Below are 53806 nucleotides of genomic sequence, written 5' to 3' on the forward strand. Positions count from 1 at the left end.
AGCTACCGGAGGCCCGTGTGCAGCAGGCGCTGGTGTCGCTGGGCGCGCCGGATCTGGAGACAGTGCTGCGTGATGTCGGCCTCGGCGAGCGCATGCCCTGGCTGGTGGCCCAGCGCCTCTCGGGAGTGGGCAAGGTGGAGGACGAAGCGCCGGTCCGCCCCGCAGGGGGCGCATTCACCGTGCGCGGGACGGAGGGCGCCGTCGTCACCTTTGCCCGCTGCTGCCGCCCCATCCCCGGCGACCCTATCGTCGGTTTCGTCAGCGCCGGCCGTGGCGTGGTCATCCACCACCGGGATTGTCACAACATCCGCGAGTACCGGAATCATCCGGAGAAGTGGCTGGACGTGCAGTGGGACGAGGCCGTCGCCGGCGAGTTCCCGGTGACCCTGGCGGTGGAGGTGGTGAACAAGCGTGGCGTGCTGGCCAGCGTCGCCGCCACGGTCTCGGAGCTCGACTCCAATATCGAGGCCGTGGACCAGGAGGAGAAGGAGGGCATGATCGCCACCATCCGCGTTACCATCTCGGTGCGCGATCGTGTCCACCTGGCCCGCATCATGCGGCGCCTGCGCGGGCTGTCCTCGGTGTTGCGGATCCACCGCCGCCGGGGCTAAACCGAACCACACGAACCATCCTTCGGAGCAAGCGATGTCACGAGAGATCATCCATACCGACGAGGCCCCTGCGGCCATCGGTCCCTATTCCCAGGCGGTGCGCATCGGCGATGTGGTCTACCTCTCCGGGCAGATACCGCTGGATCCGCAGACCATGGAGCTGGTGGGGGGCGGCTTCGAGGCCCAGGCCCGCCAGGTGTTCGCCAATTTGCGGGCGGTGTGCCGTGGCGCCGGTGGTGATCTGGCCGACATCGCGAAGCTCAACATCTACCTTACCGATCTGGGCAACTTCGCCACGGTCAACGAGCTGATGACCGAGCATTTCTCCGAGCCCTATCCCGCGCGGGCCGCCATCGGCGTCGCCGCCCTCCCCAAGGGGGCGCAGGTGGAGATGGAGGCCGTACTGAGCCTGGCCGGCTGAACCGGGATGGCGGCGGCCGGGGCGCTGGCACGGCCGGTGACCGCGCTGCCGCGGGTCGGGCGGCGGCAGGGCGAACGGCTGGCCCGGCTGGGCATCCACCGGGTCGCGGATCTGCTCTTCCACCTGCCGCTGCGCTACGAGGATCGCACCCGGGTGGTCCCCATCGCCGAGCTGCGCCCCGGTGAGGCGCGGCTGGTGGAGGGCAGGGTGCTCCAGTCTTCGGTGGTGCCGGGCCGGCGCCGGCGGCTGGTCTGTCGGCTCGCCGACGCCACCGGGTCGCTGGAGCTGGTCTTCTTCCATTTCTATGCGGCCTGGCAGCGTCGCCTGCAGGCCGGCACGCGGGTGCGGGCCTTCGGCGAGGCCCGGCCGGGAATGGCCGGGATGCAGTTGGTCCACCCGGAGTGGGAGGTGGTGGACGGCGATGCCCCGGAGCCGGTGGCCGAGGGGCTGACCCCCGTGTACCCGGCCACGGAAGGGCTCACCCAGCCGACATTGCGCCGGCTGGTCGGCGAGGCGCTGTCCCTTGGCGAGCATGAGCTCCCGGAGCTGCTGGGCGAGCATATCCGGCGACCGTTGGGGCTCCCCGATCTCCACGGGGCCCTCGCGGTGATCCATCACCCGCCGCCGGACGTAGCGGTGGAATCGCTCACCGAGGGGCGCCACCCTGCGGTCCGGCGACTGGTCTTCGAGGAGCTGCTCGCCCATCGCCTGAGCCTGCTGCGGCTGCGCCACGCCCATCGCCAGGCGCTGCCTGCGCCGGTCCTCCGCGGTGACGGTCGCCTCGCCGGTGCGCTGCGCGAGCGCCTCCCCTTCCGCCTCACCGCGGCCCAGGAGCGGGTGCTCGATGAGGTGCTGGGGGATCTCGGGCAGGATCGGGCCATGCTCCGGCTGGTGCAGGGAGACGTGGGCTCGGGGAAGACCGTGGTCGCCGCCCTGGCGGCCCTGGCCGCGGTGGAGGCCGACTGGCAGGCGGCGGTGATGGCGCCCACGGAGCTGCTCGCCGAGCAGCATCTGCGCGCCTTTCGCGAATGGCTCGCGCCGCTGGGCGTCACTGTCGATCATTTCTCCGGCCGGCTCTCGGGGGCGCGGCGGCGTGAGGCCCTCGCCCGGCTGGCCAGTGGGGGGACCCGGGTGGCGGTGGGCACCCACGCGCTGTTCCAGCCGGAGGTGGCCTTCACCCGCCTCGGCCTGGCAGTGATCGACGAGCAGCACCGCTTCGGGGTCCACCAGCGACTGGCGCTCCGGGACAAGGGGGCGGACGGGGCCGTACAGCCCCACCAGCTGATCATGACCGCCACCCCCATCCCCCGGACGCTGGCCATGACCGCCTATGCTGACCTGGACGTCTCGGTGATCGACGCGCTCCCGCCGGGTCGCCAGCCCGTAACCACCGTGGCCATCCCCGCAGCACGCCGTGACGAGGTGATCGAACGGGTGCGCGCCGCCTGTGCCCAGGGGCGCCAGGCCTACTGGGTGTGTACGCTGGTGGAGGAATCCGAGGCCCTGGAGGCCCAGGCCGCCGAGGAGCGGGCCCGCCACCTCCAGGAGGCATTGCCGGATTTGCGCGTGGGCCTGGTGCACGGCCGCCTCGGTGGCGCCGACAAGGAGGCGGTGATGCGCGCCTTCGAGGACGGCGAGCTGGAGGTGCTGGTGGCGACCACGGTGATCGAGGTGGGGGTGGATGTCCCCAACGCCTCGCTCATGATCATCGAGAATCCGGAGCGGCTGGGACTGGCCCAGCTGCACCAGCTGCGCGGGCGCGTGGGTCGTGGCACAGCGGCGAGCAGCTGCGTGCTCCTGTACCACGGTCCCCTCTCGGAGACGGCCCGGGCACGGCTCGGGGTCCTGCGCGAGAGCAACGACGGGTTCCGCATCGCCGAGCGCGACCTGGCCATCCGCGGGCCCGGCGAGCTGCTCGGCACCCGCCAGACCGGCGCCATGGAGTACCGCATCGCCGACCTCGCCCGGGACCGCGACCTCCTGGACGATGTCCGGCACGAGGCAGGGCGGCTGTTCCACGACGAACCCGAAACCGTCGCTGCCCTCATCGAGCGCTGGGTGGGCGAGGGGGAGCGCTACGCCCAGGCCTGAGCCGGCCTATACCGCATAGGTATAGTGAAGGACGATCCCCAGGAAGATGGCGCCGCCGTACCAGTTGTTGTTCAGGAACGCCTGAAAGCAGGGGCCGCGCTCGCGGTCCCGAATCAGCCAGTGCTGGTAGGCGAACATCGCGGCCCCGACGAGCACCGCCGCGTAGTAGATGGCCGAGAGCCCGGCGGCGACCCCGAGGCCGAGCAGTGCCACGGTCATCACCACCTGGAGGACGCCGATGATGAGCCGGTCCTGCCCGCCGAAGAGGATGGCGGTGGACTTGATGCCGATGCGCAGGTCGTCGTCGCGGTCCACCATCGCGTACTCGGTGTCGTAGATGGTGGCCCAGATCACGGCGATGAGGAATACCAGCCAGGCCAGCGGTGGCAGGGTGTTGGTCTGGGCGGTGAATGCCATGGGTACCGCCCAGCCGAAGGCGGCACCGAGATGCACCTGGGGGAAATGCGTGTAGCGCTTGCCAAACGGATAGCTCGCCGCCAACACCACCGCCGGCAGGGCCATTGCGATGGTGAACGCGTTCATGGTCAGTACCAGGGCGAAGGCCACCAGGCAGAGCAGCACGAACAGCGTCAGCGCCCCCCGCTCGGTGACCCGGCCGGTGGCGAGGGGGCGCTCGCGGGTGCGTTTTACGTGGCCGTCGAAGTCGCGGTCGGCGTAGTCGTTGATCACACAGCCGGCGGCGCGCATCACGAGCACGCCGGCGATGAAGACCGCCAGCACCTCTGGCCGGGGTGGCCCGTTGGCGGCGAGCCACAGCGCCCAGAGCATCGGCCAGAGCAGCAGGAAGTTGCCGATGGGCCGGTTCAGCCGGGCCAGGCGGGCGTAGTCGCCGAGCCGGACGAGCCAGGGGGGAAGGTCTTCTTCCGTGTCTACTGCCATGGTCTCGCTTCGTCGTCGCTGTGCTCTCGCAAGGGTGGCAGGAATGCCTCGCTGACCAGCAGCGCCCGATCACCGGCGCGGAACACCGAGCGTCGGGCCCATCGTGGCCGTACGCCGGCCTGTTCCAAGGCCCGCCGGCAGAGGCCATCGGCCGTGCCGAGGCGGGCCACCTCGATGGGCCCGCGCCGGATGGGATAGCGGCCGAATAGGACACGCCCCAGGGGTGTACGTCCCAACCGGCGCAGGCGCCGCAGCGGTCCGGCCAGGGTCTCCGGCGGGATTACGCTACGGGCGTAGATCCAGGGCTCGGCGCCGTTACACAGCAGGACCTCCCGGATCCATGTGTGGCGGCCCGTCCTGATCCCCAGACGCATGGCCTCATCCCGCCAGGGACGACCCCAGTGCTCGCCGAGCACCACTACATGGAAGCCGCTGCCACAACGGCGACGCATGCGCGCGGTCAGCGACCCCGGTGTCTCGATCCACTGGCGTAACACAGGCGGAAGCCGCCCTCCGGGCGGAGCACCGATGGGTCGCCAATTGTGGGCGCCTGGCAAGCGGGTCTCCTGGTCTCAGGTGGCGGTATTCTGGCACGTGCTAGGGGGCGGGGCCAGGGCCGGCGGGGAGGGTGCGCGCCAGGGCGCACACCCCTATAGGACCTGCCCCGGCCTGCCGAAGCAGCCGTGCCAAGGCGGTCACCGTGGCGCCGGTGGTGACCACGTCGTCGACGATGATCACCGCCCCCGCCGGTGGTGGCCGGCGCAGGGCGAAACGTCCGCGGACGTTGCGTTGTCGCTCCGCTGCGCCGAGGTCCTGCTGGTGCGGGCCCTCGCTGACACGTTGCAGGCATCCGTGCCGCACCGGCAGGCCGAGGTGGCGCGCGATCTCGCTGGCCTGGTTGAAGCCGCGCTCGCGCAGCCGGCGGCGGGCGAGGGGCACCGGCAGCAGCTCGGCATCGCTCCAGGCCGGCAGACACAGCGCCAGGAAGTCGGCGAGCAGCCGTCCGGCGGCCAGGTCCCCATGGTGCTTGAAGGCGTGGATCATACCGGATACCGGTTCGGAATAGGCAAAGGGCGCCACGAGCGTGGCCCACGGTGGTGGCGCTCGACGGCAGCCGTCGCAGGTGTCCCGTTCCCACGCCCGTAACGGCAGGCCGCAGCGCCGGCAGGGTCGCTCCAGCCAGGGCAGGGAGCGGCGGCAGGCGGCACAGAGCTCCGGGTCCTGTTCCGGGGGCTCGCCGCAGAGACGGCAGCGGGGGGCAAGGAGGGTCGCGGCAAGGCGGCCACCCACCCGTCCCAGGATTCCGTTCCTGTCCATGACCCGATCATACGGTAGGATGACCGTCTGTTGTCCACCGGCAGACAGGGGTGACATGGCGGAAGGGCAGGATGTTCGGGTGCGCCCCGCGGCCTTCGAGCGGGCCGCGGCCACCTATGACGAGGCCGCGGCACTGCAGCAGGAGGTGGGGCGGCGACTGGTGGAGCGCTTCGAGCTGCTGCGCGTTGAACCAACCGCGGTGCTGGATATCGGGGCGGGCACCGGCACGACGACGCGGCTGCTGATGGAGCGTTACCGGCGCGCGCGGTTCACCGCGCTGGACCCCGCCCTCGCCATGCTCCGCAGTGCCCGCCGCCGGGCCCCGCGTTGGCGGCGTCTGCGTACGGTGGCCGGCCGTGCCGAGGCCCTGCCGCTGGCCACGGAGAGCTTCGACATCGTCTTCTCCAACCTGGCATTGCACTGGGTGACGGATCTCGCGGCGGCATTTGCCGATATCCGCCGGGTGCTTCGGCCGGGGGGTGTGCTCATGTTTACCGCCTTTGGCCCGGACACGCTCGCCGAGCTCCGGGATGCCTGGGCGGCGGTGGACGGCAGCACCCGGGTCAACACCTTCGTGGATATGCATGATATCGGCGATGCCATGGCCCGGGCGCGGCTCGCGGAGCCGGTCATGGACATGGAACGCCTTACCCTGACCTACGCCGGCCCGGAGGCGTTGCTCCATGAGCTCCGCGACACGGGCTCCCACGCCATTGCCAGCGCGCGTCCGCGGGGACTGACCACGCCGCGGCGGCTGCAGGCGATGTACGCGGCCTACCCGCGCGGCGCTGCGGACGGCTCGGACCGGATCGCCGCCACCTACGAGATCATCTATGGACACGCCTGGGGCACGGGCGAGATCTTCCGCCCCGGTGAGCGTGCGCAGGCCGCTACGGCGTCGCCATGAGCCGCATCCGACTTGATTGAGATCATGGCAACGAAGAGAATTGGCGGGGAGCACCCGCTTGCGCGCCCCTGCGATTCCCCTAGAATACACGGCGGCCTGCGGCGGGGCCGCTCCTGCGGGAGGCGGCACGAGGTATCATCGATGAGTGTGAGCGCGGGTCCGGGCCCGGAGGAAGGGACCTACCGGTTTGTGCTCCGGCCGGCATTCGGCGGACACTGGCCGGAGACGGTGCGCTGCTTCGCGGTGATCGTGATCGTGGCCCTTGGTGTCGCGCTGGTGTTCACATGGCTCGGCTTTTGGCCGATCCTGCCCTTCGCAGGACTGGAGCTCTCGGCGCTCGGCTGGGCGCTGTATGTCTCCGCACGGCGCGAGCTGGACACTGAGGTGGTGACTGTGGGGGATACCTGGGTGCGCATCGAAAAGGGACGCCGCCGCCCGGAGTCGCAATGGCGGCTGGATCGCTACTTCAGTGAGGTCTGGCTGGAGGATACGGGGCGCCGGCCGGGGGCGCCGCGCCTGTTCGTCCGCTGTGGCGGTGAGCGCGTCGAGCTTGGCAGCTTCCTCCTCGAGGACGATCGCAGGAACCTGGCCCGGCAGCTGCGCCGGTGCATTGGCCCGGTGGCCAGCGCGGGGATTCGTCCGGCCGCCTGAGCGCGAGGCCGGTGACCATCCATTCGGGAGAGAGTAGGGGATGATTCGAAACAAACGGAATGCCTGGGGCCGCGGCGCGCTGTCCCTGGGGCTGCTTTCCGCAGCACCGCCGGTGTTCGCCGACTGGGCCCTGAACATGCCCCGGGGCGTGACCGAGACCAGCGAGAGCGTCTACGGCCTGCACATGACCATCTTCTGGATCAGCGTGGTGATCGGGATCCTGGTCTTCGGGGCCATCTTCTACTCCATATACATGCATCGGAAGTCCCGGGGCGCCCGGCCCGCGAAGTTCCACCACAATACCGCGGTGGAGATCGTGTGGACGGTGATACCGCTGCTCATCCTCGTCGCCATGGCCGTCCCGGCCACCGGGGTGCTCATCGAAATGGAAGATACCTCGGAGGCCGAGATGACCATCAAGGTCACCGGCTATCAGTGGAAGTGGGGCTATGAGTACATGGACGAGGGCATACAGTTCCTGAGTTCCCTGGATTCGGAGAGCGACCGCGCCCGCCAGGTGGGTTCCGGGGTCGACCCTGCCAGCGTGGAGAATTATCTCCTCGAGGTGGATAACCGGTTGGTGGTGCCCACGGATACCAAGATCCGGTTCATGATCACCGCCGCCGACGTGATCCACTCTTGGTGGGTGCCGGAGCTCGGTTGGAAGAAGGACGCCATCCCCGGCTACATCAACGAGACCTGGACGGAGATCAAGGAGCCGGGCGTGTACCGGGGTAAGTGCGCCGAGCTCTGCGGCCGGGATCACGGCTTCATGCCCGTGGTGGTGGAGGCGGTGGAGCCTGAAGAGTTCGAGCGCTGGCTCGAGGAGCGCAAGAACGGTGGCACGGCCGGCGAGCAGGCGGCCGCGGACGCCACCGGCTCCGATGAAACCCTGGTTGCCGCGCGGTAACGACTGATCGCTTAGGAGGAAGCCCCCATGAGTGTGACTTCACACGACGTGGCACACGGACACGAGCACAGCCAGGGATTCATTCGCCGCTGGCTGATGTCCACCAATCACAAGGATATCGGCACCCTCTACTTGGTGACGGCGCTGATCGCGCTGTTCGTGGGTGGGGCCATGGCCATGGTGATCCGCGCGGAGCTGTTCCAGCCGGGCATGCAGGTGGTTGATCCCTATTTCTTCAACCAGATGACCACCATGCATGGGCTGATCATGATCTTCGGGGCGGTGATGCCGGCCTTCGTCGGTCTGGCCAACTGGATGGTCCCGATGATGGTCGGGGCGCCGGACATGGCGCTGCCGCGCATGAACAACTTCAGCTTCTGGCTGCTGCCGGTGGGTCTGCTGATCCTCGCCTCCACGCTGCTGATGCCCGGCGGCGCCCCCGCCGGCGGCTGGACCATGTATCCCCCGCTGGTGCTGCAGACGGGGCAGGCCTTTCCGTTCCTGATCTTCGGCATCCACATCCTGGGTATCAGCTCGATCATGGGCGCGATCAACGTCATCGCCACGGTGCTTAACATGCGCGCCCCGGGGATGACGCTGATGAAGATGCCGATGTTCGTGTGGACCTGGCTGATCACCGCCTTCCTGCTGATCGCCGTGATGCCCGTGCTGGCCGGGGCCATCACCATGCTGCTCACCGATCAGTTCTTCGGCACCACCTTCTTCAGCGCCGCCGGCGGTGGTGACCCGGTGCTCTATCAGCATATCTTCTGGTTCTTCGGGCACCCCGAGGTCTACATCATGATCCTGCCGGCGTTCGGCATCGTCTCGCAGATCGTGCCGACGTTCGCGCGCAAGCCGCTGTTCGGCTATGCCTCCATGGTCTATGCGACGGCGTCCATCGCGTTCCTGTCCTTCATCGTCTGGGCCCACCATATGTTCACCGTGGGCATCCCGCTCGCCGGTGAGCTGTTCTTCATGTACGCGACCATGCTGATCGCGGTACCGACGGGGGTGAAGGTGTTCAACTGGGTGGCGACCATGTGGCGTGGGGCGATGACCTTCGAGACGCCCATGCTCTTCGCCCTGGGCTTCATCATCCTGTTCACCATCGGCGGCTTCTCGGGCCTGATGCTCGCCATCGCCCCGGCGGACTTCCAGTACCACGACACCTACTTCGTGGTGGCGCACTTCCACTATGTGCTCGTCACGGGCGCGCTGTTCTCCATCATCGCCGCGGTCTACTACTGGCTGCCGAAGTGGACCGGCGTGATGTACGACGAGCGCCTCGGCCAGTGGCACTTCTGGTTGTCGGTGGTCTTCGTCAACCTGCTGTTCTTCCCGCAGCACTTCCTCGGACTGGCCGGCATGCCGCGGCGTATCCCGGATTACTCCGTGCAGTTCACGGACTGGAACATGGTCTCCAGTATCGGCGCCTTCGGCTTCGGGCTCTCGCAGGTGCTGTTCGCCTATATCGTGATCCGCTGCATGAACGGCGTCGGTGAGAAGGCCGGAGCCCGCTGCTGGGAGGGCGCTGAGGGGCTGGAATGGGAGGTGCCGTCGCCGGCGCCGCACCACACCTTCGACACGCCGCCGGAGGTCCGCTGAACGGCGGACCCCATGGGTTGGCAATGACGCAGAGTCAACGACATAAGGAGCGCCGGCGGGGGATCTGGATCACGGTGGTAGTCCTGGTCCTGCTGGTGCTCGGCTTCTACATCGGGACCTTCGTGTCCAACATGTGACCGGGTCCCCGTGAACGCGGGAGAGGAAGGGTAGATGGCACACGCAGAGGGTGGGGGGTACTACGTCCCCGAATACAGCTACTGGCCGTTCGTCGCCAGCATCGGCCTGCTGGCCATGGGCACGGGCGCGGGTGGTTTCCTGCAGGGCCTTGACTGGGGCGGCTATGTGTTGGGCCTCGGTACCGCCATTATGCTGGTGGTGTTCTTCGGCTGGTTCGGCAGCGTCATCCGGGAGGGCCTGTCCGGGTTATACAGCGACCAGGTGGATATCTCCTTCCGTTGGGGGATGATTTGGTTCATCTTCTCGGAGGTGATGTTCTTCGGCGCCTTCTTCGGCGCCCTGTTCTATGCGCGGTTGCTCTCGGTGCCGTGGCTGAGCGGCGAGGACCCGGCCACCAGCAAGTTCCTGTGGGACTCCGTGGTGCTGAGTTGGCCCACCGCGGGACCGGGGATGACGGATCTCGAGTTCCGTCCCATGGGCCCATGGCCGCTACCCACCATCAACACGATTATCCTCCTCACCTCGGGGGTGACCCTGACCATCGCCCATCATGCCCTCAAGGCCGGCGAGCGCGGCAAGCTCGTCGCGGGGATGTGGGCGACGGTGGCCCTCGGCACCGCCTTCATCCTGCTGCAGGGCTATGAGTATTACGAGGCCTGGACCCACCTCAACCTGCAGCTCGATACCGGTATCTACGGCTCCACCTTCTTCATGCTCACCGGATTCCACGGCGCTCACGTGATCATGGGAACGATCATGCTGGTAGTGATCACGTTGCGCTGTATGCGGGGCCATTTCAGCGCCGATAACCACTTCGGCTTCGAGGGTGTGGCCTGGTACTGGCACTTCGTGGACGTGGTCTGGCTAGGGCTCTTCATCTTCGTCTACATCCTGTAGACGGCGGCACTGAGGGTGCGGGCCCGTTAGGACAGCGGGCTCGCGTTCGGCTGTAGCACGCCCGTGAACAGTGCCAGGAGGATGAGCGCGAACAGCACCACGGAGAGGCTGATCCGCACGGTCAGTGCGTTCAGGGTACGACGGCTTTGGCTGCGGTCCTGAACGAGGAAGAACAGTCCCGAACCAAGGCTGGCAATGATCGCCAGCAGGGTGATGACGATTCCCGCCTTGATCAATAGAGTCATCGGATATTCTCGCCGCGTCACTGGGTGGTATGGCCCCCATTGTACGCGACCGTGCGGGAAGGGGCGGAAGCCGGCGTGAGCCGGCGCCGTCTCGCCTTCCGCCCGCGGCTGCTGCCGAGCCTCGTCACGGCATTGCTGTTGCCTGTGTTGCTCGGTCTCGGGTTTTGGCAGCTCGACCGGGCGGACCAGAAGCGGGAGATCATCGAGGCCCGACAGGCGGCCGCCGAGGCCCCGGCGGTGGACCTCAACGCCGGCCTCCCCACCGCCGACGACGCGCGGTTCCGGCTCGCCGGGGCGCGCGGCCGCTTCGACGGTGAGCGCCAGTTCCTGCTTGAGAACCAGGTGCGCGATGGCGTGCTTGGCTACCGGATCATCACCCCGTTGCGCCTTGAGGGCGGGCACGAGGCGATACTCGTGGACCGGGGGTGGGTGGCGGCGCCGGCGAGTCGTCGGCATCTGCCCGATACCCGGGTGGATAGTGGGGAGCGGGAGGTCACCGGGCGGTTGGGCAAGGGGCCGTCGGTGGGCCTTCGGATGGGGCCCGCCTATGCCGGCGATGGCGGCTGGCCGCGGCGGGTGCAGTACTTGGATTTCGAGGCCATGGACGAGGCGCTGCCCTATGCCGTGCCGCACTATCTGCTGCGCACCGGTGCCGGGGCGGCGGAGGCGCGGCCGGAGGGGATGCGCTTCGGCCCGGAGCGGCACCACGGGTATGCCGTGCAGTGGTTCGCCCTGGCGACCGCCCTGGTGGTGATTTACATCGGCGTCAACCTGCGCCGCAGGAAGGACCATGAGCAGCACAGTTAACACCCATCGCGGGCGCTGGCAGATCGTCATCCTTGCGCTGGTGTTCTTCGGCCCCGCGATCCTCGCCTGGGTGCTGGTGATCAGCGGGTGGCGGCCCGGAGCTACCACCAACCACGGGGTGCTCGTCGAGCCGCCGGTCCGCCAGGCGGCCGAGGGCTGGCGCACCCGCAGCGGTGAGACCCTGGACGATGCATGGTTCACCGGCCACTGGAGCTGGGTGGTGCCCGTGTCGGGCGGCTGCACGGAGGCGTGCACCGAGATGCTCGACGAGCTCCGCCGTGCGCGCATCGCCCTAAACCAGGACGCGGACCGCGTGAGCGTTGTCCTCCTCCAGCCCCGCGGGGCCGATCGGTTGCCGGCGCCGGATCGGTTCCCCGCCCTGGTGGAGGTGACGGCCCCGGCGAAGGTGCTCGAAGGGTTGCTGGAGGATACCCCCGACGACGGCACCGCCGGGCGTGGGCTGTTCATCGTCGATTACCTGGGCTTCCGGATGATGACCTATCCGATGCCGCTGGACAGCAAAGGGCTGCTGGAGGACACCGAGCAGCTCCTGGAGATCGCCAAGGAGGAGGTGGAGGATTATCAGCAACTGGAGAAGGCCGGCGCCGTATCCCGGTGAGCGTCGGTCCGGAGGCTAACAGGTGAGATCTCGCGGCTTATTCCTGCGCCTGTCCCTGCTGGCAACGGCGTTGACACTGGTGGTGGTGGTGCTGGGTGCCTACGTTCGCCTGTCGGACGCCGGCCTCGGCTGTCCGGACTGGCCGGGCTGCTACGGTCGCCTCACCGTGCCGGCGGGGGAGGGCGAGGTTGCTGCCGCCAACGCGGCCTTTCCCGAGCGGCCGGTGGAGATGGCCAAGGGCTGGAAGGAGATGGTGCACCGCTACGTGGCCGGTGCCCTGGGGCTGCTGGTGTTCGCTCTGGCGCTGCTGGCCTGGCGCAACCGGCAGGACCCGCACCAGCCCCTGGCCATCCCGCTGTTGCTGGTGGCGGTCATCCTGTTCCAGGCGCTCCTCGGGATGTGGACGGTGACCTGGAAGCTCAAGCCATTCATCGTCATGGCGCACCTGCTTGGCGGGCTCGCGACGCTGTCCCTGCTGGCCTGGCAGACCCTCCGCGTCGTGGGGGGAGCGGGGGCACTCCAACTGCCGCCCATGCAGCGCGGCTTCCTCGTGTTCGCCACGGCGCTGCTGGTCGGCCAGATCGCCCTCGGTGGCTGGACCAGTGCCAACTACGCGGCCCTCGCCTGCAACGAGCTGCCCGCCTGCACCCAGGGCGAGCTATGGCCCGCCGACGCGGACTTCGCCGGCGGCTTCGAGCTTTGGCACGGCATCGGCCCGGACTACGAGTTCGGCCGGCACCTGAGCCGTGAGGCCAAGGTGGCGATCCACCTGGCCCATCGTGGCGGTGCGGTGGTCGTGCTGTTGGCCCTGCTCGCCCTCGCCGCGATGCTCGCGGGCCGCGGCGGTTTCGCTCGCGCCGGGGGCCTCGCGCTCGGCGCCGGTGTGACCCTGCAGTTCCTGCTCGGGCTCAGCAATGTGCAGTTCAGCTTGCCCCTGGGCGTGGCGGTGGCGCACAATGCGCTCGCTGCCCTTTTGCTTGTGCTGCTGGTCGCCTTGAACCACCACGCACATCCGAGCCGCCTGTCATGAACCACACCGCATCCGTGGCCACCAGTACCGATTTGCCCGCGCACCGGCACTTGATCCGCCACTGGCGTGACTACTACGAGCTGTGCAAGCCCGGGGTAGTGGCGCTGATGGTCTTTACCGCCGTGGTCGGCGAATTGCTGGCGGTGGAGGGGGCCGTGCCGTGGCGCGCGCTCACCCTGGGGAACTTGGGCATCGCCCTGGCCGCGGCCTCCGCGGCCGCGGTGAATCACCTGGTGGACCGGGGCATCGACGCACGCATGGCACGCACCCGGGGCCGCCCATTGCCGAGCGGCCACATCCGGTTGCCCCACGCCGTGGCCTTCGCTGCGGTGCTCGGGGCGGCCGGGCTCGGCATCCTCTATGCCTTCGTCAATCCGCTGACCGCAGCGCTGACATTCGGCTCGCTGCTCGGCTACGCGGTGATCTATACCCTGTTCCTCAAGCGCGCGACCCCCCAGAACATCGTCATCGGCGGGGCGGCGGGCGCCGCGCCGCCCGTGCTCGGGTGGACGGCGGTGACAGGCACGGTGGATCCCCATGCGCTGCTGCTGTTCCTGATTATCTTCACCTGGACGCCGCCCCACTTCTGGGCACTCGCCATCCACCGCCGCGAGGAGTACGCGAAGGCCGACATCCCCATGCTTCCCGTGACCCACGGGGATCGCTTCACGCGCTGGCACGTGCTTTTCTATACGCTGTTGCTGGTGGCGGTGACCGCACTCCCCTTCGCTACCGGTATGAGCGGCTGGGTCTACTTCCTCGGTGCCATGGCCCTGGGGGCGGTGTACCTGTACTACGGCGGGGCGATGCTGGTCAGTGATGATCCCTCGCTGCCGATGCGCTCCTTCGGCTACTCCATCATCTACCTGATGGCGCTGTTCGCACTGCTGCTCTTGGATCACTACCTGCCGGTGATGCTCCGCCTGCTCGGGGGCTGAGGCGCGTGGACTATCTCCCCACGGAGCTGCTCCGGACGTTCGTGCTGGTCGCCGAATCGGAGGGGTTCACCCGGGCCGGCGAGCGACTGGGGCGCTCGCAGCCGGCGGTTAGCCTGCAGATCAAGCGGCTGGAGGCCCTGGTCGGCCAAACCCTGCTGGTGCGCGATGGCCGCCAGCTCCGGCCCACCCCCGCCGGCGAGACCCTGCTCGCTTACGCCCAGCGTATCCTCGCCCTCAACCGGGAGGCGCTCGGGCGCCTACACGAGCCCGAGCTGGCGGGCACCGTGCGGCTGGGGGTTCCGAACGAGTTCGCCAGCTCCTTCCTGCCCGGCATCCTCGGCAAGTTCGCCCAGGCCCACCCCAACGTGAACCTCGAGGTCACCTGCGACCTGAGTACCCGGCTCCTGGCCCGGCGGGAGCGCGACGAGCTGGATCTGGTCTTCGCCCTCCATGCCGACGGCGCCGTTGCTGCCGACGGCGGCGGGTGGACGGAGGAGCTGGTCTGGGTGGCGAGCCCCCGGCACGATGCCCATGAGCAGGTGCCGGTGCCGTTGGTGGTGGCCCCGGAGGGCTGCGTCTACCGCGGGCGCATCCTGGCCCGACTCGAGGAGGCCGGGGTGAGCTGGCGGGTGGCCTACACCTGTGCCAGCTTCGGAGGGATCCGCGCGGGTGTGTTGGCCGGGCTCGGCGTGACGGTGCTGGCGCGCAGCATCGTCCCTCCAGGGCTGCAGGCCATTCCCTCCGCCGGTCACCTCCCGGCGCTGGCACCGGTGCGGGTGCGCCTGCACTACGATGTGGACCATGCTACGGACGCCATCCGCGCACTGGTCGCCCACATGTCGGCCCACTGGGAAGGATAGCCGGCATTTGGGAAATTTATCCCGCCATTGGTACTATTGATTTAACAAATCAACCATCCGCAGCTACCTTTAGGGTATCAATCGCCCTAGACGGCGCCACGCCGTCCCGACCCAAGCGAGGCGAGCCATGAGTGACTCCCGTACCCCCCTCGACGCCCTGGAGGCCCACGACGAGTTCATCGCCCGTCATATCGGCCCCCGTGGTGCAGAGCATCAGTCGATGCTGGACGCCATCGGCAAGGACAGCCTGGACGCCCTGATCGACCGTGCCGTCCCCGCCGATATCCGCGCGGAGCGGGCGCTGCCCCTGGAGGGCCCGGTGAGCGAGGCCGAGGCGCTCGCGGAGCTCGAGGCGATGGCGGCGCGGAATACCGTCAAGCGCCCGTTCATCGGGGCCGGATACTACGGCACCCATACCCCGACGGTGATCCAGCGCAACGTCCTGGAGAACCCGGGCTGGTATACGGCGTACACGCCCTATCAGCCGGAGATCTCCCAGGGACGGCTGGAGGCCCTGCTCAACTTTCAGACCATGGTCATGGACCTCACGGCGATGGAGATCGCCAATGCCTCCCTGCTCGACGAGGCCACTGCCGCGGCGGAGGCCATGACCCTCTGCCAGCGGGTGAATCGTCGGAGCAAGAGCAACGTTTTCGTGATCGATGCTAACGCCCACCCGCAGACCATCGACGTGCTGCGGGGGCGAGCGGAGCCGTTGGGGATCGAGCTGGTGGTCGCCGACCCCGCCTCAGGGCTGCCGGAGGAGGGCTGTTTCGGTGTCCTGATCCAGTATCCCGGCACCGACGGCGCCGTGGTCGATCCGTCGCCGGCGATCCGTGCCGCCCATGACGCCGGTGCCCTTGCGGTGGTGGCCACGGACCTGCTGGCCCTCACCCTTCTCACCCCGCCCGGCGAGCTCGGCGCCGACGTGGTAGTGGGCAGCGCCCAGCGCTTCGGCGTGCCGCTGTTCTTCGGCGGCCCCCATGCCGCGTTCATGGCGACCCGCGACAAGCACAAGCGCGCGCTGCCGGGCCGCTTGGTGGGGGTCTCGGTGGACAGCCATGGCGATCCCGCCTACCGGCTGGCGCTACAGACCCGCGAACAGCACATCCGCCGGGAAAAGGCTACCAGCAACATCTGTACGGCCCAGGCCCTGCTCGCCGTGATCGCGGCGATGTACGCGGTCTACCACGGGCCGCGGGGGCTGGAGCGTATCGCGTGGCGGGTCCACCGGCTCACCGCCGCCCTGGCCCAGGGGCTCACCGACGCCGGTTGGCGGCTTGCCGGTGAGGCCTTCTTCGACACCCTCACCGTGGAGGCCGGGGAGCGCGCCGCCGCCTGCCTGGAGGCGGCCGATGCGGCGGGTTATAACCTCCGCGACTTCGGTGACGGCCGGATCGGTATCGCCCTGGACGAGACCGCTACCCGGGAGGACGTGGCGGCGGTGCTGGGCGCCTTTACCGGTGACGACGGCGTGGATGTCGAGGCCCTGGACCGGGCGGCGGATTCGGCGCTGCCGGCGGCGCTGGCCCGACGCAGTGACTACCTCACCCATCCGGTGTTCAACACCCACCATTCCGAGACGGAGATGCTCCGTTACCTGCGCCGGCTGGGGGATTACGATCTGGCGCTGGACCGGGCCATGATCCCGCTGGGTTCGTGCACCATGAAGCTCAACGCCACCACGGAGATGTTACCGGTCTCCTGGCGTGGGTTCAGCGGTATCCATCCCTTCGCCTCGGCCAAGCAGGCCGCGGGCTACCGGGAGCTGTTCGCGGACCTGGAGCGCATGCTCTGCGCCATCACCGGCTACGAGGCGGTTTCCCTGCAGCCCAATGCCGGCGCCCAGGGCGAATACGCGGGCCTGCACGCGATCCGTGCCTACCACCATGACCGCGGCGAGTCCCAGCGGGATGTCTGTCTCATCCCCAGCTCCGCCCACGGCACCAACCCGGCGTCAGCGCAGATGGCCGGTATGCGCGTGGTGGTGGTGCATTGCGACGCCGACGGCAATATCGACATCGATGACCTGCGCGCCAAGACCGCCGAGCACAGCGAGCGGCTGGCGGCGATCATGATCACCTATCCTTCCACCCATGGCGTGTTCGAGGCCACGGTGCGCGAGGTCTGCGACATCGTCCACGAGCACGGCGGCCAGGTCTATATCGACGGGGCGAATCTCAACGCCATGGTGGGGCTGACCCGGCCGGGGGACTTTGGCGGCGATGTCTCCCACGTCAACCTCCACAAGACCTTCTGCATCCCCCACGGTGGCGGCGGCCCCGGGGTCGGGCCCATCGGCGTGCGTGCCCACCTGGCGCCCTATCTGCCGGGCCATCGCTACAGCGACAGCGACGCCGGTGCCCCGGCGGTGGCGGCCGCCCCGTGGGGCAGCGCCGGAATCCTGCCCATCTCCTGGGCCTATATCCGGCTCATGGGGGCGGAGGGGCTCACCGAGGCCACCCGCGTGGCCATCCTCAACGCGAACTACATCGCCGCCCGGCTGCGGGATCACTACCCGGTGCTCTACACCGGCGCCGACGGGCTGGTGGCCCACGAGTGCATCATCGACCTGCGGCCCATCAAGGAGGAGACGGGGGTGACCGTCGATGATGTGGCCAAGCGCCTCATCGACTACGGCTTCCACGCCCCGACCATGTCCTTCCCGGTGGCGGGGACGCTGATGATCGAGCCCACCGAGAGTGAGCCCCTGGCGGAGCTGGATCGATTCTGCGACGCGATGATCGCCATTCGGGAGGAGATCCGTGCGGTGGCGGATGGGCGTGTCCCGGTGGACGAGAGCCCGCTGCGGCATGCGCCCCATACCGCGGCGGACCTGGTAAGCGAGTGGGACCGTCCCTATGACCGGGAGACGGCGGTATTCCCGCTACCCGACCAGCGCCACGGCAAATACTGGTCGCCGGTGGGGCGGGTGGACAACGTCTACGGGGATCGCAATCTAGTCTGCGCCTGCCCGCCCATGGAAGACTATATGGACGCGGCGGAGAAGAAGGGGGCGCGGGCATGAGCGAGACGGACGATACTCTCCGAGAGGTCCCGCTGGATGCGCTGCACCGGGAGCTGGGGGCGACGATGGTCCCCTTCGCTGGCTACGCCATGCCGGTGAGTTATCCCCTGGGGGTGATGAAGGAGCACCTGCACACCCGTGAGCGGGCCGGGTTGTTCGATGTCTCCCACATGGGCCAGGTCCGGCTCTACGGCGACCAGGCCGCCGCGGCCCTGGAGGGGCTGACCACCGGCAACATCATCGGCCTGAAGCCCGGGCGGCAGCGCTATACGCTGTTCACCAACGAAGCCGGCGGCATCCTCGACGACTTCATGGTCTGCAACGCCGGCGATTATCTGCAGCTGGTGGTCAACGCCGCCTGCAAGGAGGCGGATCTCGCCCATCTGCGCGCCAATCTCGATGACCAGGTCTGGGTGGAACCGCTGGAGGACCGTGCCCTGCTGGCACTCCAGGGGCCGGAGGCCGCCGCGGTCCTCGCGGAGATCGCCCCGGAGACCACGGAGATGGTGTTCATGGATGCCCGGGTGGTGGCCGTGGACGGCATCGAGTGCTTCGTCACCCGTTCCGGCTACACCGGCGAGGACGGCTTCGAGATCTCGGTGCCCGCGGCCTCCGCCGAGACCCTGGCCCGGCGTCTGCTCGCCTTCGACGCGGTGGAGCCCATCGGGCTCGGCGCCCGGGATTCGTTGCGCCTGGAGGCGGGTCTGTGCCTGTATGGCCACGACATGGATACCGAAACCACCCCCGTGGAGGCGAGCCTGGACTGGGCGATCTCCAAGCTGCGGAGGCCGGGTGGCAGCCGCGAGGGCGGTTACCCCGGCGCCGAGGTGATCGCCCGGCAGCTGCAGTATGGCGTTGCGCGCCGTCGTGTCGGGCTCCGACCCGAGGGCCGGGCGCCGGTGCGGGAAGGGGCACCCCTGCAGGACGGCGACGGCCGGGAGATCGGCCGGGTCACCAGTGGCGGCTTTGGCCCCAGCGTCGGCGCCCCCGTGGCCATGGGCTACGTGGCCACGGAGCTGACGGAACCGGGCACCGAGGTCACCGCCGTGGTCCGCGGCCGGGAGCGGCCGGTCACTGTCAGCGAAACCCCCTTCATCCGGCCCTCCTACCGACGCTAAGTTGGGACGTGGCCACGGATGGACACGGAGTAACAGGCTACGAAGGCCGTAGAAAACGAGGGGACGCCGAGTTACGGATCGGCGACGGCTTTATAGGGGTACCGCACGGCGTTCATTGTCCCGCGTAAGGCAGGGCCGCCGGTCAGGCCGACGGCGGTTTGGCCATCCCGAGTGTCCGTGTAAATCCGTGGCCGGTCCGCCCGCTCAGCCGGTGGCGATGTCGCTCTCGTCGAGGCCGCAGTTGTTCTTCTCCAGCACTCGTTCGGCGCGGTAGCTCGAGCGCACCAGCGGTCCGGAGACCACCTCCAGGAAGCCGCGCTTGAGGCCTTCCTCGCGGTACCAGGCGAACTGTTCCGGGGTGACGTAGCGCTCCACCGGCAGGTGGTTGGCGGTGGGCCGCAGGTACTGGCCGAAGGTGACGATGTCCACGCCGATGGCGCGGAGCTCGTCCATGGTCTCCAGGATCTCGTCGTCGGTCTCGCCGAGGCCCACCATCAAGCTGGTCTTGGTGAGCACCGCCGGATTGTGGCGCTTGGCATGGGCGAGCACATCGAGGGTGCGCTCGTAGCCGGCGCGGGGGTCACGCACCGGGTGGGTGAGTCGGCGCACCGTCTCCACGTTTTGGGCGAAGACCTCCAGGCCGGCGTCGATGACCCGCTCGACCCACTCGTGGACACCCTGGAAGTCGGGGGTCAGCGCCTCTACTGCCGTCTCCGGGGTGCGCGCCTTGATCGCCCGGATGCACTCCGCGTAGTGGCCGGCACCGGCGTCGTCGAGATCGTCTCGGTCCACGGAGGTGAGCACCACGTACTTCAGGCCCATGAGCTCCACGGTCTCCGCGGTCTGCCGGGGCTCGTCGGCATCCAGCCAACCCCGGGGATTACCGGTGTCCACGGCGCAGAACCGGCAGGCCCGGGTGCAGGTGTCGCCCATGAGCATGATGGTGGCGGTGCCGTGGCCCCAGCATTCCGCGATGTTGGGGCACATGGACTCCTCACAGACCGTGGCCAGTCGGTGCTCGCGGACCGTCTTCTTGACCTGGTTGTAACCGGCCCCGGTGGGGATCTTGACCCGCAGCCACTCCGGCTTGTCCCCGCGGGCCACCGGTGCCGCGTCGCGTCGCGCCTTGACGCCGTTCTTCACGGCGCGGAACCCGTGGGGCTTGTCCACCTTACTGCCGCTGACCACGACCGGGATGCCCTTGATCTCGCTCATCGCTGTAGTCCCGTGTGCCTGTTTCCGTTCAGTGTAACAGCCGGGTCGCCGCCCCCCGTTCACAGGGCCGGTTACCGGTGCTCCAAGATCGCCGCCTCAGTCGCCGATCCGTGGGAGGTTTTCGAGGGCCCGTCGGATGGCATCGGCGGGGTACTCGTAGTCCTCCAACTCCCCGGCGAAGTAACGGTCGTAGGAGCTCATGTCGAAGTGCCCGTGGCCGGAGAGGGTGAACAGGATGGTCCGCTCGCGGCCCTCCTCCTTGGCGCGCATCGCCTCCACCAGGGCGCCACGGATGGCGTGGCAGGACTCCGGCGCCGGGATGATGCCCTGGGTGCGGGCGAACAGCACACCGGCCTCGAAGGTGGCGAGCTGGGGCACGGCCATCGCCTCGAGGATGCCCTCGTGATAGAGCTGGGAGACCAGCACCGAATCGCCGTGATAGCGCAGTCCGCCGGCGTGGATGCCGGGGGGCATGAAATCGTGGCCGAGGGTGTACATCTTCATGATCGGCGTCAGCCCGGCGCTGTCGCCGTAGTCGTAGGCATAGTGGCCCCGGGTGAGGGTGGGGCAGGAGTCCGGCTCCACCGCTACCAGGCGCACGTCCCGCCCGCCGGCCTTGTCCGCCAGGAACGGGAACATCATACCGCCCACGTTGGAGCCGCCGCCGCAGGGGGCGAGCACCACGTCGGGGTAGGCGCCGGCGATCTCCATCTGCCGCCGTGCCTCCTGACCGATGACGGTCTGGTGCAGTAGCACGTGGTTGAGCACCGAGCCGAGGGCGTAGTTGGTGTCCTCGCGGCCCGCGGCCTCCTCCACGGCCTCGGAGATGGCCAGCCCCAGGGAGCCCGGATTGTCGGGGTCGTCGGCGAGGGCCTTGCGCCCGGTATCGGTGTGCTCCGAGGGGCTGGGGATCACCTCGCCGCCCCAGGTCTGCATCATCGAGCGGCGATGGGGCTTTTGCTCGTAGGACACGCGCACCATGTAGATACGCACGTCCAGGCCGAACAGGCTGCCCGCCAGGGCCAGGGAGCTGCCCCACTGCCCGGCGCCGGTCTCGGTGGTCAGCCGGGTGATGCCCGCCTCGCGGTTGTAATAGGCTTGCGCCACGGCGGAGTTGGGCTTGTGGGAGCCCGCCGGGGAGACGCCCTCGTACTTGAAGAAGATCTTCGCCGGCGTGCCCAGCGCCTGCTCCAGCCGCGTGGCGCGGATCAGCGGCGAGGGGCGCCACAGTCGCAACGCCTCGCGAACCGGATCCGGGATGGCGATCCAGCGCTGATCGCTCATCTCCTGCTCGACGATGGCCGGCGGGAAGATCGCCTGCATGGCCTCCGGCGGTACCGGCTGGCCGTCCGGGCCCACGTAGGGGGCCGGCGGATGGGGCAGGTCCGGGATGACGTTATACCAGTGGGTCGGGATCTCCGACTCGGGGAGCAGGATCTTGGTATCCGGCACGGTGCGCCTCCGTGGTGGGTGTCAGTCCTTGCCGTATTGGTTGTCGAGTACGCTAAACCAGCCCTGATGGGCCTCGTCGGCCTGATCGCGCCAGCGCTGGACCTGCTCGCGGGTGTATTCCTCGCGGAGCTCGCTGTCTGTCACCGGCCGAGGGTCGAAGTCGGTCTCAGGGGAGTCGTCGGTGTTCGTCATGCTCTGCCTCCCGGCCAATGTTCCGCGCTCGCCCTGCGGTACAATCCCCGCAGGCGAAATCCACTCGGGCTAAGGCCCCCTAGTGTAACGCGACTGGAAGACGATGACCCGGGAGTTCGACGAGGAGCTGGATGTGCGTGGGCTCAATTGTCCGCTGCCCATCCTCAAGACCAAGAAGGCGCTGGTGCCGCTGCCGGCGGGGGCGGTGCTGCGGGTGCGTGCCACCGACCCCCACTCGGTGATCGACTTCACCGCCTTCTGCGATAAGACCGACAACGACCTCCTTGACCGCGAGGAGCGCGCCGAGGAGTACGTCTTCTACGTCGTCAAGGGCGGTATGTGAGCCCCTGCACCCCTCGGCTCAGCCCTCATTGAATTCGGCGATCTTGGGCCGCGAGCCCCACATGCAGAACCCCGCCGGCTCGAACGGGAACTGACGCGGGTGATGACGCTGCTCGTCCTCGATGGTGCGGACACCACTGGAGTACTCGTAGACCATGCCGTCGGGCCCCTCGAAGTACAGGAACATGGCGGTGGAGGTGGGGTGGCGACCGGGCCCGAAGGTGATGGGGATCCCCCGCTCGGTGAGGAAATACCAGCTGCGCATGATGTCATCGATACTGGCGACCTGGTGGTTGATGTGCTGCACGCCGGGGTGGTCGGAGGGGAACAGGGCGATCTTGTGGTGGACCTCGTCGATGCGCAGTAGTGGGCTGATGCCGATCCAGTCCGAGACCCGCGCGCCCATGACCCGGGTCCAGAAGCGCTCGTCGCGGCGCGGGTCAGAGGAGCGGAGGCCGATATGCGAGAACCCCTCGATGCCCGCATCCCGCGAGGGGAAATAGCGCCAGCCCGAATGCATGGGCCGCCAGACCAGCTCGATACGGTTGCCCGTGGGGTCGGTGAATTCGACAAAGGCCATGACATAGCGGGCCTCGCATTCCGTGTCGCTGCCCCAGCGGACCGGGCGTCCGGCCTCGGTGAGCTCCCGCGCCGCCGCCTCCAGCTCCTCGACGGTCCGGATCTCGAAGGCGGTGGTGTGCTCGCCGGGCTCGCCCTCATAGTACACCAGGGTATGGTCGCGGTTGTCGGACCGGAAGTAGGCGGCATTGCCGCTGCGGCGCACCAGTTCCAGCCCCAGGATCTCGGTGCAATAGCGGGTGGCGGCGTCCACGTCCCGGGTTGCCAGCCGCACGTAGCGGATATCGTGGAGATCGATCACTGCTCGCCTCCTTCCCGGTGCGCGGCGTTCCGGGGGCTGTATGCCATGGCCTTGATCTCGATGAGCAGGTTGGGGTTCGGCAGCTCGCGCACGGCCACCGTGGTCCGCGTGGGCCCGTCGAAGTCGAAGAACTCCCCGTAGACCTCGTTGTAGCCGGGGAAGTCCTCCATACGTACCAGGAACGTGGTCACATCCACCAGCTCGCGGAGGCCGCTGTCCGCCTCCCGCAACAGGGCGTCGATGTTCTCCAGCACCGCCCGGGTCTGGGCCCGGATATCCAGGCGGACGTTGCCGTCCGCGCCCTGCTCGACCCCGGCGTAGGTGTTGTCCGGCCGGCGTGAGCTGGTCCCGGAGATGAACAGGAAGTCACCCACCCGCTTGAGGTGGGGGTAACGGCCTAGGGGCTTCGCGCGGCCCTCGACGAGGTGGGATTCGGTCATGAACGGCCTCCTTGGTTGGTCTGGGCGTCCCGGTGCTAGCCGAGCAGCAGGGTCACGAAACGCTCATCGGTACAAAGCAGCAGCACCACCACCACCGTGGAGAGCAGGAACGGCCAGATCGCGGTGAAGATCTGCCCGGGGCGGACCCCGCTCAGTGACGCGGCGATGAAGAGCCCGGCGCCCACCGGCGGGGTGAGGAGGCCGAGCACCAGGGTCATGCACACCACGACCCCGAACTGATACGGATCGATGCCGTACACATCCGTGGCGATGGGCAGCAGGATCGGGACGACGATGATCAGCGCAGCGATGGCGTCGATGGCGCAGCCGAGCATCACCAGCAGGGCCACCATCAGCAGCAGGAAGGTGAAGGGACTCTCGGCGATGGTCTGCAGCCACGTGGCTACCATTTGCGGTACCTGCTCGAAGACGATGACCCATCCGAAGAGCTGCGCCGTCGCGATGAGCAGGAGAATGATCGCGGAGTTGATCGCGGCGCGGTGCAGGACGGTCCCCCAGCGCCGGAAACGGAACTCCCGATAAACGAACTGGCCCACGAGCCAGGCACCCAGGGTGGCGACCGCCGCGGACTCGGTGGGCGTGGCGAGGCCGGTGAGGATGCTGCCGACGATCACCAGGGGTACCAGGCCGGCCGGCAGTCCGGCGGCGATCATGCCCAGGCGTTGCCGCGGGGGCACTGCCTCACAGCGGGGATAGGGATTGAACAGCCCGAGCACGAAGATCACCAGCAGAAAGCCCAACGCCATCATCAGTCCGGGGATGATCCCGGCGATGAACATGTCGCCGATGGAGATCTGAGCGAGCACGCCGTAGATCACGAAGACCATGGACGGCGGGATGATCGGCGAGAGCAGTCCGGCGGCGGCGGTGGTGGCGGCGGAGTGATCGCGTCGATAACCGTTGCGTTCCATCTCCGGCACCATCACGTGGGTCATCAGGGCGATCTGCGCCGCCGAGGATCCGAGGATGGAGGCCACCATCATGTTGGCGAGGAGGTTCACGTAGAGCAGTCCCCCGCGCAGGGTGCCCACCAGGGCCTTCGCCGCGCCCATTAGGCGCAGGGTCACACCGCCTTCGTGCATTACCTCGCCGACGAGCATGAACAGTGGGATGGCCAGCAGGCCGTAGCTCTCGATCCCGCCGAACATCTGCTGCGGGTAGGAGGCGAGCAGGACCGTGTTGCCGGAGGTGAAGATGTAGGCGATGGCGGTGACCGCCAGCACCAGGGCGATCGGCAGGCCAAGCAGCAACAGGGCTACGAATACCGCCGGAATCATGGGCGAGACCCCGCTGCGCGGCCGGTGGCCGAGCCTGCCGTCTCGATGAGGTTGGCCAGGCCGTGCACCGTGGTGGTCAAGGCAAAGATGGGCATGATCAGCCAGACCCAGAATTTACGGATGCCCAGCGTGTTGGTCGGCTCCCCGTAGATGAAGTTGCCCGTACTCACGAGAAAGGTATTGACATCGAAGCCGGCGCGAAGCATCTCCAGCGGGGCAAACCAGCGCCAGCACAGCCACAGTAGGAACACCGCGAATACGAGGACGATGAGGTCGTTGATGACCAACAGGACGTGCCGGACGCCTGCGGGGACGGTGTCGTGGAGCAAGGTCATGGAGACCAGCTTGCGCCGTCTCACACACAGCGAGCCCGCGATCAGCGTTGCCCAGACCATCGCATAGATCGCCGCCTCGTCCACCCAGTACAGGGCGAGGCCGGCGTAGCGGGTGAACACGTTGAGCAGAATGAGCAGGGCGATCGACGCGACGAGGGCACCGGCAGCCGGTTTTTCGACGGCGGCCAGCGTCTCGCTGGCCGCCGTGATCAGCCGCGCCGGCGATCCGTTAGGCGTCGGGTCGGAGCGATCGCGCATACGCACTCCTGACAGTCAGCCCGGGGACCTTATACCAGGCCGTCCAGGCTTCGGCTCAGTACTCCGCCGCCACGGCCTCGAGGCGCTCCATGGCCGGCGCCTTCTCGCGCCAATCTGCCTTCCACTGTTCGATGGCCTCACCGAAGAACTCCGGTCCCACCTCGGTGACGGTGGCCTCCTCCAGACCCTTGAGCTCCTCGGTCCACTCCTTCTCCTTGACGACCATGTGTTCCAGCAACGATGCGAGGTGCTGCTCGGTGAGCTCGCGGAGCATTGCCTGGTCCCCCTCGGAGAGTCCGGCCCAGGTGCGCGGCGAGACCACGGCGACCATGGGGAACATCATGTGGCGGGAGAGCACGATGTGCGGTGCCACCGTGTAGTACTTTTGCTTGACCATGTTCTCCACGTCCATCTCAATGGCGTCCACCTGGCCGTTGGCAAGGGCGTCATAGACTGCGGGTAGCGGCATGGGCGTCGGGGCGACGCCAAGGAGGTCGTGGAAGTGCCGGGTCGGCTCGAAGGGCGTGATACGGACCTTGTTGCCGCGGAGGTCGTCCACCGATTCGATGGGGGCGCGGCCCTCCAGCTGGCGCAGCCCGGCCATGCCGTAGCCGAGGCCGATGACCCCCATCTGTCCCGGGAGCTCATCAAGCAGGTCGTAGGCCACGTCGCTCTTGAGCAGCCGTGCCGCGGCATCGATGTCCTCCACCAGGTAGGGGGTAAAGAACGCCCCCATGTTCGGGACCCGGTTGGAGATCTCCGCCATGGTCATGAAGGCCATGTCCACGGCGCCGGTGCGCAGCTGCTGCAGCATCTGCGCCTCGTCGCCCAGTTGCCCCGAGGGGAACACCGCCAGGCTGTGCTCGCCGTCGCTGCGTTGCTCCAGCGACTGGCCGAGTTCCCGGGCGGTCTCGGTCCAGGCGTGGGACGGGGGTGTGATCAGGCCGATCTTGAATTCCTTGGCCTGGGCGCCGGTGGCCACCACGGTGGCCGCCGCCATGACCGCGGCGGTGATGATGCGCTTCATGGTTCTCCTCCTAATGCGGCCATGCGGCCGCCGGTTGTTGTGTACGTATCGGTGATGGTCTCGCCCTCAGCCATCGGTACCGGCCAGTCCGAAGAACCGGAGGGCATTATCGCGCAGGATCCGCCGGCGGGTGCCCTCGTCAATCCCCGGGGTGTCGCGGATCAGCTGGCCGGGCTCGCTCTCGCCTAGGGGAAAGGGGTAATCGGTGCCGAACAGGACCCGCTCCTCGCCCATGACCTCGATGAGCAGGCGCAGTGCCCGCGTGTCGAAGACGCAGGAGTCCACGTGGAAGCGATCCACATAGCTCGACGGTGGCTGCGGGCAGTCCCGGCGAACGATGTCGCGCTGTCGCCAGGCGTTGTCCACGCGCCCGAGCAGGAACGCGAAACTGCCGCCGCCGTGGGCGAAGCAGATCCGCAGGCTCCGGGGCAGGCGCTCGAAGGCCCCGGAGAGGATGAGCGAGAGGATGGACAGCTGGGTCTCGGCGGGCATCGCCACCAGCCAGGGCAGCATGTAGCGGGGCATCCGCTCCCGGCCGAGCATGTCCCACGGGTGCACCAGCACCGGCATCCCCGCGTCGGCGCAATGGGCGAGGAACGCCACCAGCGCCTCGTCGTCGAGGTTGCGTTCGCCGACGTGGTTGCCGATCTGCACGCCCAGCATCCCGTTCGCCTTGGCCCGGCTGACCTCGCGGCAGGCGGCGTCCGTATCCTGGAGGGGCACCTGGGCCAGCGGCTGCAGGCGCTCCGGTGCATCCGCGCAGTGCTCCACGGCGAGGTCGTTGACCAGGCGTGCCCACTCCGCGGCCCGTTCCGGCGGCTGGCCATAGCCGAACAGCAGGGGCGTCGCGCAGATGATTTGGCGCTCGATGCCGGCGGCGTCCAGCTCCTCCAGCCGTCGTGCCGGGTCCCAGAGCGCACGGCGGACCGGGCGGAACCGCTCCGTGCCGGTCATGATGAAACCGGATTCCCCATCCCCGGGATCCAGCCAGGGGCCGCGCTCCGCGTCGAGGACCCGGGACTGCGTGGGCGACAGCGGCGGGAAGAAGTGGGCATGCATGTCGATCATGCGCGCTCCCCCGCGGTCGGTGCCCCGCGCCCGGGGTGCACCGCGCCGCAATGATCGCAGGTGCGCAGCGCTTCGTCGGCATAAAAGCGCTCGAACAACGGTGGGAGGTCGTCGACGATGCTCTCGATGATCACCTCGGTGCGGTGCAGTAGCCGGTGGCACTCGGGGCAGTACCACTCGAAGGCGTCCGCCGCCCCCGGCGGGCGCTGCGGCTCGATCACCAGGCCAACGCTGCCCGGTTCCGGGCGTTGCGGGGAGTGCCGGACGTGGGCGGGTAGCAGGAATATCTCGCCCTCGCGGATGGGGATCTCCCGTGGCGCTTGCCCTTCCTCCTCCATCACCCGCAGGACCATGTCGCCTTCGAGCTGATAGAAGAATTCCTCGACCGGATCGTCATGGTAGTCGCTGCGCTGATTCGGACCGCCGACCACCATTGCGGTGAGATCGGCGTCCTCCCAGATGCGGGCATTCCCCACCGGCGGCCGTAGCAGCTCCCGGTGCTCCTCGATCCAGTCTCGGAAATTGAACGCCTCCAGCCTGCCGATGCCGGGCATTGTTTCCTCCCTACGCCCCGAGCGGGGGTCGCCGTGCGTTGGTTGTGGCTCTCACCATAGGAGGGCGGGCATGGAGGGACGAATGAATTCCGGCGGGGTGCGGTATTCCCTTGGTTTATATCCGACCCTGCGTGGCCGTTCACCCACGGGCGCGCACTGCGGCACGGAAGGCCTGCAGGAAGGCCGTGGTCGCGGGTGTCGGCGGGCGGCTGGTGGCGATGCTAAGGCCGACGGGCCCCAGGTGTTCGGGGATGGTCAGGGGCAGTATGGTCAGCAGGTCCTGGCTCACATACTGCTCGGCGACGGCGAGCGGAAGTAGGCAGACCGTATCGGTGGACTGCATCACCTGGATGTTGGTGAGTATGGACAGCGAGTGGATCCGGTTTGCCGGCAACGGTCGACCGGCCCGCCGGAACATGCGCTCGATGGCCAGCCGCACCGGACCATGGGAGGTGGGGATGATCCAGGGGAAACGGTCCAGGTCTTCGATCTCCACGGAGCCGCGTCCCGCCGCTGGATGGCCGGGACGGCCCACCGCAGCGAGTTGCTCCTCATAGAGCGGTTCGTGGCGGATCCCCGGGTGGACCTCGTAGGGGATTCGACCGACCACGATGTCCAGCTCACCGGCGGCGAGTCGCGGAAACAGCTCCTCGTTGATACCTTCCTGGACGGTCACGATGATCCCCGGAGACCGGCGTTTCAGCATCACAATGGCCTGCGGCAGTAACCAGGCCGCGGCGGAGATCATGGTTCCGGCCATCACGTGCCCCCCGCTCGCCGAGCTCAGCGCTGTGAGGTCATCACCGAGGTGACGCACTTCGTTGAGGATCGCCTTGATCCGCGTGCGCACCGCCTCACCATAGGCCGTGGGTCGCACCCCGCGGGGCGTGCGCTCCAGCAGGGGCACCGAGAGGACCTCCTCCATCGCCTTCACCGCCTTGGTCACTGCCGGCTGGGTGAGTTTTAGTGTCTCCGCCGCCTTGAGCAGTGAGCGCTCCTCAAGGACGGCATCAAGGATGACCAATTGGCGCAGTTTCAGATGGCGGCGGAGAAAGCGTTCGTCGAGATCGCGGGGACCATCCTGGGTGCTGGGGTCGAACTCGTCCATCGGGTCCTCGCTGGCGTGGATCGTGGGTGACCGGTCCGGCTCCGGGGATCCGCGCCCATCGCAGGCCCGGGATGTCCCCGCTCACGGTGTGGCGACGAGGGTAACCGATGCGGCCCGGGTGCAGTCACCGGCGGCGGTACGGTGGCCGCGATGTTAGACTCTGCGTTTTGCCCGGGGAGGGAAACGCGATGAGCGACGCACGACCCCTGGTCGGGGTGATCATGGGGAGCAAGTCCGACTGGGAGACGATGCGCCATGCCGACGAGGTGCTCAGCGACTTCGGCGTCGCCCACGAGTGCGCCATCGTCTCGGCCCACCGCACGCCGGAGCGTATGCGCGAGTACGCCCATTCCGCCGAGGGACGGGGCCTGCGGGTGATCATCGCCGGCGCCGGCGGCGCCGCCCACCTCCCGGGGATGGTCGCCGCCCAGACCCTGCTGCCGGTGCTCGGCGTGCCGGTGGAGAGCCGCGCCCTGCAGGGCATGGATTCACTGCTGTCCATCGTCCAGATGCCCGGCGGCGTACCCACCGCCACCTTCGCCATCGGCCGTTCCGGGGCCCGCAACGCGGCACTCTTCGCGGTGTCCCTGCTCGCTGGCGAGGACACTGGGCTGCGCGATGCCCTGGCCCGTTTCCGCGACGAGCAGGCCCGCAAGGTGATGGAGGACGAGCTGCCGTGACCCCCCCCATCCTGCCCGGCGCCGTCCTCGGCGTGCTCGGCAGCGGCCAGCTCGGCCGCATGTTCGCCATCGCCGCCCGCCGCATGGGCTATCGGGTGCATACCCTATCACCGGCGGCCGGGTCACCCACCGGCCAGGTGGCGGACCGCGAGGTGGTGGCGGACTATGACGATCTCGACGCCGTGGCGGAGTTCGCCCGTGGCGTGGACGTGGTCACCTTTGAGTTCGAGAACGTCCCGGTGGCCGCCGCCGAGACGGCGGCGCGGTTCGTGCCCGTCCGCCCCCGCGGCGAGGTGCTGCACGTCGCCCAGCACCGGCTGCGGGAAAAGACCACCCTCTGGCGTTTGGGTGTCCCCACCGCGGCGTTCGAGGCGGTGGACTCGCCGCAGGCGCTGGATGCCGCCCTCGGCCGTATCGGCACCCCCGCAGTGCTGAAGACCGCTGGTTTCGGCTACGATGGCAAGGGCCAGATCGTGCTCCGCCAGCCAGCGGAGGCCGGCCAGGCCTGGCGGGCCATCGGCGCCGGCGAGGCGGTGCTGGAGGCCTTCGTCGACTTCGAGAGCGAGGTCAGCGTCGTCGCCGCTCGCGGTGCCGACGGCGCATTCGTCCATTACGGGGTCACCGAGAACCGCCATCGCGACCACATCCTCGATGTTTCCCTGCCCGGTGTTTCCCTGCCCGGAGATGGCAATGAGCGGGCGGTGGCCCTGGCCCGGGAGATCCTTGAGGCCCTGGACGTCGTAGGGGTGCTCTGCGTGGAGTTCTTCGTCACCCGTGACGGTGAGCTCCTGGTCAACGAGCTGGCGCCGCGGCCGCACAACTCGGGGCACTTCAGCGTGGATGCCAGTGTCACCTGCCAGTTCGAGCAGCAGGTGCGTGCCGCTTGCGCCCTGCCCCTGGGGGATACGGGGTTGCTTCGCCCCGCGGCGATGGTCAACCTGCTCGGCGATCTCTGGGATGCCGGCGAGCCGGACTGGGCGGCGGCGCTCCGCGACCCCCGAGTCAAGCTCCATCTCTACGGCAAGGCCGAGGCCCGCCCCGGTCGCAAGATGGGCCACCTTACCGCCTTCGGCGACGATGCCGAGGATGCCGCGCAACGGGCCCTCGCCGCTCGCACGCGCTTGAGTGCATCCGCCCGGGGCGGCTGAACCGCCGCCCCAGGCGCGGGCGGACCATCCCCCGTCGTCCACTGTCCCGCCCCTCGGCGGGTGAATCCGTTGACATACCGGGAAAACAACGCTGCCATGTGGTTTCGCAATCTCTGCATCTACCGTTTGAACGAGCCCTTCCCCTTCGATGCTGAGCAGCTGGCCGCTCGCCTGGCCGACTTCGCCTTCCAGCCGGTGGGGCGCACCGAATCCCTCTCCCGGGGCTGGGTGCCGCCCGGCCCCGACGGGGAGGCCCTGGTCTATGCCAGTGGCAGCCAGTACCTGGTCTGCCTGCAGGAGGAATCCCGGCTGTTGCCGGCCTCGGTGATCCGCGAGGCCCTCGACGAGCGGGTCGCCGAGCGGGAGGCCGCCGAGCACCGCAAGCTCGGTCGCAAGGAGAAGAACCGCCTCAAGGAGGAGATCACCGTGGAGCTATTGCCTCGGGCATTCACCCGGGCGAAGCCACTCTATGCCTGGATCGATACCCGAAATCGATACCTGGTGGTGGACACCGCCACCTGGCGGCAGGCCGAGGACCTCACGGAGCTGCTGCGCTCCTGCCTCGGCAGCCTGCCGATCCAGCCACTGACGGCGGCGGGCAACCCACAGCCGGTGATGACCGAATGGCTGGCGCACCAGTCCGAGCCGGCGGACGTGGAGATCGGTGACGAAGCGGTCTTCGAGGATCCGCAGAACGAGGGTGCCGAGGTGCGCTGCAAGCGCCTGGACCTGCACTCCGGCGAGGTCACCGCCCACATCAAGGCCGGCAAGCTGGTGCGGCGCCTGGCGCTCACCTGGGACGAGCGCATGGGCCTGGTCCTGGACGCCGACCTGTCGGTGAAGCGGCTGAAGTTCCTGGACGTGGTTCGGGAGGGGGATGACGACTTCACCCCCGACTCGGCGGCGGAGCGCTTCGATGCCGACTTCGCCATCATGACCCTGGAGCTCGGGCGTTTCTTGCCCAGGCTCACGGAGCTATTCGGCGGTGAGGCAGGCGCCGCCGGCTAGCGTCCTTGCTCCGTGGGCAGCAGCGGCGCGAGCTGCGGCCAGACGTTGTCCAGCAGTCGGGGCTGGGCGGCGGCGTTGGGATGTACGCCGTCGTCCTGCATAAGCGCGCGGTTGCCGCCCACCCCCTTGAGGAACTTCGGCACCAGCGGGATGTCCCGACTTTCGGCGACGTCATGGAAGACTTGCTGGAAGCGCTCGATGAAGGCCGCGCCGTAGTTGGAGGGCAGCCGTACGCCGACGAGCAACACCCGGGCCCCGTGGCCCAGGGCCGCGTCCACCATGGCCTCAAGGTTGCGGCGGGTCTCCGCCAGGGGCAGCCCGCGGAGGCCGTCGTTGCCGCCGAGCTCGATGACGACGATGTCCGGGTCGTGGCGCTCCAGGGCCGCTGGCAGGCGCGCCCGCCCGCCCCGGGTGGTATCGCCGGTGATGCTGGCGTTGACCACCTCGGCATCGTGGCCCCGGCTGGTCAGGCGTTCCCGGAGCAGGGCCACCCAGCCGGCCTCCCGCGGGATCTCATAGGCAGCACTGAGGCTGTCACCGAGCACCAGGATGGTGACCGGTGCCGCCACCGCGCCCTGCGCGAGGCATAGCAATACGGCAGCAAGGAGTATGCGTAACATGTCCACGGATCCCGATGGCTGTGTGCTCCAGGCCGAGGGCCTGACCATGCGGTTCAACGCCCCGGAGGGGGCGATCACCCTGTTCAGCGGGGTCGATCTTAGCATCCCCGAAGGCGATACCGTGGCGGTGCTCGGGACCTCGGGTTCCGGCAAGTCCACGCTGCTCGGGCTGCTCGCCGGGCTGGATCAGCCCACCGCGGGGCGGGTCCTGCTGGACGGCTACGATCTCTCGCGCCTCGACGAGGACGCCCGCGCGGAGCTCCGTGCGGGCCGGGTGGGATTCGTGTTCCAGGCCTTTCACCTGTTGCCGGGGATGACCGCCCTGGAGAACGTGATGCTCCCCGGCGAGCTCGCCGGGGAGCCGGATGTGCGGCGCCACGCCGAGGAGGCCCTCACCCGGGTGGGGCTCGCCGGCCGCCTGGCGCACTATCCGAGCCAGCTCTCCGGCGGCGAGCAGCAGCGCGTGGCCATGGCCCGGGCCTTCGTCGGCCGTCCCCGGGTGCTGTTCGCCGATGAGCCTACCGGCAACCTGGACCGCCACACCGGCGAGCACATCATCGATGCGCTATTCGAGCTCAACCGGGACTATCGGACCACCCTGGTGCTGGTGACCCATGACCCGGAGCTCGCCGGCCGTTGCCGGCGCGTCCTCCGGGTGGGTGGGGACGGCGTGCGAGAGGAGGCGGCGGCTTGATCCTCGCCCTGCGCTGGCTCTGGCGCGACTGGCGCGGCGGTGAGCTGCGGCTGCTCGCCCTGGCGGTAACGGTGGCCGTGGCCGCGGTGACCTCCGTGGGCTGGCTGGCTGAGCGCGTGGGTGCCGCCACCGAGGCCCGTGCCGCGGATCTCCTCGCCGCTGACCGCGCCGTGGAGCGCCCCGATGCCATTCCCGCGGAATGGGAGCGGCGGGCGGTCGATGGGCACGGGCTGCGCACCGCGCGCACCGCCGAGTTCCCCAGCGTGGTGGTCGCCGGGGATCGCACCCAGTTGGTCTCGGTGAAGGCCGTGACCCCCGGCTACCCCCTGCGCGGTGGGCTGCAGATCCGTGACGCCCTTGATGGCGAAGAGTACGCCACCGCCGAGACCCCCGACACGGGTAGCGTCTGGGTGGCCCCCCGCCTGCTCCGGCAGCTGGGTCTGTCGGTGGGCGAGCGCCTGACCCTCGGTGAGCAACGCCTTCGCATCGACCGGGTCATTGCCCTGGAACCGGACCGCGGGAGCTTCTTCAACAGCCTCGCGCCCCGGGTGCTCATGGCGGAGGCGGACCTGGCGGCCACGGGTCTGATCGGCCCGGGTAGCCGGGTGCGCTACAAGCTCCTGCTCGCCGGTGATGCCGAGGCCGCCCGGGCATTCACCGATGCCCTGGTGGCCGAGCACGGCAATGCCGTGGAGATCGAGACCCCCACCGACGGCCCCCAGGGCGTGGGCGAGGCCGTCTCCCGGGCCAAGCGCTTCCTCGGTCTGGGGGCGTTGCTCACCGTGGTGGTGGCCGGCGTGGCGGTGCTGCTGACCGTACGCCATTACGCCGAGCGACAGTTCCTGGCGGTGGCGGTGATGCGGGCAGTGGGCGCCACCCGACGGCGACTGACCCTGCTCTTCGTGGGCCGGTTGCTCTGGCTCGGTCTCTTCGCCGGCGCCGCCGGCGGCCTGTTGGGCTATCTGGTCCACTGGGGGATGCTGGCCTTTGTCGCCGATCTCATCGATCGGGATATTTCCCCGGCCGGTTGGCGGCCCCTGGCGGTGGGTTGGCTGACGGCGCTGGCGGCCCTGTTCGGCTTTGCACTGCCCACCTTGTTGCGCCTGCGCGATGTGCCGCCCATGCGGGTGCTGCGTCGGGAAGCGGGGGAGGGCATCCTGCGCTCCGGCATCCCCGTCGCAGTGGCTGGTGTCGTCGTCTGCGGCCTGATGGCCTGGCAGGCCGGCGAGTGGCAGCTCGCCGCCTACGTGATCGGCGCCCTGCTGGCAGTGGTGGCATTGCTGGCCGCCGCGGCCTGGCTGAGCATCGTTGCAGTGCGGGCGCTGGCCCGGCGCCGTGGTGGCCGATTGCTGTGGCTGAGCGGCTTTACCCGTCGCCCCTGGACGGCGGTGGTCCAGATCGTGGGGGTGGGCTCGGGGCTGATGGCGCTGTTCCTGCTCGCCGTGGTGCGCAATGATCTCCTGGACGCCTGGCAGGACCGCATCCCGCCGGATGCCGCCAACCAGTTCCTCATTAACATCCAGCCGGATGAGCTTCCCGGCGTCCGTGAGCGCCTTGCGGAGCACGGCATAGACGCCGGATTCTCGCCCATGGTCCGGGGGCGCATGGTGGCGCAGAACGGCGAGCCGGTGGGCTTCCGCGAGGCCGCCGACGATGGTGGCGCAGGGCGCCGCGGTCGCCAGGAGTTCAATCTGACCTGGGCCGAGGAGCCCCAGGCCGGCAACCGGGTGGTCGCCGGCCAGTGGTGGGAGGGCGACGCACCGGGAGAGCTCTCTGTGGAGGTGGATTTCGCCGGCCGTCACGACATCGCCCTCGGGGATACGCTCACCTTTGACATCGGCGGTCAGCGTGTCGAGGCCGAGGTGACCAGCCTCCGTGAGGTGGCCTGGGAGAGCTTTCAGGTGAATTTCTTCGTGGTGGCCTCGCCCGGCACCCTGGAGGATCTGCCCCGGACCTGGCTTACCAGTTTCCATGCCCCGGAGGGCGCCGACGACCTCATCATCGACGTGCTCCGGGACTACCCCAGCGTCACCGCTATCGACGTCACCACGATTCTGCGCACGGTGCGGGGCATCATGGATCAGGGCAGCCGGGTTGTGGAGTTGATGTCGTTGCTCACCCTCGCCGCGGGGGTGCTGGTGCTGCTCGCGGCGCTGCAGATCACCGGAGAGCAGCGGCGCTTCGAGAGTGCCCTGCTACGGGCCCTTGGTGCCACCGGCGCTAGGGTGCGGAGGCTTGCCCGCCACGAGCTTTGGTTGCTCGGGGCCGTCTCCGGGCTCATCGCCGGCGGTGTGGCCACCGGCGCCGGTGTGTTCGTCGCCGAGGGCCTGTTCGACCTCGACTACCCGTTCAACCCCTGGGCCCTGCTCGCCGGCGTCGTCGTGGGCGTGGTCACGGTCTGGGCCGCCGGGGGCATCGCCGCCCGGCGCTATTACCGGGTCTCCCCCATGCGCCTGTTGCGCGAGGGGGACTGAGGGATCAGCGCTCGTTGAGCGGGAAGCCCTCCAGGTAGGGCTGCCAGTCCGCCGCTGCGTCGCCCACGGCGAGGAAGTCCGGGTTGAGCAGCGAGGGCTTGGTATTGTAGCGAAGCGGTGTGCCGTCCATGCGCAGCACCGTCCCACCGGCGGCCTCGACGACGCATTGCGCCGCCGCCGTGTCCCACTCGGAGGTGGGCCCGAAGCGGGGATAGAGATCGGCGGCCCCCTCGGCGACCAGGCAGAACTTCAGTGAGCTGCCCATGGAGGTGGTCTCATAGCCGGGCAGGCGCTCGAGCAGGGCGTCCACCGCCTCGCCCCGGTGGGAGCGGCTGACCACCGCAGTCCAGGGCCCCTCGCCGCGGTTGCGGGTGTGGATTCGCCGGCGGTGGTCCCGGTCATGGTCGATTCGGGTAGCACCATCGCCGGCCACGCCCACCCAGCTGCGCTCTAGCACCGGCGCATGGACCACGCCGGCGACGGGACGGTCGCCGGCCACCAGCGCCACGTTGACGGTGAACTCGCCGTTCTTCTTGATGAATTCCTTGGTCCCGTCCAGGGGATCCACCAGCCAGTACACCGGCCAGCTCCGCCGGGTCTCGAAGGGTATGTCCGCGTCCTCCTCCGAGAGCACCGGAAACGCCGGACCGAGGGCGGCCAGGCCGGTGGCCAGATGCTCGTGGGCGGCCTGGTCGGCTTCGGTCAACGGTGAATCGTCGTCCTTGGTGGTGACGTCGAAGTCCCGCGCATAGACCCTGAGGATGCGTTCGCCGGCCTCCCGGCAGAGCGTCAGGGTGGCGTCGGCGAGGCGACGGAGGGTGTCGGTATCGATTGCGCTGCTCACTGCTCGCGTTCTCCGTTGTCCGTGCGCAGCCGCTCCAGGGCCAGGAAGATGGCGGCGATGCTGCGTGCCTCCGTGAGATCGGGCTGGCGAAGCAGCCCCTCCATGTCGCTGATCGGCCAGGGCACCACCTCGATGGGTTCGGGCTCATCGCCGGGCAGTGGCGCCTCGAAGAGCCCCTGGGCCAGGATGATCTGGGTGCGGTGGGCCATGTAACCGGGGGCGAGGGTCAGTTCGTGGAGGGATTCCACGTGGCGCGCCCCGAAGCCTGTCTCCTCGCGGAGCTCCCGGTTGGCGGCGGCCAGTGGATCCTCGCCGGGCTCCACCCGGCCCTTGGGCAGCCCCAGCTCGTAGCGGTCGGTACCCGCGGCGTACTCACGGATGAGCACCAGCTCCGAGTCGCTGGTGATCGCCACTACCAATACGGCACCCCCCATCCCCGTGGCCAGGCGCTCGAAGGCTACCTCGGTACCGTTGGTAAAGCGCAGGTCCAGCTGTTCGACCCGGAACAGTCGCGAGCGCGCTACCGTCCGGGCCTGGAGGGTTTCGGGTTTGCGGGCCATGCTCCTCTCCGCTGTGCGCGACAATGCCGCCACATTGTACAGATCCGCAGGATGGTGGGAGGCCGGCCGGCGGCGATCGTGCTACCTTCCGGGGAGTACGGGATGGCGGCCCGGAGGCAGAGGCGGTGATGCAGGCACTCCATGAACGCATTCTTCGTGCCCACGGCGGCGAGGAGCGTTGGCGCCGGCTGAATCGGGTGGTGTCCACCGCCTCCGCGGGCGGTTCGCTGTTCCTGGCGCATCTCCAGCCGCGCCCCCTGCGGGAGGCGGAGATCGCCCTCGAACCGGGGCGCTGCCGTGTTTCCATCGCCCCCTTTGCCCGGGACGACCAGGTGGGGGTGTTCGAGCCTCGCCGGGTCTGGATCCTCGATGACGACGGCCGCGTCGTCGGTGAGCGGGGGGCACCCGGGACCGTCACCCGTTCGCTCCGCCACTGGATGGTCTGGGACAGCCTGGACGTGCTGTTCGTCCTCGGGGTGAGTATCTGGCAGGCCCTGTTGCTGCCGCTGATGCTAGCGCGTTCCGGCGTGGTGGTGGACGGGGAAAGCGGTCGCGAGGAGGGGGTCCGCCTGGACTGGATGGATGTCCATCTCCCGGGCGACCTGCCGGTTCCGGCGCCGGAGCAGCGGCTCTATACGGATCCCACCGGCGCGCTGGTGCGCGCCGAGTATTCCCCGGTGGTCTGGGGGCGTATGATCCGCGTCGTGCAGACCCTGGAGGCGCCGGAGGCGGTGGAGGGGCTGGTTTTCCCCCTGCGCCAGAACCTCTATCCGTGCATGGGCGCCGGCCAGCCGCTGCGCACGACGCGTCTGGCCTGGCTGGAGTTCGGTGACCTCGGTGTCACCCTGGCCGCCGCGTAGTGTCAGCGGTAGGGGCGCCCTAGGAGGGCGGAGACGTGGGCGCGGACGCTCGCGGCCAGGGCATCCAGGTGATAGCCGCCCTCCAGCACCGAAACCAGGCGCCCGCCGCAGGCGTAGTCGGCGATCGCGGTGAGCTCCTGGGTGGCCCAGTGGAAGTCCGCCTCGGTGAGCTCGAGGCCGGCCAGCGGGTCCAGCCCATGGGCGTCGAAGCCCGCGGAGACCAGGATCAGGTCCGGGTCGAAACGCATCACCGCATTCACGATCTCGTTGTGGAAGTGTTCGCGGAAGAGCTCCGAGTCGCAGCCCTCGATGAGGGGTACGTTGTAGAGGACGTCCTCGCGGTTGTCCTGCCGGCGCCCCGTCCCCGGAAACAGGGGCCGCTGGTGGGTGGAGGCGTACATGAAACCGCGCCGCCCGGCGAGCATGGCCTCGGTGCCATTGCCGTGGTGGACGTCGAAGTCCACCACCGCCACCCGCGGCAGGCCGTGGTGCTCGCGGGCGTGGGCGGCGGCGACGGCGACGTTGTTGAACAGGCAAAACCCCATGGTCTCCGCCGGTTCGGCGTGGTGGCCCGGCGGACGGACAGCACAGAACACGCGACGCGCATTGCCGGTGACCACGGCATCCACCCCCTGGCAGACGGCACCGGCGGCGAGGAGCGCGGCCTCGCCGCTGGCCGGGCTGACCACGGTGTCGCCGTCCAGGCTCCGGCGCCCCTGCTCCGGGATGGCCGCCAGGGTGGCGGCGATGTAGTCCGGATCGTGCACCGCCTCTAGCTGGCCGCGGCTGGCCGGCGTGGCGTCGACACGCACCAGCTCCGAGAATTCCGGGTCATCCAGGGCCCGCAGAATGGCGCGCAGTCGCTGGGCATTCTCCGGGTGACCCGGCCCCGTGTCGTGCTCGAGGCAGGCCTCGTGGGTGATCAGCCAGGTCTGGCTCATGGCTCTCTCCTCATGCGGACTGGGCTGCGCCGGCCCATTGCCGCGTGGTTAGTCGTCCCCGCCGTGGAAGTACTGCCGGAAGCTCACGGTATGGGGGCCCTCGCCGCCGTCCCGCGGCCGGACCCGGAGCTCGATATCCAGTGTCTCCGGCGGGCGCACCCGCGCGTCGCCGATGTAATAGACGGCACCCTCCTCGCGAACCTCGCGCAGGCGCAGGCGCTGGGCCTGTCCCGCCTCGTTTTCCGCCCGCGCGGTCACCTCGGCGGCCACCGGTCGACCTTCGCGGAGCACGCTCACCGTCACCAGGGCGCGGTTGCGGCTGCGCACGATGTCATAGGCCCGCGCCACCTTCGGCTGCAGGGTGGCGGTGGGTACCGCATTGTAGTGGATCTCCACCGCGCCGAAGCGTTCCGAGCGCTGCGCCTGGACGGGCAGCGACAGGAGCACGGCGAGCACGACTGCCAGCACTCGGGCGACGGCCATATTGGGGCTCCCATTGGCACCGATTCTCCACCGGATTATACGCCGCTGCCGACGCGGGCTCATCCGCATCAGGCCCGGCGGAACCGGTACAGGGCCACCTCGGCGAGGAGATTGGGCAGGATGCCGGCGAACCACGGGCGCTGCAGCTCGTGGGACAGCGTCTGGCGTTCGAGGATCTCGATCCCGCGCTCGGCACACAGGGTCTCGAAATCGCGCAGGGTGCACAGGTGAATGTTCGGCGTGTCGTACCACGCATAGCACAGTGCGCCGCTCATGGGCATACGGCCACGGACGGCGAGATGGTAGCGCAGGTGCCAGTAGGCGAAGTTGGGGAAGGTCACGATCCCCTCGCGGCCGACCCGCAGCATCTCCTCGAGCAGTTGATCGGGGCGGCGCACCGACTGCAGGGTCTGGGTCATGACCACGTAGTCGAAGGAGTCGTCGTCGAACTCGGCGAGGCCCTGGTCCAGGTCGCTCTGTAGGACGTTGACCCCGCGCTCGAGGCAGCGCGTGATCTTCTCCGGGTCGATCTCCAGGCCGTAGCCGGTGACGCCGCGGGTCTCGGCGAGTTGGGCGAGCAGGGAGCCATCGCCACAGCCGAGGTCCAGGATGCGGCTGTCCGGCGCGATCCACTCCGCGACGATCTGCAGGTCGTTACGCAGGGCGGTCATGCGCCGATCCCCCGGGCGATGCGGTCCATGTAGGCCCCGACCACCGCGCGATACTGCTCGATGGGCATGAGGAAGGCATCGTGGCCGTGGTCCGCCTCGATCTCCGCGTAGCTCACGTCCTTGTCCTCATCCAGTAATGCCCGGACGATCTCCCGCGAGCGCGCCGGCGGGAAGCGCCAGTCGCTGGTGAAGGCGGCTACCAGGAAGCCCGCCCGCACGTGGGCCAGGGCCCGGGAGAGATTCCCGCCGTGAGCGGCGGCCGGGTCGAAGTAGTCCAGGGCCTTGGTCATCAGCAGATAGGTGTTGGCGTCGAAGCGGTTGATGAATGACCGACCCTGGTAGCGGAGGTAGCTCTCCACCTCGAATTCCACCCCGTAGTGGAAGTCATAGTCCGGCTTGCCCTCCCGCAGATCGCGGCCGAACTTCTCGTGCATCGCCTCATCGGAGAGGTAGGTGATGTGGCCGAGCATGCGGGCCAGCATCAAGCCGCGGCGCGGTACTGCGCCCCGGGCCTGGTAGCGGCCCTCGTGGTAGTCGGGATCGGAGCGGATGGCCTGGCGGGCCACCTCGTTGAAGCCGATGTTCTGCGCCGACAGCCGGGGCGCGGCGGCGATGACCACGGAGTGGGCGAGGCGGTCGGGGAAGTCGATGGCCCACTGCAGCGCCTGCATGCCGCCAAGGCTGCCGCCCACCACCGCGGCCCAGCGCTGGATGCCGAGGTGGTCGGCGAGCCGGGCCTGGCTCACCACCCAGTCGTGGACGGTGACCATGGGGAAGTCCGGTCCCCAGGGCTCGCCGGTGGCCGGGTTCACGCTGCTCGGGCCGGTGGAGCCGTGGCAGCCACCGAGGTTGTTGCTGCAGACCACGAAGAAGCGGTTCGTGTCCAGCGGCTTGCCGGGGCCGATCAATGCCTCCCACCAGCCCGGCTTGCTGTCCTCAAGGGTGTGGTAGCCCGCCGCGTGGTGGGTTCCGGAGAGGGCATGACAGACGAGCACGCCGTTGCTCGCGTCCGCGTTGAGGGTGCCGTAGGTCTCGTAGACCAGCTCGAAGCCGGGCAGCTCGCGCCCGCACTCCAGCGTCAGCGGCTCCTCGAAGCGCGCGTGGCGAGGGGCGACCAGGCCGACGGAGTCGGGCGGGATGGTCTTCGGCATGGGCTCGGATACGGTCGGTGGCAACGACAGCCGTTCATGGTAGCAGACCACCGCGTCCTAGAGGATGGGTGGTGCCACGCTGTTGAGCGGCTGCATTACGAGCATCTTCAGTACCTGCAGTAGGATCAGTGCCACCAGGGGGGACAGATCGATCCCGCCCACCAGGGGCACGATCTGGCGGATGGGGCGTAGGACGGGCTCGGTGAGGCTGTACAGCAGCGTCTGGGCGGGGTGGTACTGACCCGGCGACATCACCCAGGAGAGTATGGCCTGGGCGATGATGGCGATGAAGTAGAGGTTGAACAGCAGCGAGAGCAGATCCGCCGGTGTGCGTACCAGGATGTAGCCAAGGCGCGGCGTGACACCGTAGACCAGCATCACCAGGGCCAGGGAGAGTCCCTGTAACAGCACCATCAGTACCACCGCGGAGAGGTCCACGCCGCCCACGCCGGGGATCAGCCGGCGCAGCGGCCGCAGGGCGGGCTGGGTGATGCGCACCAGGAACTGCGAGATGGGGTTGAAGAAATCCGCGCGGGTCCACTGCAGGAGAAAGCGCAGCATTACCGCCAGGATATAGAGACTAAAGACCGTATGGACCAGAAAGGCCAGCGGGTTCGCGAGGTAGCCGCCCATTACTGCTCCCCCAACAGGTCGCCGAGCTCCCCGGCGCGGTCGCTGCCCGCGCCGAGGGCGCGCCGGAACAGCCCGCGGATATCCCCCGACTCGAGGGCATTGACCGCCGCCTCGGTGACGCCGTTGGGTGAGGTCACCCGATGGCGCAGCCGCGCCGGTGTTTCATCGCTCTCCAGGGCCATGCGCGCCGCGCCGATGGCCGTCTCCAGGGTGAGCAGCCGGGCCTTGTCCCGGGGCAGACCCAGATCGGTGCCGGCCTCTTCCATCATCTCCATGAGCAGGAAGAAGTAGGCCGGCCCGCTGCCCGACAGCGCCGTGACCACGTCCATGAGGGCCTCGTCGGTCAGCCACTCCGTCACCCCGACGGCACGGAGCAGCGACTCGGCGAGGTCGCGTCCGGCCGCGGTTACATGCTCGTTGGCATACAGCGCGGTGGCCCCCGTCTGGACCAGGGCGGGGGTGTTCGGCATTGCGCGGACCACCGGCAACCCACCGCCGAGCCAGCGGCTGAGGTCCGCCTCCCGCACCCCGGCCGCGATGGAGATCACCAGCGTGCCGCCGCCCTGCAGCGGCTGGGCCAGGCCTTCCGCCACCACACGGATCACCTGGGGCTTGACGGCCAGGACCACCGCGTCCGCGCCGTCCACGGCGGTGGTGTTGTCGGCGAACACGGCCACGCCGAAGCGCCCCGCGAGCTCCTCGCGCTTGCCCTCGTCGGGATCGGCGACGCGGATGCGCGTGGCGGGATAGCCATCGGCGATGAGGCCGCCGACGAGGCTACGCGCCATGTTGCCGCCGCCGATGAAAGCGATGGTCTGCTCGTTCATGTCGCTGACCTCCCGGACAGTTCCTGCGTACGCGATTCAGTAGGGGCGCGGTCCGAAGATCGCCGTGCCCACCCGCACCATGGTGGCGCCCTCCGCCACAGCGGCCTCGAGGTCGGCGGACATGCCCATGGACAGCATGTCGAGTCCCAGGCCCTGGTGACGCAAGTCCTCGAACAGGGTGCGCAGCCGGGCGAAGGGCCGGCGCTGGGCGTCCCAGCCGTCGGCGGGCTCGGGAATGGCCATCAGTCCCCGCAACCGCAGCCTTGGCAGCCCCGCCACCGCGTGGGCGAGCTCGGCGGCGTGCTCCGGCGTCACCCCGGACTTGTTGGACGCGGCATCGATGTTGACCTCGATACAACACTCCAGGGGTGGCAGCTCCGCGGGCCGCTGCTCGGAGAGCCGGCGCGCGATCTTGAGCCGCTCGATGGTATGGATGCAATGGAAGCGCTCGGCCACCGCCCGGGTCTTGTTGGACTGCAGCGGCCCGATGAAATGCCACTGAAGCCCCAGTCCTTCCAGGGCGTCGAACTTGGCGCAGCCCTCCTGGACGTAATTCTCGCCGAAGGCGTTTTGGCCGGCCGCGGCGGCCTCACGGATGGCGCTCTCGGGCTGGGTCTTGCTCACCGCCAGCAGCGCCACGCTCCCCGCCGCGCGACCGTGGCGCTGCTCCGCGGTGCGAATGCGCTCACGGACCCCTTCCAGCCGCTGTGCGATGGTGTGCATGTTGCCTGTTACTCAGCCGATCTGTAGGTTTCTGTTGCAGCTGACTGCCAGTCCAAGGGGGACGGATGGATATCGCGGACCTGCTCGCCTTCGGGGTGAAGAATAACGCCTCGGATCTGCATCTCTCCGCCGGCTTGCCGCCAATGATACGGGTTGACGGCGACGTGCGTCGAATCAACCTGCCGCCGATGGAGCATGAGCAGGTGCACGGGCTCATGTACGACATCATGAACGACAAGCAGCGGCGCGATTACGAGGAGTACCTGGAGACGGACTTTTCCTTCGAGATCAAGTCGCTGGCCCGCTTCCGCGTCAACGCCTTCAACCACAACCGCGGTGCCGGCGCGGTGTTCCGGACCATCCCCTCGACGGTGCTCACCCTTGAAGACCTGGCAGCGCCGGATGTCTTCCGCGATATCGCCGATAATCCCCGCGGGCTGGTGCTGGTCACCGGCCCCACCGGCTCGGGCAAGTCCACCACCCTGGCGGCAATGGTGGACTACCGCAACGAGGGCTATCACGAGCACATCCTCACCATCGAGGACCCCATCGAGTTCGTCCACGAATCCAAGAAGTGCATCGTCAACCAGCGCGAGGTCCACCGCGACACCCTGGGCTTCGCCGAGGCGCTGCGCTCGGCGCTGCGCGAGGACCCGGACGTGATCCTGGTCGGCGAGCTGCGGGACCTCGAGACCATCCGCCTGGCGCTCACCGCCGCGGAGACCGGCCACCTGGTGTTCGGCACCCTACACACCAGCTCCGCGGCGAAGACCATCGACCGCATCATCGACGTGTTCCCGGCCGCGGAGAAGGCGATGGTGCGCTCCATGCTCTCGGAGTCGCTGCGGGCGGTGATCTCCCAGAGCCTGTTGAAACGCCTCGGCGGGGGGCGGATCGCGGCCCACGAGGTCATGATCGGCACCGCCGCCATCCGGAACCTCATCCGCGAGGACAAGGTGGCGCAGATGTACTCGGCGATCCAGACCGGGCAGGGTCAGGGCATGCAGACCCTGGACCAGTGCCTGCAGCGGCTGGTGGCCGGCGGGCTGGTGTCCCGCCAGGAGGCCCGCATACGGGCCAATGCCAAGGAGTCCTTCGCCTAGCGGGGGCAGAGAAAAGGAGAAGATGCGATGGACTTCAATGCCCTGCTCCAGCTGATGGTGGAGAAGAAGGCCTCGGACCTGTTCATTACGGCGGGCCTGGCGCCGAGCATGAAGATCTCCGGGCGGATCGTGCCGGTGACGAAGACCGAGCTCACCGCCGACCAGGCCCGGCAGGTGGTGTTCTCGGTGATGACGGACCGCCAGCGCAGCGAGTTCGAGGCCACCCACGAGTGCAACTTCGCCATCAGCGCCCGTGGGCTCGGCCGCTTCCGCGTCAGTGCGTTCTACCAGCGCAACAACGTGGGCATGGTGCTGCGGCGGATCGAGACCCAGATCCCCAGCGTCGAGCAGCTGCGTCTGCCGCCCATCCTCAACGACCTGGCGATGACCAAGCGGGGGTTGATCATCTTCGTGGGCGGCACCGGGACCGGCAAATCCACCTCGTTGGCGGCCATGCTCGGCCACCGCAACCAGGAGAGCACCGGGCACATCATCACCATCGAGGACCCGATCGAGTACGTCCATCAGCACAAAAGCTGCATCGTCACCCAGCGCGAGGTAGGCATCGACACGGAGTCGTTCGAGGTGGCGTTGCGCAATACGCTCCGCCAGGCGCCGGATGTCATCCTCATCGGCGAGATTCGCACCCGCGAAACCATGGATTACGCTATCGCCTTCGCCGAGACCGGCCATCTCTGCCTGGCGACGCTGCACGCAAACAACGCCAACCAGGCGCTCGACCGCATCATCAATTTCTTCCCGGCCGAGCGCCGGGATCAGCTGTTCACGGACCTGTCGCTGAACCTGAAGGCCATCGTCGCGCAGCAGCTCATTCCGACCCCGGATGGTCAGGGCCGTGTCCCGGCGGTGGAGATCCTCATCGGCACGCCATTGGTGACGGACAAGATCCACGACGGTGAGGTCCACGAGCTCAAGGAGATCATCAAGCGCTCCAACGAGCATGGGATGCAGACCTTCGATCAGCACCTCTATGTGCTCTATCGCGAGGGCCTGATCACCTACGAGGATGCGCTGCGCCACGCCGACTCGCAGAACGAGGTTCGGTTGATGATCAAGCTCGGCTCGGAGGGGCGGCAGGAACAGATGGACGAGGCCACCAGCGGCCTGAGCCTGCACGACGAGTAGCGCCGGACGGGCTCAGTCCGCCGGGTACTCGGCCAGTGTTACCGAGGCGACGGTTCGGCGCAGGCCCGCAAGCTGGTGCCGGAGCCGGTCCTCGGGTACGCACACGAGCAGGGGTATGTCCCGGCGCGCCTCCTCCGGGAGGGCCATCAGGTAGCGCTCGAGCAGCTCGAGCGCCTCCCCCTCGTGACAGCCGGGGGCGCCGCTGCGGCTGGCGACCCGAGCGGCGATGTGTGCCGCCTCCAGGGGAGCGACGCCGGCAATGGCCTCCGCGGGCAGCCCGGGGACGAGGAATTGGGAAGGGCACAGGCGCGCTGGCGGCTGCCCCCAGCTGCCGAGGATCACCAGGCGGGGGGCGGGCTCGCACTGCGGGGCCAAGGCGAGGGCGGGGCCCAGGCCGGCATCCTCTCCCAGGATCACGGGAGCGGATGAGAATCTTCGCGGCAACTCCTGCCCGGCGCTCGCATCGACGCGCACCGGTGAGCCCGGTCCTAGCTCCGCGGGCAGGGCAGCGGGTGGGAGTAGTCCCCCGACCCAGCCCTCCGCGGGGCTGGCATGATCCAGTGGCAGGCAGAAACGCCAGCCCTTGAAGTGGACCATTCGGAACGAGCCGGGTGCCGCCCGGCTCTCGCATCCGCTCAGGCGCAGCCACCACCAGCCGCCGGCTACGCGTTCGACGCCGGCGACCCGGGCCGGCTGGCGGCTCATTCCCGGGGCCCGTGGCGGTGCACGATCTCACCGCCCACCAAGGTGACGGTGGCGCGGCCGGTGAGCTCCCAGCCCAGGAAGGGGGAACTCCGGCCGCGGCTGCGCAGGGTCTCCGGGTGGCACCACCACACCGCCTCGGGATCAAAGACGCAGACGTCGGCGGGTCGGCCGGGCGTTAGGCGACCGGTGTCTAGGCCCAGCACCGAGGCCGGACCGCTGGTCAGTCGGGCGAGGGCGTCGGCCAGCCCGAGCACGTCCTCCTCCACCAGGCGCAGCGTCAGTGGCAGCAGGGTGTCGACTCCGGTGCCGCCGGGTGCGGTGGTGGCGAAGGGCCCCTCCTTGGCATCGCTGCCCCGGGGGCTGTGGCCGGAGCAGATCACCGGGATCTCGCCGTCGGCCACCGCCGCCCGGAGCGCTTCCCGATCCGCCTGGCTGCGCAATGGCGGCCGCAGGTGGAAACGGGCGTCGAACTCGCTCAAATCCTGCTCGGTGAGGAACAGTTGGGGCAGTGCCACGTCGGCGCTGATGGGCGCGCCGCTGCCATGGCCCTGACGAAGCAGCGGCAGGCTGAGGGCGCTCGAGAGCTGCGTGAAGTGGATGCGTGTGCCCTCGGCATCGGCTAGGGCGAGGGGCCGGGCGATGCCGGCGGTCTCCGCCGCCGCCGGGATGCCCGGTAGCCCCAGACGGGTCGCTACGGGGCCCTCGTGGGCGCAGCCCGCGACCCCGAGAAACGGATCCAGGGGGGCCAGCAGCACCGGCAGGTCGAAGGTGGTGGCGTATTCCAGGGCCCGGCGCAGCACCAGGGTATCGGTGAGCGGCGTCCCGCCGTCGCCCACCGCCGGGCAACCGGCCGTCTTAAGCGCCGCCATTTCGGTGAGCTGTTCGCCAGCGAGTCCGCGGGTCAGCGCGCCCACCGGCAGGACGCGGGCCCCGCCAGCGGCCCGGGCCCGGCGGTCGATCAGCTCGGCCACCGGGGGCGTGTCGGTCACCGGGTCGGTATCCGGCGGGCAGACCAGTGTCGTGATACCGGCCGCGGCCGCCGCCCGGGCCTCGCGGGCAATGGTGTCCGGGTGTTCCGGTCCGGGCCGTCCCAGGCGTGCGCCGATGTCGATGAGTCCGGGGCAGACGATCTGTCCGGTGACCTCGATGACCTCATCCGGGGCGAACTCGGCGGGGATCTCACCTCGGTAGGCGATGCGTCCGTCGGTGATCCCCAGGTCTGCGGTACGGTCGTAGCCGTCCGCGGGGTCGATGATACGACCGCCACGCAGCAGGATGCGCATCACCCCTCCCCCCCGTCGCGGCCACCGAGCACCATGGACATCACCGCCATTCGCACCGCGATCCCGTTGGTGACCTGTTCGAGGATCACCGACCGAGGGCCGTCCGCGACGGCGCTGTCGATCTCCACCCCCCGATTGATGGGGCCCGGATGCATGACGACGGCATCGGGTCGGGCCACCCCCAGCCGCTCCTCGGTGATGCCGTAGTGCTGGAAATACTCCTGTTCGCTGGGCAGCATCGCTCCCTGCATGCGCTCGCGCTGCAGGCGCAGGGTGATCACCACGTCCACGTCGCGCAGCCCCGCTTCCAGATCGTGATACACGTGTACCCCAAGGGATTCGATCTCCCGTGGTAACAGCGTGCGCGGCGCGATGACCCGCACCTCCCCGGCGCCCAGACCGTTGAGGGCGTGGATCTGCGAGCGTGCCACCCGGGAATGGAGTATGTCGCCGACGATGGCCACCCGCAGCGGCTCGAAGGCGCCCTTGTGGCGGCGGATGGTGAACATGTCCAGCATCGCCTGCGTAGGGTGGGCGTGGCGTCCGTCGCCGGCATTGAGCACCGCGACATTGCCGCCCAGGTGTTCGGCGACGTAGGCGGCGGTACCGCTCTCGGCGTGGCGCACCACGAACATGTCCGCCTGCATCGCCTCCAGGTTGTGGAGCATATCCAGCAGGCTCTCGCCCTTGGTGGTGGTGGTGGCGACATTGACGTTAAGGACATCCGCGGAGAGGCGCTTGGCGGCGAGCTCGAAGGTGGTGCGGGTGCGGGTGCTCGACTCGAAGAACAGGTTGATCACCGTGCGTCCGCGCAGCAGTGGGACCTTCTTTACCGACTTGCCGATCACGCCGGTGAACGATTCCGCGGTGTCCAGGATCCGCTCCAGCAGTTGCCGGGGCATGCCCTCCGTGGTGAGGAAGTGCCGGAGGCGACCCTGCTCGTCGATCTGCCCGCTCATTGCCCGCGCCGCTCGATGCTCAGGGTCAGGGGATCGGGGCCGCCGAGCCGTACCGCCTCGTCGCTGCCTAGCTCGGCGGTGGTCCCGACGACATCGGCGCAGACCGGCAGCTCGCGGCCGCCGCGGTCGACGAGCACGGCCAGCCGTACGGCGGAGGGGCGGCCGTAGTCGAAGAGCTCATTGAGCGCGGCCCGCACCGTGCGCCCGGACTGGAGGACGTCGTCCACCAGCAGGATTACCCGGTCATCGATGGGGAACGGCAGCTCCGAGGGGCGCACGTGGGGGTTCACCCCGATCCGGGAGAAGTCGTCGCGGTAGAAGTTGATGTCCAGTCGGCCCGGATGCCCGGCGAGGCCCAGATCGCGGTGGAGCCGCTCGGCGAGCCATACCCCGCCGGTATGGATGCCCACCATGGCCAGCCGTTGGGGGGGATATGCCGCCGCTAAGGGCCGCAACCCGTCACGGAGGCGCTGCAGGGCGGTATCGATATCCGGCAGTGTGCTCATGCGCCTTTCCCCTCGGCCAGCCAGGTTTCCAGGATCACGGCCGCGGCCGCGGCGTCGAGGCGGGCCTTCTCGTCCCTCCCCCGCACCGCACGGCCGTCGGCGGCGAGCCTGGCGGCGGCCTCCCGCGAAGACAGGGTTTCGTCGACGGTGTATACCGGACGTCGGAACCGGCCAGCGAGTCGCCGCGCGAAGCGCTCCGCGCCGGCGGTGATCTCGCCGTCGGAGCCGTCGGCCCGGCGCGGCACCCCTACTACGAGCGCCTGCGGTTGCCATTGCTCGATCAGCGTCGCTACCTCCCCCCATGCCGGGCTCCCCCCTTCCGCGGCCAGGGTGCGCAGGGGGCGGGCGCTGCCGGTGACCCCCTCGCCCACGGCGACACCGATGCGGGCCAGGCCGTAATCGAAGCCCAGTAAGGTTCCGTTCATGGGCCTCAGGCGTGCCCGGACTCGGAGGACAGCCGGTTGAGATCCACGCCGAGCAACGCGGCGGCCGCCCGCCAGCGCTCGTCGGGGGCCTGGTGGAATAGCAACCCCGGCGTGGCGGGGCCGTTCAGCCAGGCGTTCTCGGCGAGCTCCTGCTCCAGCTGGCCCGCGCCCCAGCCCGCATAGCCCAGTGCCAGCAGCCATTCCTCCGGTCCCTCGCCGCGGGCGATGGCCTCCAGGATGTCCCGTGAGGTGGTCACCGCCAGCTCGTCGGTGACGGCCCGCGAGGCCTCCCACGAGCCCACCGGGCGGTGGAGCACGAAGCCGCGCTCGCGCTGCACCGGGCCGCCGGCGTACACGGGGTGATCGGCGATGCCCTCGTCGGTCACGGTAATATCCAGGTGCTCCAAGAGCTCACCGACCCGGAGACCTGCCGGGCGGTTGATGACGATGCCCAGGGCGCCCTCCTCGGAGTGCTCGCAGAGATAGGTGACGCTCTGCGCGAAATTGGGGTCCGCGAGCGCAGGCATCGCGATGAGCAGATGATTCGTGAGATCGTTACGGTTACCCATGGGCACAGTATCCGCCATGGGTCTCGCCGCTCACAAGCCTCCCGCGCGCCCGATCACCGGTCCGCCCGGAAGCGCTGGCCTTGGCGGAATTCCCAGGTGCGGGTAATCACCAGCTGCTCGCTGCCCTGCAGGACCGCATCCGGCACCGGGGCGAAGGGGGCGGCCAGATCGACGATCCGCAGGGCCGCCGCATCGAGCAGGGAATGGGGAGAGGGCTCGAGCAGGCGCGTGTCCACCACGCTGCCGTCGGGGCGCAGGATGACCTCCAGGATGAGCCGCCCCGATAGGCCGCGTTGGCGGGCCTCCGCCGGATAGTTCAGGTTGCCCACCCGCTCGACCTTGTCGATCCAGCCGCGCATATACTCCGCGGCCGCGTGCTCGCGGGTGCGCGCGGTGATGCGGCGACGGTCGGGAAACTCCGATTCCGCGGGGCGGTCGTCCTCGCCGAATGCGCCCCGGGAAACCAGCTCCCGGGAGCTCGCGAGCAGCTGACCGGCCTCCACGGCGGGCTCGTCGGGCTCTGCCGCAGCGGGCTCCTCACCGCCACGGTCGGCGGGGGTCGCTGTTGCCTCGCGGGCCCGGACCACCTCCGGCTCCGCTTCCCCCGGCCGCTCCGGTGATGTATCGGCTGATGTATCGGCTGCCGCGGGCGCGGGGTCCTCCGGGGCGGGCTGCGGGGGTTCGTCCAAAGCGGAGGGTTGCTGCGGTTGTTCCAGCGGTGGGCTTACCGGCACGGGCTCCGCCGGTGCCGGCAGCGGGCGTCCGGGTGCGGGTATGCCACGGGCGGCATCGGGGCTCGTGCGCTCCCCGCCACCGGCCTGGTCCTCCGCGGCGATTCGCTCTGCGTCCTCCACCGGCGCGGGCTGCGGTGTCGTTACTAGGGTGAGGTCCAACATCGGCGGTGACGGACGCGGTTCCGGTGGGTCCCAGCTCAGGCCCACCGCGAACACCACCAGCCCGTGGACCAGGGCGGAGAGGAGCAGGAATGTGCCGAGGCCCGGCCCGGGGGCCCTATTCGATGCCATCGCTGATCTCGTCCGCGGCGTAGCTGCTCGCCCGGCCGTGCCCGCGCGTCCGGCGCAGCACGGCGCCGGCGATTATACCGTTGACCACGCCGAAGACGAGGGCCGCGGTCATCAGCCAGGGGAACAGGTAGGGCAGCGCCGGGTGCGGGATGAGTAGCCCCCAGGCGAGCAGGAACTGTCCCGTCATGTGGGCGCAGGCGGCGAGGACGCTGTAGCCCAGCGCACCGGTGCCGGGCAGCAGGCGCCCCAAACCCAGGGCCGCAACCGCCGCGGACGCGCCGGCCAGTGCCAGGAGGAAGCCCGGCGAGAGGAAGTTCCCGAGGAGCAGGCTCGCCGCAAAGACGCGCAGTATCGCTACCCACGCCGCGACACGCCAGCCATAGCGGCACACGGCGAATACCGTGATGACGTTGGCGAGCCCGGGCTTGATACCCGGCACCGGCGAGGGTAGTTGGGCCTCCAGGGCGTGGATGCCCGTGGCGAGTGCCGCCAGCCAGGCGATGCGGACATCCTCGCGGGTGGCCGTGACCGGTTCCGGCGTGCTCATTGGTTGATCGCGTCCAGCCGGGAGTCGGCGCCCTCGACGCTGATCACCACCCGGTTGGGCAGGCAGACGGCGCTCTCGCCGGCATCCCGAAGCCAGCCGGCGCGCACGCACAGCTTGCGTCGGCCGGGTGAGTCGGTCACCCGCACCCCACCGTCGGCGACCTCCACCGTGGTCGTGCCGAGGGCACCACGGACCTCCAGGCTCTGCGCCCGGTCCAGGGGCAGGCGCCGGTAGTGCTCGCCTTCCACCCAGACCTCCGCGTGGGTGGCCGCCTGTGGTGCAGGCCGTAGGCTGGCATGGAGGTAGCCGGTGAGCGTGACCGCCGCAGCCAGGATGAGCGCATCGGTGACGCTCACAGCGCCACCTCCTCCGCGACCTCCGGTTCGGGCTCTGCCTCGAAGCGGAGTCGTTCCGCCATCGCCGCACTGAGATGGGCGCGCCCATGGGCATCCATCAGCAGCACATACCGGATCCCCATGGACCGGGCCACCGCCTGCCACTGCCCGGGGCCGGCGACGAACAGCGCGGTCGCCGCGGCGTCCGCCCGAGCCGGGTCATCGTCGATCACCGTCACCGAACGCACCCCGCGGGCGGGCCGACCAGTGCGCGGGTCCAGGATGTGATGGTAGCGGCGCCCGCCATGGGTGAAGTAACGCTCGTAATCCCCGGAGGTGAAGATCGCCTCGCCGGCCTGCAGGCGGGCGGTGGCAAGGAGGCCCTCGCCGCGGGGGGCGCGGATGCCGATCCGCCAGTCACGCCCCGGGGGACGGCCATGGGTGGCGATATCCCCGCCGAGGCTGACCACCGCAGCCCCTGCACCGCGCCGGCGGAGCAAGGCGGTGATGCGCTCCGCCGCCACCCCCTTGGCAAAGCCACCGAAGTCAATGCGCACCCGGGGGTCCGTGCTGTGTATTCGTACCTCGTCCCGTCGTACGGCGGCCAGCGAGGGTGCCGGGTCGGTGAGGGCGGCGATGGCCTCCTCCGGCGGCGGGGCGTCAGGGAGGTCGGCGCCCGCGTGGAAGCCCCAGAGCCGGGTGAGCGCGCCGAGCCCGCCGTTGAAGTGCCCCTCGCTGGCGGCCTCTAGCTCCCGGGCGCGGTCTATCAGCCCCCCCAGATCCGGCTCGATGGCCGTCGCCCGCCCCTCCGCCAAGCGGCGGTTGATGGCAGCAAGGCCGTCGCCTTCCCACGGGTGCCACTGCCGGTGCCAGTCCTCCAGGCGCTGACCGGTTTGCTCCGCCGCCTCGGCAAAGGCCGTTTCATCAAGGCCGTAGGCGGTGAGCTCGATGAAGGTCCCGAACGCATACAGCCGCTCGCTGTGCCGGGGTACGTCGCTGCTGCAGGAAGCGGCCAGCACCACCGCGCTCGCCACCACCAGGCCACGCCGCAGGGTGCGGGCGATCACCGGCGGCGCTCGAGCTCCGCGGCGATCCCGTCGAAGAGCTCGCCGGCGATGTTCATGCCATACAAGTGATCGAGCTCGCGCACGCAGGTGGGGCTGGTGATATTGATCTCGGTGAGATAGTCGCCGATGACGTCGAGGCCGGCGAAGGTGATGCCGCGCGCCTGCAGCCCCGGACGCACCTCCTCGACGATCCAGCGGTCGCGCTCGGTGAGCTCCACGCCCTCGCCGCGGCCACCGGCGGCGATGTTGCCGCGGGTCTCGCCGGCCGCCGGAACCCGGGCCAGGGCGTAGGGCACCGGCTCACCGTCGATGACCAGGATGCGCTTGTCGCCGGCGCTGATCTCGGGGAGGTAGCGCTGCGCCATGACGTAGTGCTCGCCGCCGCCGCTGAGGGTCTCGATGATCACCGTGGTGTTGGGGTCGCCGTCGTTGAGCACGAACACGGACTCGCCGCCCATCCCATGGAGCGGCTTGAGCACGGCCCGACCATGCTCGGCGATGAAGGCCTTGATACGCTCGGCGCGCATGTCCACCAGCGTCGGGGCACAGCACTG

General features: G+C 69.1%; 60 protein-coding genes (2 of these 60 running past the window's edge). 24 read left to right on the forward strand and 36 right to left on the reverse strand.

All coding sequences use genetic code 11. From position 1 onward, the window contains the following. The 3 genes in view from spoT to recG are tightly spaced (at most 34 nt apart) and all read left to right on the forward strand, a layout consistent with a single transcriptional unit that may run on beyond the window. Positions 1-611: the 3' portion of a bifunctional GTP diphosphokinase/guanosine-3',5'-bis pyrophosphate 3'-pyrophosphohydrolase gene (gene spoT / locus ACQ754_RS07585; protein ID WP_440996401.1), read on the forward strand. 1558 nt of this gene lie to the left of the window's left edge; only the last 611 of its 2169 coding nucleotides appear in the window; its start codon lies beyond the left edge, outside the window; it ends in the stop codon at positions 609-611. 34 nt (positions 612-645) lie between these two features. Beyond that, entirely contained in the window at positions 646-1032 is a 387-nt protein-coding gene (locus ACQ754_RS07590; RefSeq protein ID WP_440996402.1) for a RidA family protein, read from the forward strand. 6 nt (positions 1033-1038) lie between these two features. Next, positions 1039-3123, forward strand: a complete 2085-nt coding sequence (gene recG, locus ACQ754_RS07595) for an ATP-dependent DNA helicase RecG (protein WP_440996403.1) — start codon at positions 1039-1041, stop codon at positions 3121-3123. Positions 3124-3129: 6 nt separating this feature from the next. Here the strand turns inward: recG and ubiA are convergent, their stop codons facing one another. The 3 genes from ubiA to ACQ754_RS07610 all read right to left on the reverse strand — a co-directional run bounded on the left by ubiA (position 3130) and on the right by ACQ754_RS07610 (position 5340). Then, positions 3130-4023: a 4-hydroxybenzoate octaprenyltransferase gene (gene ubiA / locus ACQ754_RS07600; RefSeq protein ID WP_440996404.1), complete on the reverse strand. Its 894-nt coding sequence runs from the start codon at positions 4021-4023 to the stop codon at positions 3130-3132. Further along, entirely contained in the window at positions 4014-4520 is a 507-nt protein-coding gene (locus tag ACQ754_RS07605) for a chorismate--pyruvate lyase family protein (RefSeq protein WP_440996405.1), read from the reverse strand. The genes ubiA and ACQ754_RS07605 overlap by 10 nt, the downstream gene beginning before the upstream one ends. A 100-nt stretch (positions 4521-4620) precedes the next feature. After that, on the reverse strand, positions 4621-5340 hold the full coding sequence (locus ACQ754_RS07610; protein ID WP_440996406.1) for a double zinc ribbon domain-containing protein: 720 nt from the start codon (positions 5338-5340) through the stop codon (positions 4621-4623). 55 nt (positions 5341-5395) lie between these two features. Here ACQ754_RS07610 and bioC point away from each other — a divergent pair, with 55 nt between their 5' ends. The 5 genes from bioC (at position 5396) to ACQ754_RS07635 (ending at position 10451) form a co-directional block, all read left to right on the forward strand. Continuing rightward, complete coding sequence (gene bioC / locus ACQ754_RS07615; RefSeq protein ID WP_440996407.1) at positions 5396-6247, forward strand: malonyl-ACP O-methyltransferase BioC; 852 nt, start codon at positions 5396-5398, stop codon at positions 6245-6247. 141 nt (positions 6248-6388) lie between these two features. Then, complete coding sequence (locus tag ACQ754_RS07620) at positions 6389-6898, forward strand: DUF2244 domain-containing protein (protein ID WP_440996408.1); 510 nt, start codon at positions 6389-6391, stop codon at positions 6896-6898. 40 nt (positions 6899-6938) lie between these two features. Continuing rightward, positions 6939-7808 carry a cytochrome c oxidase subunit II gene (gene coxB, locus ACQ754_RS07625; protein ID WP_440996409.1) on the forward strand — a complete coding sequence of 290 codons (870 nt, stop codon included), beginning with the start codon at positions 6939-6941 and terminating at the stop codon, positions 7806-7808. A gap of 27 nt (positions 7809-7835) precedes the next feature. Continuing rightward, positions 7836-9416, forward strand: coding sequence for a cytochrome c oxidase subunit I (gene ctaD / locus ACQ754_RS07630; protein ID WP_440996410.1), 1581 nt, complete (start codon positions 7836-7838; stop codon positions 9414-9416). A gap of 171 nt (positions 9417-9587) precedes the next feature. Next, a complete protein-coding gene (locus ACQ754_RS07635; RefSeq protein ID WP_440996411.1) occupies positions 9588-10451 on the forward strand; it encodes a cytochrome c oxidase subunit 3 in 864 nt (287 codons plus the stop codon). 26 nt (positions 10452-10477) lie between these two features. On the opposite strand, the gene ACQ754_RS07640 is transcribed toward ACQ754_RS07635, so the two are convergent. Next, complete coding sequence (locus ACQ754_RS07640) at positions 10478-10696, reverse strand: twin transmembrane helix small protein (protein WP_440996412.1); 219 nt, start codon at positions 10694-10696, stop codon at positions 10478-10480. Positions 10697-10771: 75 nt separating this feature from the next. On the opposite strand from ACQ754_RS07640, the gene ACQ754_RS07645 reads away from it, so the two are divergent. The 7 genes from ACQ754_RS07645 (at position 10772) to gcvT (ending at position 19096) form a co-directional block, all read left to right on the forward strand. Further along, positions 10772-11503, forward strand: coding sequence for an SURF1 family protein (locus ACQ754_RS07645; protein WP_440996413.1), 732 nt, complete (start codon positions 10772-10774; stop codon positions 11501-11503). Next, a complete protein-coding gene (locus ACQ754_RS07650; RefSeq protein WP_440996414.1) occupies positions 11487-12122 on the forward strand; it encodes a hypothetical protein in 636 nt (211 codons plus the stop codon). The genes ACQ754_RS07645 and ACQ754_RS07650 overlap by 17 nt, the downstream gene beginning before the upstream one ends. A gap of 22 nt (positions 12123-12144) precedes the next feature. After that, positions 12145-13152 carry a COX15/CtaA family protein gene (locus ACQ754_RS07655; protein WP_440996415.1) on the forward strand — a complete coding sequence of 336 codons (1008 nt, stop codon included), beginning with the start codon at positions 12145-12147 and terminating at the stop codon, positions 13150-13152. After that, entirely contained in the window at positions 13149-14090 is a 942-nt protein-coding gene (gene cyoE / locus ACQ754_RS07660) for a heme o synthase (RefSeq protein WP_440996416.1), read from the forward strand. The genes ACQ754_RS07655 and cyoE overlap by 4 nt, the downstream gene beginning before the upstream one ends. Positions 14091-14095: 5 nt before the next feature. Next, positions 14096-14950: a LysR substrate-binding domain-containing protein gene (locus ACQ754_RS07665; protein WP_440996417.1), complete on the forward strand. Its 855-nt coding sequence runs from the start codon at positions 14096-14098 to the stop codon at positions 14948-14950. 127 nt (positions 14951-15077) lie between these two features. Beyond that, the gene (gene gcvP, locus ACQ754_RS07670; protein WP_440996418.1) at positions 15078-17978 is read left to right on the forward strand and encodes an aminomethyl-transferring glycine dehydrogenase; all 2901 of its coding nucleotides are present in this window, start codon (positions 15078-15080) and stop codon (positions 17976-17978) included. After that, positions 17975-19096, forward strand: a complete 1122-nt coding sequence (gcvT, locus tag ACQ754_RS07675; RefSeq protein WP_440996419.1) for a glycine cleavage system aminomethyltransferase GcvT — start codon at positions 17975-17977, stop codon at positions 19094-19096. Before gcvP ends, gcvT begins: the two co-directional genes overlap by 4 nt. A gap of 204 nt (positions 19097-19300) precedes the next feature. On the opposite strand, the gene lipA is transcribed toward gcvT, so the two are convergent. The 3 genes from lipA to ACQ754_RS07690 all read right to left on the reverse strand — a co-directional run bounded on the left by lipA (position 19301) and on the right by ACQ754_RS07690 (position 21955). Continuing rightward, positions 19301-20311 carry a lipoyl synthase gene (lipA, locus tag ACQ754_RS07680; RefSeq protein ID WP_440996420.1) on the reverse strand — a complete coding sequence of 337 codons (1011 nt, stop codon included), beginning with the start codon at positions 20309-20311 and terminating at the stop codon, positions 19301-19303. Between the two features lie 96 nt (positions 20312-20407). Further along, positions 20408-21763 (reverse strand): TrpB-like pyridoxal phosphate-dependent enzyme, encoded by a 1356-nt coding sequence (locus tag ACQ754_RS07685; protein ID WP_440996421.1) that lies wholly within the window; start codon positions 21761-21763, stop codon positions 20408-20410. A 21-nt stretch (positions 21764-21784) separates the two neighbouring features. Then, on the reverse strand, positions 21785-21955 hold the full coding sequence (locus ACQ754_RS07690) for a hypothetical protein (protein ID WP_440996422.1): 171 nt from the start codon (positions 21953-21955) through the stop codon (positions 21785-21787). A 103-nt stretch (positions 21956-22058) separates the two neighbouring features. Between ACQ754_RS07690 and ACQ754_RS07695 the strand changes: the two genes are divergently transcribed. After that, on the forward strand, positions 22059-22298 hold the full coding sequence (locus tag ACQ754_RS07695) for a sulfurtransferase TusA family protein (RefSeq protein ID WP_440996423.1): 240 nt from the start codon (positions 22059-22061) through the stop codon (positions 22296-22298). 18 nt (positions 22299-22316) lie between these two features. On the opposite strand, the gene ACQ754_RS07700 is transcribed toward ACQ754_RS07695, so the two are convergent. The 8 genes from ACQ754_RS07700 to ACQ754_RS07735 all read right to left on the reverse strand — a co-directional run bounded on the left by ACQ754_RS07700 (position 22317) and on the right by ACQ754_RS07735 (position 29265). Further along, entirely contained in the window at positions 22317-23177 is an 861-nt protein-coding gene (locus ACQ754_RS07700) for a VOC family protein (protein ID WP_440996424.1), read from the reverse strand. Then, complete coding sequence (locus ACQ754_RS07705) at positions 23174-23617, reverse strand: RidA family protein (RefSeq protein WP_440996425.1); 444 nt, start codon at positions 23615-23617, stop codon at positions 23174-23176. The genes ACQ754_RS07700 and ACQ754_RS07705 overlap by 4 nt, the downstream gene beginning before the upstream one ends. Positions 23618-23652: 35 nt before the next feature. Further along, on the reverse strand, positions 23653-24915 hold the full coding sequence (locus ACQ754_RS07710) for a TRAP transporter large permease (protein ID WP_440996426.1): 1263 nt from the start codon (positions 24913-24915) through the stop codon (positions 23653-23655). Continuing rightward, complete coding sequence (locus ACQ754_RS07715) at positions 24912-25508, reverse strand: TRAP transporter small permease (RefSeq protein ID WP_440996427.1); 597 nt, start codon at positions 25506-25508, stop codon at positions 24912-24914. Before ACQ754_RS07715 ends, ACQ754_RS07710 begins: the two co-directional genes overlap by 4 nt. Before the next feature lie 55 nt (positions 25509-25563). After that, positions 25564-26535, reverse strand: a complete 972-nt coding sequence (locus ACQ754_RS07720; protein WP_440996428.1) for a TRAP transporter substrate-binding protein — start codon at positions 26533-26535, stop codon at positions 25564-25566. A 66-nt stretch (positions 26536-26601) separates the two neighbouring features. Continuing rightward, complete coding sequence (locus tag ACQ754_RS07725; protein WP_440996429.1) at positions 26602-27603, reverse strand: amidohydrolase family protein; 1002 nt, start codon at positions 27601-27603, stop codon at positions 26602-26604. Next, on the reverse strand, positions 27600-28157 hold the full coding sequence (locus tag ACQ754_RS07730) for a 3-hydroxyanthranilate 3,4-dioxygenase (protein WP_440996430.1): 558 nt from the start codon (positions 28155-28157) through the stop codon (positions 27600-27602). The genes ACQ754_RS07725 and ACQ754_RS07730 overlap by 4 nt, the downstream gene beginning before the upstream one ends. A gap of 139 nt (positions 28158-28296) precedes the next feature. Continuing rightward, complete coding sequence (locus tag ACQ754_RS07735) at positions 28297-29265, reverse strand: LysR family transcriptional regulator (protein WP_440996431.1); 969 nt, start codon at positions 29263-29265, stop codon at positions 28297-28299. A gap of 188 nt (positions 29266-29453) precedes the next feature. Between ACQ754_RS07735 and purE the strand changes: the two genes are divergently transcribed. The 3 genes from purE to rdgC all read left to right on the forward strand — a co-directional run bounded on the left by purE (position 29454) and on the right by rdgC (position 32101). Continuing rightward, positions 29454-29945 (forward strand): 5-(carboxyamino)imidazole ribonucleotide mutase, encoded by a 492-nt coding sequence (gene purE / locus ACQ754_RS07740; protein ID WP_440996432.1) that lies wholly within the window; start codon positions 29454-29456, stop codon positions 29943-29945. Then, positions 29942-31093: a 5-(carboxyamino)imidazole ribonucleotide synthase gene (locus ACQ754_RS07745; RefSeq protein WP_440996433.1), complete on the forward strand. Its 1152-nt coding sequence runs from the start codon at positions 29942-29944 to the stop codon at positions 31091-31093. Before purE ends, ACQ754_RS07745 begins: the two co-directional genes overlap by 4 nt. Before the next feature lie 96 nt (positions 31094-31189). Further along, entirely contained in the window at positions 31190-32101 is a 912-nt protein-coding gene (gene rdgC / locus ACQ754_RS07750; protein WP_440996434.1) for a recombination-associated protein RdgC, read from the forward strand. Here the strand turns inward: rdgC and ACQ754_RS07755 are convergent. After that, positions 32098-32721, reverse strand: a complete 624-nt coding sequence (locus tag ACQ754_RS07755; RefSeq protein ID WP_440996435.1) for an arylesterase — start codon at positions 32719-32721, stop codon at positions 32098-32100. The genes rdgC and ACQ754_RS07755 overlap by 4 nt on opposite strands. Between ACQ754_RS07755 and ACQ754_RS07760 the strand changes: the two genes are divergently transcribed. Further along, positions 32720-33415: an ABC transporter ATP-binding protein gene (locus tag ACQ754_RS07760; protein ID WP_440996436.1), complete on the forward strand. Its 696-nt coding sequence runs from the start codon at positions 32720-32722 to the stop codon at positions 33413-33415. The genes ACQ754_RS07755 and ACQ754_RS07760 overlap by 2 nt on opposite strands. After that, positions 33412-35889 (forward strand): ABC transporter permease, encoded by a 2478-nt coding sequence (locus ACQ754_RS07765; RefSeq protein ID WP_440996437.1) that lies wholly within the window; start codon positions 33412-33414, stop codon positions 35887-35889. Before ACQ754_RS07760 ends, ACQ754_RS07765 begins: the two co-directional genes overlap by 4 nt. A gap of 4 nt (positions 35890-35893) precedes the next feature. On the opposite strand, the gene cysQ is transcribed toward ACQ754_RS07765, so the two are convergent. Next, complete coding sequence (gene cysQ / locus ACQ754_RS07770; protein ID WP_440996438.1) at positions 35894-36733, reverse strand: 3'(2'),5'-bisphosphate nucleotidase CysQ; 840 nt, start codon at positions 36731-36733, stop codon at positions 35894-35896. After that, complete coding sequence (gene nudE, locus ACQ754_RS07775) at positions 36730-37293, reverse strand: ADP compounds hydrolase NudE (protein WP_440996439.1); 564 nt, start codon at positions 37291-37293, stop codon at positions 36730-36732. The genes cysQ and nudE overlap by 4 nt, the downstream gene beginning before the upstream one ends. A gap of 128 nt (positions 37294-37421) precedes the next feature. Here nudE and ACQ754_RS07780 point away from each other — a divergent pair, with 128 nt between their 5' ends. After that, the gene (locus tag ACQ754_RS07780) at positions 37422-38153 is read left to right on the forward strand and encodes a hypothetical protein (protein WP_440996440.1); all 732 of its coding nucleotides are present in this window, start codon (positions 37422-37424) and stop codon (positions 38151-38153) included. Positions 38154-38155: 2 nt separating this feature from the next. On the opposite strand, the gene ACQ754_RS07785 is transcribed toward ACQ754_RS07780, so the two are convergent. From ACQ754_RS07785 to ACQ754_RS07815, 7 genes are all read right to left on the reverse strand, one after another. After that, a complete protein-coding gene (locus ACQ754_RS07785; RefSeq protein WP_440996441.1) occupies positions 38156-39094 on the reverse strand; it encodes a histone deacetylase family protein in 939 nt (312 codons plus the stop codon). 48 nt (positions 39095-39142) lie between these two features. Continuing rightward, entirely contained in the window at positions 39143-39577 is a 435-nt protein-coding gene (locus ACQ754_RS07790; protein WP_440996442.1) for a DUF4426 domain-containing protein, read from the reverse strand. 68 nt (positions 39578-39645) lie between these two features. Further along, on the reverse strand, positions 39646-40248 hold the full coding sequence (gene metW / locus ACQ754_RS07795; RefSeq protein WP_440996443.1) for a methionine biosynthesis protein MetW: 603 nt from the start codon (positions 40246-40248) through the stop codon (positions 39646-39648). Continuing rightward, positions 40245-41399, reverse strand: coding sequence for a homoserine O-succinyltransferase MetX (gene metX, locus ACQ754_RS07800; RefSeq protein ID WP_440996444.1), 1155 nt, complete (start codon positions 41397-41399; stop codon positions 40245-40247). The genes metW and metX overlap by 4 nt, the downstream gene beginning before the upstream one ends. A gap of 57 nt (positions 41400-41456) precedes the next feature. Then, the gene (locus ACQ754_RS07805) at positions 41457-42032 is read right to left on the reverse strand and encodes a YggT family protein (RefSeq protein WP_440996445.1); all 576 of its coding nucleotides are present in this window, start codon (positions 42030-42032) and stop codon (positions 41457-41459) included. Further along, positions 42032-42859: a pyrroline-5-carboxylate reductase gene (proC, locus tag ACQ754_RS07810; protein WP_440996446.1), complete on the reverse strand. Its 828-nt coding sequence runs from the start codon at positions 42857-42859 to the stop codon at positions 42032-42034. Before proC ends, ACQ754_RS07805 begins: the two co-directional genes overlap by 1 nt. Before the next feature lie 36 nt (positions 42860-42895). Further along, complete coding sequence (locus tag ACQ754_RS07815) at positions 42896-43582, reverse strand: YggS family pyridoxal phosphate-dependent enzyme (RefSeq protein WP_440996447.1); 687 nt, start codon at positions 43580-43582, stop codon at positions 42896-42898. 65 nt (positions 43583-43647) lie between these two features. Between ACQ754_RS07815 and ACQ754_RS07820 the strand changes: the two genes are divergently transcribed. Next, positions 43648-44685 (forward strand): type IV pilus twitching motility protein PilT, encoded by a 1038-nt coding sequence (locus ACQ754_RS07820; RefSeq protein WP_440996448.1) that lies wholly within the window; start codon positions 43648-43650, stop codon positions 44683-44685. Between the two features lie 27 nt (positions 44686-44712). Beyond that, positions 44713-45831, forward strand: a complete 1119-nt coding sequence (locus tag ACQ754_RS07825; protein ID WP_440996449.1) for a PilT/PilU family type 4a pilus ATPase — start codon at positions 44713-44715, stop codon at positions 45829-45831. A gap of 12 nt (positions 45832-45843) precedes the next feature. On the opposite strand, the gene ACQ754_RS07830 is transcribed toward ACQ754_RS07825, so the two are convergent. The 11 genes in view from ACQ754_RS07830 to gshB are tightly spaced (at most 53 nt apart) and all read right to left on the reverse strand, a layout consistent with a single transcriptional unit that may run on beyond the window. Next, positions 45844-46536 carry a hypothetical protein gene (locus ACQ754_RS07830; protein ID WP_440996450.1) on the reverse strand — a complete coding sequence of 231 codons (693 nt, stop codon included), beginning with the start codon at positions 46534-46536 and terminating at the stop codon, positions 45844-45846. Next, positions 46533-47819 (reverse strand): dihydroorotase, encoded by a 1287-nt coding sequence (locus tag ACQ754_RS07835; protein ID WP_440996451.1) that lies wholly within the window; start codon positions 47817-47819, stop codon positions 46533-46535. Before ACQ754_RS07835 ends, ACQ754_RS07830 begins: the two co-directional genes overlap by 4 nt. After that, complete coding sequence (locus ACQ754_RS07840) at positions 47819-48778, reverse strand: aspartate carbamoyltransferase catalytic subunit (protein WP_440996452.1); 960 nt, start codon at positions 48776-48778, stop codon at positions 47819-47821. Before ACQ754_RS07840 ends, ACQ754_RS07835 begins: the two co-directional genes overlap by 1 nt. Beyond that, positions 48775-49284 carry a bifunctional pyr operon transcriptional regulator/uracil phosphoribosyltransferase PyrR gene (gene pyrR / locus ACQ754_RS07845; protein WP_440996453.1) on the reverse strand — a complete coding sequence of 170 codons (510 nt, stop codon included), beginning with the start codon at positions 49282-49284 and terminating at the stop codon, positions 48775-48777. Before pyrR ends, ACQ754_RS07840 begins: the two co-directional genes overlap by 4 nt. Then, positions 49281-49709: a Holliday junction resolvase RuvX gene (gene ruvX, locus ACQ754_RS07850; RefSeq protein WP_440996454.1), complete on the reverse strand. Its 429-nt coding sequence runs from the start codon at positions 49707-49709 to the stop codon at positions 49281-49283. The genes pyrR and ruvX overlap by 4 nt, the downstream gene beginning before the upstream one ends. Positions 49710-49714: 5 nt before the next feature. Continuing rightward, positions 49715-50278: a YqgE/AlgH family protein gene (locus ACQ754_RS07855; RefSeq protein WP_440996455.1), complete on the reverse strand. Its 564-nt coding sequence runs from the start codon at positions 50276-50278 to the stop codon at positions 49715-49717. Between the two features lie 53 nt (positions 50279-50331). Then, positions 50332-51303 carry a TonB family protein gene (locus tag ACQ754_RS07860; protein ID WP_440996456.1) on the reverse strand — a complete coding sequence of 324 codons (972 nt, stop codon included), beginning with the start codon at positions 51301-51303 and terminating at the stop codon, positions 50332-50334. Next, positions 51290-51850, reverse strand: a complete 561-nt coding sequence (locus ACQ754_RS07865; protein ID WP_440996457.1) for a Gx transporter family protein — start codon at positions 51848-51850, stop codon at positions 51290-51292. Before ACQ754_RS07865 ends, ACQ754_RS07860 begins: the two co-directional genes overlap by 14 nt. Further along, entirely contained in the window at positions 51847-52206 is a 360-nt protein-coding gene (locus tag ACQ754_RS07870) for a NusG domain II-containing protein (protein WP_440996458.1), read from the reverse strand. Before ACQ754_RS07870 ends, ACQ754_RS07865 begins: the two co-directional genes overlap by 4 nt. Continuing rightward, the gene (locus ACQ754_RS07875) at positions 52203-53252 is read right to left on the reverse strand and encodes an FAD:protein FMN transferase (RefSeq protein WP_440996459.1); all 1050 of its coding nucleotides are present in this window, start codon (positions 53250-53252) and stop codon (positions 52203-52205) included. The genes ACQ754_RS07870 and ACQ754_RS07875 overlap by 4 nt, the downstream gene beginning before the upstream one ends. Next, a protein-coding gene (gshB, locus tag ACQ754_RS07880; protein ID WP_440996460.1) for a glutathione synthase crosses the window boundary here: on the reverse strand, positions 53249-53806 show its 3' portion. 399 nt of this gene lie beyond the right edge of the window; only the last 558 of its 957 coding nucleotides appear in the window; its start codon lies off the right edge, out of view; its stop codon occupies positions 53249-53251. Before gshB ends, ACQ754_RS07875 begins: the two co-directional genes overlap by 4 nt.

Origin of the sequence: Arhodomonas sp. SL1, from assembly GCF_052060015.1 — a bacterium.
In the GTDB taxonomy this organism is placed as follows: domain Bacteria; phylum Pseudomonadota; class Gammaproteobacteria; order Nitrococcales; family Nitrococcaceae; genus Arhodomonas.

What these genes read in the sequence shown, in the direction of transcription:
- ACQ754_RS07650 (WP_440996414.1), top strand. Translation starts at nt 11,487, where the DNA reads ATGAGCAGCACAGTTAACACCCATCGCGGGCGCTGGCAGATCGTCATC.
- ubiA (WP_440996404.1), bottom strand. Translation starts at nt 4,023, where the DNA reads ATGGCAGTAGACACGGAAGAAGACCTTCCCCCCTGGCTCGTCCGGCTC.
- ACQ754_RS07825 (WP_440996449.1), top strand. Translation starts at nt 44,713, where the DNA reads ATGGACTTCAATGCCCTGCTCCAGCTGATGGTGGAGAAGAAGGCCTCG.
- ACQ754_RS07760 (WP_440996436.1), top strand. Translation starts at nt 32,720, where the DNA reads ATGTCCACGGATCCCGATGGCTGTGTGCTCCAGGCCGAGGGCCTGACC.
- ACQ754_RS07620 (WP_440996408.1), top strand. Translation starts at nt 6,389, where the DNA reads ATGAGTGTGAGCGCGGGTCCGGGCCCGGAGGAAGGGACCTACCGGTTT.
- ctaD (WP_440996410.1), top strand. Translation starts at nt 7,836, where the DNA reads ATGAGTGTGACTTCACACGACGTGGCACACGGACACGAGCACAGCCAG.
- ruvX (WP_440996454.1), bottom strand. Translation starts at nt 49,709, where the DNA reads ATGAACGGAACCTTACTGGGCTTCGATTACGGCCTGGCCCGCATCGGT.
- ACQ754_RS07755 (WP_440996435.1), bottom strand. Translation starts at nt 32,721, where the DNA reads ATGTTACGCATACTCCTTGCTGCCGTATTGCTATGCCTCGCGCAGGGC.
- ACQ754_RS07720 (WP_440996428.1), bottom strand. Translation starts at nt 26,535, where the DNA reads ATGAAGCGCATCATCACCGCCGCGGTCATGGCGGCGGCCACCGTGGTG.
- ACQ754_RS07690 (WP_440996422.1), bottom strand. Translation starts at nt 21,955, where the DNA reads ATGACGAACACCGACGACTCCCCTGAGACCGACTTCGACCCTCGGCCG.
- purE (WP_440996432.1), top strand. Translation starts at nt 29,454, where the DNA reads ATGAGCGACGCACGACCCCTGGTCGGGGTGATCATGGGGAGCAAGTCC.
- coxB (WP_440996409.1), top strand. Translation starts at nt 6,939, where the DNA reads ATGATTCGAAACAAACGGAATGCCTGGGGCCGCGGCGCGCTGTCCCTG.
- ACQ754_RS07855 (WP_440996455.1), bottom strand. Translation starts at nt 50,278, where the DNA reads ATGGGTAACCGTAACGATCTCACGAATCATCTGCTCATCGCGATGCCT.
- gcvP (WP_440996418.1), top strand. Translation starts at nt 15,078, where the DNA reads ATGAGTGACTCCCGTACCCCCCTCGACGCCCTGGAGGCCCACGACGAG.
- ACQ754_RS07715 (WP_440996427.1), bottom strand. Translation starts at nt 25,508, where the DNA reads ATGCGCGATCGCTCCGACCCGACGCCTAACGGATCGCCGGCGCGGCTG.
- ACQ754_RS07860 (WP_440996456.1), bottom strand. Translation starts at nt 51,303, where the DNA reads ATGGCATCGAATAGGGCCCCCGGGCCGGGCCTCGGCACATTCCTGCTC.
- ACQ754_RS07730 (WP_440996430.1), bottom strand. Translation starts at nt 28,157, where the DNA reads ATGCCCGGCATCGGCAGGCTGGAGGCGTTCAATTTCCGAGACTGGATC.
- lipA (WP_440996420.1), bottom strand. Translation starts at nt 20,311, where the DNA reads ATGAGCGAGATCAAGGGCATCCCGGTCGTGGTCAGCGGCAGTAAGGTG.
- ACQ754_RS07815 (WP_440996447.1), bottom strand. Translation starts at nt 43,582, where the DNA reads ATGCACACCATCGCACAGCGGCTGGAAGGGGTCCGTGAGCGCATTCGC.
- ACQ754_RS07805 (WP_440996445.1), bottom strand. Translation starts at nt 42,032, where the DNA reads ATGGGCGGCTACCTCGCGAACCCGCTGGCCTTTCTGGTCCATACGGTC.
- ACQ754_RS07830 (WP_440996450.1), bottom strand. Translation starts at nt 46,536, where the DNA reads ATGAGCCGCCAGCCGGCCCGGGTCGCCGGCGTCGAACGCGTAGCCGGC.
- bioC (WP_440996407.1), top strand. Translation starts at nt 5,396, where the DNA reads ATGGCGGAAGGGCAGGATGTTCGGGTGCGCCCCGCGGCCTTCGAGCGG.
- ACQ754_RS07780 (WP_440996440.1), top strand. Translation starts at nt 37,422, where the DNA reads ATGCAGGCACTCCATGAACGCATTCTTCGTGCCCACGGCGGCGAGGAG.
- ACQ754_RS07695 (WP_440996423.1), top strand. Translation starts at nt 22,059, where the DNA reads ATGACCCGGGAGTTCGACGAGGAGCTGGATGTGCGTGGGCTCAATTGT.
- ACQ754_RS07735 (WP_440996431.1), bottom strand. Translation starts at nt 29,265, where the DNA reads ATGGACGAGTTCGACCCCAGCACCCAGGATGGTCCCCGCGATCTCGAC.
- metX (WP_440996444.1), bottom strand. Translation starts at nt 41,399, where the DNA reads ATGCCGAAGACCATCCCGCCCGACTCCGTCGGCCTGGTCGCCCCTCGC.
- ACQ754_RS07710 (WP_440996426.1), bottom strand. Translation starts at nt 24,915, where the DNA reads ATGATTCCGGCGGTATTCGTAGCCCTGTTGCTGCTTGGCCTGCCGATC.
- ACQ754_RS07610 (WP_440996406.1), bottom strand. Translation starts at nt 5,340, where the DNA reads ATGGACAGGAACGGAATCCTGGGACGGGTGGGTGGCCGCCTTGCCGCG.
- proC (WP_440996446.1), bottom strand. Translation starts at nt 42,859, where the DNA reads ATGAACGAGCAGACCATCGCTTTCATCGGCGGCGGCAACATGGCGCGT.
- ACQ754_RS07635 (WP_440996411.1), top strand. Translation starts at nt 9,588, where the DNA reads ATGGCACACGCAGAGGGTGGGGGGTACTACGTCCCCGAATACAGCTAC.
- rdgC (WP_440996434.1), top strand. Translation starts at nt 31,190, where the DNA reads ATGTGGTTTCGCAATCTCTGCATCTACCGTTTGAACGAGCCCTTCCCC.
- recG (WP_440996403.1), top strand. Translation starts at nt 1,039, where the DNA reads ATGGCGGCGGCCGGGGCGCTGGCACGGCCGGTGACCGCGCTGCCGCGG.
- ACQ754_RS07790 (WP_440996442.1), bottom strand. Translation starts at nt 39,577, where the DNA reads ATGGCCGTCGCCCGAGTGCTGGCAGTCGTGCTCGCCGTGCTCCTGTCG.
- cyoE (WP_440996416.1), top strand. Translation starts at nt 13,149, where the DNA reads ATGAACCACACCGCATCCGTGGCCACCAGTACCGATTTGCCCGCGCAC.
- ACQ754_RS07865 (WP_440996457.1), bottom strand. Translation starts at nt 51,850, where the DNA reads ATGAGCACGCCGGAACCGGTCACGGCCACCCGCGAGGATGTCCGCATC.
- nudE (WP_440996439.1), bottom strand. Translation starts at nt 37,293, where the DNA reads ATGGCCCGCAAACCCGAAACCCTCCAGGCCCGGACGGTAGCGCGCTCG.
- ACQ754_RS07840 (WP_440996452.1), bottom strand. Translation starts at nt 48,778, where the DNA reads ATGAGCGGGCAGATCGACGAGCAGGGTCGCCTCCGGCACTTCCTCACC.
- ACQ754_RS07785 (WP_440996441.1), bottom strand. Translation starts at nt 39,094, where the DNA reads ATGAGCCAGACCTGGCTGATCACCCACGAGGCCTGCCTCGAGCACGAC.
- gcvT (WP_440996419.1), top strand. Translation starts at nt 17,975, where the DNA reads ATGAGCGAGACGGACGATACTCTCCGAGAGGTCCCGCTGGATGCGCTG.
- ACQ754_RS07725 (WP_440996429.1), bottom strand. Translation starts at nt 27,603, where the DNA reads ATGATCGACATGCATGCCCACTTCTTCCCGCCGCTGTCGCCCACGCAG.
- metW (WP_440996443.1), bottom strand. Translation starts at nt 40,248, where the DNA reads ATGACCGCCCTGCGTAACGACCTGCAGATCGTCGCGGAGTGGATCGCG.
- ACQ754_RS07590 (WP_440996402.1), top strand. Translation starts at nt 646, where the DNA reads ATGTCACGAGAGATCATCCATACCGACGAGGCCCCTGCGGCCATCGGT.
- ACQ754_RS07820 (WP_440996448.1), top strand. Translation starts at nt 43,648, where the DNA reads ATGGATATCGCGGACCTGCTCGCCTTCGGGGTGAAGAATAACGCCTCG.
- pyrR (WP_440996453.1), bottom strand. Translation starts at nt 49,284, where the DNA reads ATGAGCACACTGCCGGATATCGATACCGCCCTGCAGCGCCTCCGTGAC.
- ACQ754_RS07835 (WP_440996451.1), bottom strand. Translation starts at nt 47,819, where the DNA reads ATGCGCATCCTGCTGCGTGGCGGTCGTATCATCGACCCCGCGGACGGC.
- ACQ754_RS07640 (WP_440996412.1), bottom strand. Translation starts at nt 10,696, where the DNA reads ATGACTCTATTGATCAAGGCGGGAATCGTCATCACCCTGCTGGCGATC.
- ACQ754_RS07705 (WP_440996425.1), bottom strand. Translation starts at nt 23,617, where the DNA reads ATGACCGAATCCCACCTCGTCGAGGGCCGCGCGAAGCCCCTAGGCCGT.